The following is a 57671-nucleotide window of genomic DNA, read 5'->3' as shown; positions in this document are numbered from 1 at the left end:
GCTACCTGAAAGTGCTGACCCCGAGCGCGTTCAAACGCCGCCTTCAATTGAGGCTCGAACGACAGAAGGGCGTGGAACTCGTGGGAGCCAGCAATCTCGCCGCCAGAAGCCGGGTAGAGAATGCAACAGTCGCGGCGGTCCACAACTATACGCCGCGGGTTTATGACGGCCATGTCGACCTCTTCATTACAGCCGACTGGTGGCATCGCGCACACCTTTGGAAGCCGTTTGCTCGCTCGGTCAGCGAACACCATCTTGAGAAGTTTGAGGTCAATGATCTATTGATCGGCGAGCACGTCGGCGTCCTCGCCGGCGCAATGCAAGAGCGGCTAAACCAGATCGGCGCCTGAGGCTCCGATACGCGCTTGGCGGCGAGAAGCCGCCAAGGTCCCGGCCGATCCCCATTCCGGGCGCACTGCAAGAATTTGGCAACGGCAGCACCAGGTCAAGACGATTGTGATGGCAGCCTGGATGCCACCCGCGTCGAACGGCCCGATTTGGCTCAAAGCGAGGAGCCGATCACTTCCTTTAACACCTCGTTCGCACCTCCGTATATGCGCTGGACCCGGCTGTCGGTCCACAAGCGCGCAATTGCGGATTCCTGCATGTAGCCGTAGCCGCCGTGCAACTGCACGCACTCATCTATGATCCGACACTGGCTATCAGTGAGCCAGTATTTGGCCATGGCCGCGGTAACGGTATCGAACTGACCATTGATAAACTGCTGGATGCAATTATCCACGAACACCCGACCGACATGCGCCTCGGTCCTGCATTCGGCGAGCTTGAAGCGCGTGTTCTGCAGGTCCAGCAGAGGTTTGCCGAATGCCTTACGTTCCTTTACGTATGCGGTGGTGATTTCGATGGCGCGCTCCGCTGCCGCGACCGCGCTCAGTCCGATCGACAGCCGCTCGTATCGAAACTGATCCATCATTTGAAACAGGCCGCGCCCCTCGCTCGGGCCAAGCAGGTTCCCGACGGGAACACGCACTTCGTCGAAAAACAATTCACAAGTGTCTTGAGCGTGCCGACCGACCTTCTCGAGTGGCTCGCCTACCCGATATCCCGGGAGATCTTTGGTCTCAATCACAAGCAGTGAGAGGGCTCTCGGCCCGGACACTCTGGGATCAGTCCGGACCGCGAGACAAACAAGACCGGCCTGCCAGCCGTTTGTGATGAACGTCTTTGATCCATTGATCACATAATGATCGCCATCTCTTTGCGCTGTGGTTCTGGTGCTCTGGAGATCCGATCCCGAACTGGGTTCCGTCAATCCGACCGCACCAACAAGTTCGCCAGCGGCCATTCGCGGCAGCCATCGAAGTTTCTGCTCTTCGTTTCCATAGGCGAGGATATAATGTGCAACTATGCTCTGAATGTTGAAGCCGAAGTGGACACCGCTCCGAGCAAGCTGTTCGATGATAACGGCCTCATAGGCGAAGGTCCCACCTCCCCCTCCATACTTCTCAGGTACGTCCGGAAGTAACAATCCAACCTGACCTGCCTTGAGCCAAGCCGAAGCGTCGGGGAAGCCACGTTCGGACCAACGCGCATGGTTTGGGACAAGCTCCGCTTCGATAAACTGTCGAACCGAGTTCTGAAAGATCCTTGTCTCATCGCTCATCCAAGGCGATTCAGGACGTGTCGGCATCATCATCTCGACTCACATTCGGATCGTGCACACCGACGTTGCAGCATCGGCCAAGCGTTTGGCAAGGGGCGCAGGCGCCATTTCTTGAATCGGTCAAGGCAGATAGTAACAACAGAGAGAGCCAATTCGGAGCAAGACGCCGCGTGGCGGGACGATGGCTTGCCTCCTGATCGGGGATTTAAGACTGGCCCGACGTAATCGCATGGCCCTTTGCCAAATCACGCATTGCGATCATTCCGATCGACACATTCGGTCAACCTCGACCCACTTGCGTTCCGTGACAGGCATGCGTCTTCAAGCAAGACAGACGATTGCATTGTGCCGAGCACGTCCGTCGCGTGAGTGCGGCCGTCCGACCTCCAACCGACGGCAACGGCATTCGGGCGACCGCCGGTTTGGTCAACCCGAACCCCTATCTTTCGGTCTCCTGCGAGGCCGGGACAGAATCCCAGGTCGACCGACTTGGCAAAAAGGGGCTCGGCGCCAGGATTGTCATTAACGAAACTGGTAGTGCGCCCCTATTCGCTCGGAGCGAGCAGTAAAAGCGGTCCGCCCCCGTCGCAGCGACCCGTATCGAAGTGCTCCGAATGGCCAATGACTTTAACGCATAACGCAAAGCAAAATAATAAATCATATTGCAAATTTTTGTTTTATATATAATAAAATAAACCCGATTTAATATGACCCGCCGTTTCCTGCTTGCGGCTGATAGTGAATTTTGCACCACCACGGCAGGCATTTTCCATAGTGGAGTAATTGCATTGTGCGGCTTTGTTGGCATTTTCGAGTTCAAGGAACCACTCGAAACGGCGCGTAACCGCGCTTTGGAAATGTCCAAGATGATCAGACATCGCGGACCAGATTGGAGCGGCGTCTACTCGAATGAAGGCGCAGTGCTTGCTCATGAGCGACTTTCAATCGTCGATGTGGAGCACGGGGCCCAACCCCTGATAGACGAAATGGCGGGTCGGGCGCTGGCCGTAAATGGCGAGATCTACAACCATGTCTCGCTTCGAGAGAAGCTGAAGCAACATCACGCCTGGAAAACGAAATCCGACTGCGAGGTCATCCTCTATCTTTATGACGAATATGGCCCCGCCGTGTGCAATATGCTCAGCGGGATTTTTGCGTTTGCTTTGTTCGATGAAAAGAAGCGTGACTTTTTTGTCGCGCGAGACCACATCGGCATCATTCCGCTTTACATCGGGTGGGATCGTGCCGGGGCAACCTACGTCGCGAGCGAGATGAAGGCTCTGGACGCCACCTGCGAAACGATCCAGGAATTTCCGCCAGGCCATTACTATACTGGGCGGGACAGGACTTTCGTCAAATGGTACAATCCATCCTGGGAGCACCAAGCGCCGACGGAAAAGGTTTCGCTTCAGAAACTCCGGACGGCACTTGAGACTGCGGTCAAGCAGCAACTCATGTGCGACGTTCCCTACGGCGTTTTGATATCCGGCGGCCTGGATTCGTCTCTCATCGCCGCCATCGCCGCGCAACACCGGTTCAAACGAATAGAATCAGGCGATACCGAGGAAGCTTGGTGGCCTCGCCTTCACTCCTTTTCCGTCGGGCTTGAAGGCGCTCCGGATATGCGCTTCGCGCGTAAGGTGGCCGAGCACATCGGAACGGTTCACCACGAGATTGTCTTCACGATCCAAGAAGGGCTTGATGCAGTGGCGGATGTCATCCGTCATCTCGAGACGTTTGACGTTACGTCAATTCGAGCGGCAACGCCCATGTATCTGATGGCGCGCAAGATACGGTCGATGGGCATCAAGATGGTGCTTTCGGGAGAAGGCGCGGATGAAGTGTTCGGCGGATATCTGTATTTTCACATGGCCCCGAATGCACAAGAATTTCACGAAGAGACTGTTCGAAAGCTGTTCGCCTTGAGCAAATACGACTGCTGTCGCGCTAACAAGGCCACAGCCGCCTGGGGGCTCGAGACGCGCGTACCATTTCTGGACAAGGAATTTCTGGACTACGCCATGTCAATAGACCCCGCGGACAAGATGTGCCCGGGAAAAAAAATCGAAAAAAACATTTTGCGAGAAGCCTTTCCCGACCTTCTACCCGATGAGATTCTGTGGCGTCAAAAGGAGCAGTTTTCGGACGGTGTCGGCTATGGCTGGATCGATTCCCTGAAGGACTACGCGAACAGCAAGGTCACTGATGAAATGATGTCAATCGTGGAGCGGACATTTCCGAACCAGACGCCAACTTCGAAGGAGGGCTATCTGTACAGGACCATCTTCGATCGCATTTTCCAAAATCCGACCGCCTGCCTCACGGTTCCGGTAGGCCCGTCGATCGCTTGTTCGACGCCCACCGCATTTCGCTGGTCGCAGGAATTTGCGAAAATGGATGATCCTTCAGGAAGGGCTGTGCGGAGCGTGCACCTTCAGGCAACAGAGTCGGTCTGATTGTCCCTGGAGCGTCGCGGCAAAATTACCGCCCGGAGGCTCGACGAGAGTGGCCTAGGAGACCGCTAAAGGATCGGCAATGTCGAAATGGGGAAACCGAATGCATCTGCCTTCGGTCTCCCTTTCGTCAAGGGCTAAACAGCGATGATCGTGCTGATTCCAATGAACCGTTCGCGTTCGAGTACCGAGCGACTTTGGTTGCTCAGTCCTGCTTGCGACGTCGCTTCATCAGCCAATAAACGCCGTATGCCGCGGCCGCGAGCGGAATACCCGCACCGGCGATGGGCCCCGGAGCGCCATGCACCCCACCATTGGCCCAATTGGTGGGAGATCTTCCGCCGTAGACCCAGTCGTTAGACGAAAGAGCAGCGTTGTAGAAAACATAGCCGCTGGTTGCGGTACCCGACACGGCTAACAGAACTAAGACAATCTTCAAAATTGCGGACATGTTCAGCTTCCCGTCACCTGTTATAATTCTGATCTTCTAACACAAATATACATCCGACACCTGAAAATTAAACACACCGCGGCATTTGATCGCATTTATTATCAAATGCAATCCGTGACTTAGGGTTCCAGTTTTTCATAATCCGACCACTTGATTCACGATTAATTTCGCCTCTCGTCGATTTAAATTTTGACGTGCACTAACTTATCGATATGGTTTGAACGGGCCTGTCCGGATTTCGCGCAAGCTTTAAACTTGCGGGTGTCTTGGCTGGCCTGTCACGGAACGCGGGAAAGACCGGATGCTGCAGAACACCGACAGATCGAGGACTGCGCTCGGCAATGCCGACGGCCCGCCGCCGGGGGGCGCGACCGGAATCGGTCCGCTGGTGAATTTGGCACGTGGATTTTTGCGTCGTCAGTACGCCATCGTAATTTTTGGCGCGGTCCTCGCCCTGGCTGCTGGCCTGATCTACCTTCGCATCACGCCACCAACTTACACAGCTCAAGTGCGCATCCTGTTGGGAAATCAAAAGGCGCAGTTCATTCAGCAACAGTCTGCCGTTGCCGAACCGTCCTTTGACCCGAGGGAAATAGAAACCCAGCTGCAAATTCTCAGATCCAAGGCTATCGCAAGCGATGTCATCGACAAACTCGACCTCACGGCCGACCTGACGAGGAACACGGACTCTCCATTGACATTAATGGGACGCCGCCTTCGCAAGTGGTTTGGTGGCACACCAGGCCCCGATGAAAGCGAGTCACAGGCGCGACTGGCTGGCGACGTTATGACGGCGTTCCAAGAGCGGCTTACAGCAGCGCGCGTGAACTTGAGCAACGTGATCGAACTGACTTTCAGCTGGAATGATGCGGCGCGTGCGGCCCAGATCGCCAACGCAATTGCCGACGCGTACATCGCAGATCAGCTCAATGCAAAATTCGAGGCCAATCGAACGGCAACTCTCTGGCTGCAACAAAGAATAAAGGCGCTAGGAGATCAGGCTGAAACCGCTGAGCGCGCGGTCAACGCCTACAGATCTCAAAACAACATTTTCTCGACGGAAGGAAAACCTATCGACGAGCAGCAAGTTACTCAGGTGAATAGCCGCATCGTAGCGGCCCGGGCTCAAACGGCGGAATTGCTCGCGCGCCTAAACCGCTATGAAAGTATTCTCAAGGAGAATCCCTCTAAGGGGGAGTCAATCGGCACACTCGACGCCTCTGGATCGGATGCGCTGGCGAGCCCTATTATCAACAGTCTGCGCCAACAATACCTCGAGCTGGTCAGGCGGGAAAGCGAATGGTCGGCGCGGTTCGGCAAGGACCACCTCAGTGTCGTCAACCTGCGCGCTCGAATGCGCGAAATTCGAGCGTCCGTACTCGACGAAGTCCGCCGCCTGGCAGAAACGAGCCGGAGCGACTACGAGGTTTCCAAGCAACGCCAGCAAGATCTCGAAAAGCAGTTGTCAGAGGCCGTTTCGGTGTCACGGGCGACGAATTCGGCGGAAGTCACTCTGCGGGAGCTCGAAAGCCGAGCCAAAGGCTATCGAACGCTCTACGACACGTTCCTGCAGCGATATATGGGATCGGCGCAGCAAGAATCCTTCCCTATTTCGGATGCCAGGGTCATCTATCCCGCCTCCATTCCTCAGAGCAAAAGCAAGCCCAAGACGACAATCATACTTGCGATCGCCTTGTTCGGAGGTCTTGGTCTTGGCGTTGGACTGGGCTTGCTCAGAGAAACGATGGACCGGGTGTTCCGGACGCCGGATCAGCTCGAGGCAGCTCTGCGCCTCCCCTGCCTTTCCGTCGTTCCACTTCTGCAAGCGGCCAGGCTTCGGAAACTGAAAGCCAGCCTACTGCCGGATCGGGAAACCGGCAGGAGGACGGTTTCCACGCATTCGCCTTTGCATTGGGCCGTGATGAATATGCCGCTGTCGCGGTTTGCGGAATCGATTCGCTCAATCAAATTGGGCATTGACCTCAATCCGACGCAAACGACAAACAAGGTCATTGGCATAACGTCTTCACTGCCCCATGAGGGCAAGTCGACGATCGCGGCGTCTCTTGCCCAACTGATCGGACAGGGGGGAAAGAGCGTAATCCTCGTCGACTGTGATCTCAGAAACCCGTCTCTATCAAAGGCCCTCGCGCCGGATGCGAGCGTCGGTTTGCTTGAGGTCATTTTCGAAAAATGCTCTTTGGAAGAGGCGATCTGGCAGGAGCCAAAGACGAATTTGGCCTTTTTGCCGGTGGTTAAGATTCGGCCGCTGCTTCATAGCAGCGAGCTTCTGGCAACCGAACACATGCGCAAGTTGTTCGCTCGCTTACGAACCACCTATGACTATGTGATTGTCGACCTGCCCCCTCTGACGCCCATCGTCGACGTCCGCGCCACGGCGACGCTGGTCGACTGCTTTATGCTTGTCGTCGAGTGGGGGAAAACCAAAATCGATGTGGTGCAACACGCCCTGCACACGGCACCAAATGTCTATGAGAACCTGATTGGCGTCGTTCTCAACAAGACAGACATTCGGGCGATGCTCCAGTACGATTCCCACAGAAGCGACTACTATAGCGACGACCACTACGTGCACTACGGTCTTACCGACGCTTAACACTATTTTTGCGCGCTTTGCGTTTGTTGCATTTTGGCAACATTCTCGCACCGAGTTGCTGGGGCTGTCACGACGGCCTGTCCAGATTCCATACAAAATGGCATTCTCCCCAGCGCTGACTTTCCGACGAGCGTGCGGGGGATCTCCTGTTTACCATTGCGCAAATGACGGTGAAACGAACTGCCATGCTCCTAGTGCTGTTTTGCGCCGGGTGTTCGATCGTGCCGACGACTGGACCGCAGGGGGTCGATGTACTCAACAAATCAGAGGGCGGACAGCCAGTTAGCGTTCCTTACGCGCTTGTAAAGGTCACCCCCGAAGTCGTTCAGACGCTCGGTCAATATATACCGAGGTTGTCGACGGCATTTGCCGACCGGTCGCCGCCGAAGGCATTTCGCTTCGGCATCGGTGATATCGTCAGCGTGACTATTTTCGAGGCCGCGGCCGGTGGGCTGTTCACGTCCGAGAATGGCGTGCGGGCTGGAAACTTTGTGACAGTCCCCAATCAGGCGGTCGACGAGAACGGGAACATCGCTGTTCCGTACGCCGGAGAGGTGCGGGCAAAAGGCCGCTCGCCTACCGAGGTTCAAGCGGACATTGTCGGCAAGCTCAAGGCACGTGCGCTTGAACCGCAGGTGGTGGTCTCAGTCGCCCAGCAAAACACATCACTTATCAGCGTTCTGGGGGATGTGCGCACAGCTGGCCGCTTCCCTGCAAGCCCTTCGGGTGAACGCATCCTTGACGCAATTGCGAGAGCCGGCGGTCCAGGCACTCAAGGCTACGATATGTGGGTCTCGCTTGAGCGATCGGGTCATCGCGCCAGCGTGCCTTTTGGCGCTCTCTTGTACGAACCCACGAACAACATCTACGTGCTCCCGAGCGACGTGATCTATGTGTTCGGCCAGCCACAGACATTCGTCGCGGTGGGTGCTGCTGGCGCATCGGCCTCTGCCGGTCAGGGCCTCTACAAGTTTGACGCGTGGAGACTTTCGCTCGCGGAAGCTGTCGGCAAGCAGGGCGGCCTTAACGACTCCCTCGCCGATCCAAGCTGGGTGTTTTTGTATAGAGGCGAAACGCGCGAAGTTGCGGCGCGACTTGGCGTGGATTGTACGAAGTTTGCCGGCCCAATCATACCTATCGTTTATAATGTCAATCTTCGCGATCCGTCGGGGTATTTCCTCGCACAAAATTTCGAAATGAGGAACAAGGACGTGATTTACACATCGAACGCCGCGTCGGTTGAGACGACGAAATTCCTGACTTTCCTGCGGACCATCATGGCTACCGCGAACGACCCCATCACCTACGCGACGAACGGACTTATCCTCAGGAACACCATTCAGGGTACTGGCTCGGCAACGGTCATCACAACGCCCACACCGATTCACTGAAGTTGGCCATTGTGATGGCGACGGATCTCATCGAGCACAGCCACGAGGCCCTTTCCCTGCGACATTGATCGCAGGGAGGCGATGTCGGCCTCCGGCTCTCGAGGCAGCAGTATGTTCATTTGGCTTTACTTCTCGGCAATTTTCGTTGCCTTCGCCGTGGCGTTCAGTGCGGTTCGAGCCGAAGGTGCAACTGGCTTCGGTTGCGCCATGATGGCGGTCGCTCTTATCCGCCTCGCCTTAAGTTCACGCTTGGGTGCCATCGACAGGTTGTGCCGCAACATGCGCCCGGCTGCGCTCATTGCGCTGATCGTCCCGGGCTTATGGATATTGCTCCAAGTCGTACCGGCTCCCTCACCTTGGCCGTCTGACGCCATCTGGTCAACAGCATCCAGCGCGCTGAGAATGCCGATCGACGGGACGATATCGATCGACACCGGAGCGACACTCCTGTCATTTGCCCGGTATTGCGTTGTCATCGCAACAGGGATTGCGGTCAGCGCCGCAACCGTGGATCGACAATCTGCGGAGAATTTTCTCTACCTCCTGACTGCCATTGCAGCGTTTGTCGCAGGACTGCAGCTCGCTTCCGAGCTCGGCTACGTTCACAGCCTCGATACCGACGCCGCGGGAGCCGTCCTCGTTTCTACGATCGGGATCATCCTGTCGTGCGCTTCGGTACTTAACGTCCGGGAACAATATTCCAGCAAACGTCGCCAGCCAAAATCCAGGTTGCACGCGGTCGTGGGCCTTGGGGTAGCGACCGCAGCATTCGCCCTGGGGACATTTTCAATGATGATGCTGGGAGAGCTGACGCTGGCTTTCGCAGCGATTTTTGGGATGAGCGCCCCGGTCAGCATCTATATCGTTCGAAAATGGCGCTGGGGAAGATGGGGCAAGGCGGGGGTTTTGACCACCGGCGTGGTTGCTCTTCTTGGTTTCGTGGCCATCGCGCCGCTCAAAACGGACGTGGACATCACAAAATTGATGTCCCCCCAAAAAAGCTGGAGTGCGACAGACCTGCTGCTGTCAGATGCAAGGCCATTTGGCTATGGAGCGGGCGCCTTCGAGGACATACTTCCGGTCTACCGTGACGTTGGCGACGTTACTCGCCACGTCTCCGAAACCGCGGCGACGATCGTCGCGGTAGAGATGGGCCGGACCTTCCTGCTCGCTGCGATCCTCGTTATGGCTGCAGCGGCCATTGTTCTTGCGAAGGGGTCGTTGGCTCGCAGCAGGGATTACGTTTACGCCGCTGCGGGCGCTGGCGTCTTAGTGACGACCGCGATGACGGCGTTCATTAACAGCGACGCCTTGAGCTTTTCAGCGCTGCTGATCATCAGCGCATGCATCGGCCTGTCGTATGCCCAAAGCCGAAGCGCAATTGAGAACGTCGTTTCATCGCTGCGAACTCGCGACGTCGACAGAACGCATCCAGTTGTTGCCGGGCTGACCGTTGATAGACCCTTGATGCGGTCATGCTGCGCCCTGTTCGGACTATTGCTGGCAGCGCAGGCAACCTGGGTATTGCTTCCAACGTACTTCCTGTTGGGAACCAAGACGGTCGCCTTTGGAGCGACGTATCCGCCGGTCTCGGTCCGTGAAAAGAATAGCCTTGCGAATGCTGCATCGATTGCCATCGCTCGTGGCGATCTGTGGGCAGAATACGGTTTTGCAGGCGCGGCGCTGTTGCAAGGGACGCCGACACGAACTTCTGATGAAGCTGTGCGTCATGATCTTCTCAAAGCCTTGAGATTGTCTCCATACCGAAGTGATGTTTGGCTGACATTCGCGTTGCTGGCGGACCAGCATAAGTGGGGCGCCTATGATCCAGGCGCACTGCTTAAGATGGCGTACTACACGGCTCCCAACGACGTTGAACTCGTACCAGCGAGGATTAAGCTTGCGCTGCGCTTGAGCGGCGCGGTTGCCGATCTCGAGCTTCAGGACATGATCAAGCGGGACGTCAGTCTCATTGTAAGCCGACTGCCGGCTCTGAGGCCGACACTCGTCGAAGCTTATGCTTCGGCAAGTGTTGACGGACGGCGCCTTGCCGAACGACAAATCGCCGAGACTGACCCGGTCTTTCTGAAGGAAATGCGGCCGCGGTGAACGTTATGCCTCTCTCCTCGAGGGCTCAACGTGCACGAGCCCTGCGCGCTGGAGTTTGGCTCGAACACACATCCCGGTGACATAGCCAATTTGAAGGAAGGCCTCCGCGGCTAATCCCCAGAGAAAAGCAGCATAGACGCCGTTCGACGCGCCCCAACAAAGCGCTTCTGCGAACGTGAACAACGCCAAAGGCAGGAGCGTCTCAACGCGGAAACATAGCCCTGCTACGTCTGCCTCCGGTGGGGGCGGTCTTGTGGGGCTGAGCGGATTACTTTGTAACAGCACTTATGGACAGCCATAAGTTCAGTACTCAGGTTGAGCGTCTCGAGATGGTCGAGACCGGCCGTCGCCGTCATTGGACGGACGACGAGAAGCTGAAGATTGCTTGAGAGCATGCACGCGCCGCGGGCGATTTCGTCGACGGCGCGGCGGCGCGGGATATCGCGGTCGTTGCTGCTGACGTGGCGTCGGCTGTTCGCTGGGGTAGTGGTGTGGCTACCGAGCAGCCCAAGCCGGCGTTTGTGCCAGCGGTCGTGGTGAGCGCGGCAGCATCGCCGAATGCGCTGCCGATACAAGTTGCCACGCGGGCGAGCGGCCGGATGGTGATCGAGCTGGGCAATGATCGCCGGATCATCGTCGATGTTGACGTCGACGCGGCCGCGTTGTCGCGGGTGCTCGGCATTTTGGAGCGCCGATGATCCCGGTCGCAGCAGGCGCGCGGATCTGGATCGCGACCGGGCATACCGACATGTGCAAAGGTATGCAGGGCTGGCGCTCCTGGTGCAGGAAGGCTTCGGGCGTGATCCGTTTGCCGGGGACGTCTTCGTGTTCGGTCGCGCCTGCACTTTGATTAAGGCGTTGTGGCACGACGGGATCGGTTTGTCGCTTTGCGCCAAGCGGCCGGACCGAGGTCGCTTCATCTGGCCATCGGCGGTGGACGGCGTGGTGGCGTTGACCGCGGCCCAGCTGGGCTATCTGTTGGAAGCGATCGACTGGCCCAATCCGCAACACAGCTGGCGTCCGCAGAGCGCTGGATAGGCTGCGCAAAAATCCTCTGAGATTGTAAAAAGCCGGCGCCAAGCAGCTTTTATGATTCCATTGAGGCATGGAAGACGGCCTCGAAAAGCTGCCGGACGACATCGAAGCGCTGCACGCGGCGTTGCTTTGCGGCGCGCGCCGAACTCGCCATCGTGCGCGCGGACGACCTGGCGCTGATCGCGCATCTGAAGCTGCAGATCGAAAGGCTGAACCGCGATCGGCATGGTTCACGCTCGGAGCGCACCGCACGTCTGCTGGATCAGTTTGAGCTGACGCTGGAGGAACTCGAGACCTCTGCGACCGAGGACGAACTGACAGACGAAATGGCCGCGACAAAGACTGCGAACGGGACGACGACTGTGGCGTCGTTCAGCCGCAAGCGCCATCGCGCAAGCCGTTCCCCGATCATCTGCCTCGCGAACGCGTGGTCGTACCGGGACCCATGGCGTGCGCCTGCTGCGGCGGGATGCGGCTGTCGAAGCTCGGCGAAGACATTACCGAGACGCTGGAGGTGGTTCCGAAATCCTGGAAGGGGATCCAGCACGTCCGGGAGAAGTTCAGCTGCCGGGACTGCGAGAAGATCAGCCAGGCGCCGGCGCCGTTCCACGTCATCGCCCGCGGCTGGGCCGGCCCGAGCTTCCTGGCGATGGTGCTGTTCGAGAAGTTTGGCCAGCACCAGCCGCTGAACCGGCAGGCCGAGCGCTGCGCCCGGGAAGACGTGCCAGTCAGCCTTCGACGCTTGCCGACCAGGCCGGCGGCTGCACGCTCGCGCTGATGCCGCTGTTCAATCGCCTCGAAGCCCATGTGCTCGCCGCCGAGCGCTTGCACGGCGACGACACCACGGTGCCGGTTCTGGCCAAGGGCAAGACCTCGACTGGCCGGATCTGGGTCTATGTCCGGGACGACAAGCCGTTCGGCGGACAGGCCCCGCCAGGGGCTGTGTTTTACTACTCACGCGATCGCGCCGGCGAGCATCCGCAGGCGCATCTGGCGAGCTACAGCGGGATCTTCCAGGCCGACGCCTATGGCGGCTATGGCAGGCTGCCGCAATGCGGGTCCAATACTGGAAGCCGCCTGCTGGGTCCACGCTCGGCGGCCGTTGTTCGTGCTGGCCGACCTGGCCGAGAACGCACGCCGCAAGGCGCAAGGCGGCAAGAAGCCGGCGGTGATCTCTCCCCTGGCGCTTGAAGCCGTGCGCCGGATCGATGCTCTGTTCGAGATCGAGCGCGGAAGAATGGCGAGACGCAGGAACGGCGCCGGGCCGTGCGGCAGGAGCTGAGCGCACCGCTTGTTGCCGATCTGGAACGCTGGATGCGTGAGCAACGTGCCAAGCTGTCGCGCGGCAACGACGTCGCCAAGGCGATGGACTCCATGCTCAAGCGTTGGAGCGCGTTCACCCGCTTCCTCGACGACGGCCGTATCTGTCTATCCAACAACGCAGCAGAACGGGCACTCCGCGGCATCGCGCTCGGCAGGAAGTCCTGGCTTTTCTGCGGCTCGACCGCGGCGGCGATCGCGCCGCGCTGATGTACAGCCTGATCGTCACCGCCAAGATGAATGACATCGGCCCGCAAACCTGGTTGGGTTTCGTTCTGGACCGCATCGCAGAGCATCCCGCCACCGGCTCGACGAACTCCTGCCGTGGAATTGGTGCGACACGATCCGGCGCGTCGATCAGGCCGCCTGAGTGGTCCTGCCGTGGTTCTCACCGAATGCTTACCCTGCTACCAATCCGATGAGGACATGAGCAACTTATAATTGCATCTCTGCTCGGGCAATTTCAGAGTATTCTCGCGGATTCGAAATCCCCAAAGCTGGTTGATTAGCCTAGCTCGGGTCTTCGTTCCCAGTTTAATTAATTTGACTGCCGCGCCAGTATGAGTTATTTCCTTCATTCATTAATTTCTGGTTAATTAATCTAGTTGGAAGGCTTTAATCCAATGAATTTCATTGACCAACGCCTCCATGCCGAACTACGGAGCTCGGCCTTTCAGGGCCGCGACGTTCCCCCGGTTCCGATTCGGAAATGGCCCATTCGCTATCATTCCATCGAGGCAGCAACGATCCTGTTCGATGTCGCAACGATTGCCTTGGCGAGCGTCTTGGCGACCTGTGTACATCATGTCCATGAAGGCATGCGCGTCGACCTGGGGCAGCCGATCGGTTCTGCCATTCTTGTCGCAACGCTTTTTACGTTGTGCCTGAAATCGCAGGGCCTCTACGAGCCCACAGCGCTTCTCGCCTGGCGTCGCCAGGCCCGAATGATTTTTGCCACGTGGGCGGGCGTTTTTCTGCTTCTGTCCGGCATAGTTTTCGCGCTGAAAATTGGTAGTGAGCTGTCGCGCGGCACAAGCATGCTTTTCGCGGGACTAGGCCTTGTGGCACTGCTGGCCAATCGAATGCTCGCAAAAGGCCTCCTTACAAAGGGGCTCGCCGAGCGACGTTTCTCCGGGCTCAAGGTTGTGTTGATCTCCGGGCACGAAGCTTCTGGTCCTGATTTTTTCGATACCTTGGCCGCGGTTGGTCTCGACATCAAGGAAAGCTTTGCGCTGCCTCGACCAGGCGTGAACTCGAACATTCGCCGAAGGCTTGCTGCCAACGTGATTGAGCGTATCAGGGGCTCTGACATCGAAGCGGTGGTCGTTGCGGCCGATACGAACCAATGGCCCGAACTCCGCGACTTCGCGGCTGAGCTCAGGGTACTGCCCTTTCCCGTAACATTCGTTCCAACCGGCCCGGCCGCTGAGGCTTTCAAGCGTCCCTCCAGGGATCTTGGCGACTTGGTGAGCATTGAGCTGCAACGAGGCCCCCTCAGTGCCGCCGAATGTACCGCAAAGCGGTGCGTTGACCTCTTTGGTGCGGGATTGATGCTGATCCTCATAGCGCCGATGCTTGTCTTCATCGCGGTGGCGATCAAGCTTACCTCGCGGGGCCCAATTCTGTTCAGACAGCACAGGATGGGATTCAACGGCCGAACCTTCCAGATCTGCAAATTCCGAACGATGACAGTGCTCGAAGACGGACCCGCGGTGATCCAGGCGCGCGCCGTCGATAACAGAGTTACAGGTGTTGGAAAGTGGCTTCGCCGCACAAGTCTTGACGAGCTACCGCAGCTCTTCAACGTGCTGCATGGTAGCATGTCGCTTATTGGTCCCCGGCCGCACGCGGTCGCGCACGACAATCAATTTGACAAGCTCGTAAGGAACTATGGCTTTCGCCAGTGCGTCAAACCTGGGTTGACCGGCTGGGCTCAGATACACGGTTACCGCGGACCAACGCCCACAACCGAGTTGATCGAGCGCAGGGTGGAATGTGATCTTTGGTATATAGAGAATTGGAGTTTCAAGTTGGATATCTGGATCCTTCTTCGAACTCCGTACGAAGTGTTACGTGGCCGGAACGCCTACTAATCGACCCGCGCCTCGATCCTTCCATCCTCAAGAGCCTGTGCGATGTGCTCTAGCACTGCTTCTCTAGCCTGCAGAGACGGGCAACGCGCGTCTCTCATTGAGTTTTTGTCGGTGAGAAAATTCAACTGATCGATCGAAGGGGCGACGCCCGGCATCGCCTCGGCCAACTCTCGCTCGATGCGTTCCCAATCCTGGCTCATAGCAATTTCCCGATATGCATCGGTAATGAAGCTACTCCGGCCTATCGACCTTTGAAAAACAAAGTCGGTCGCGTGGTTAAGGACCAAATAACCCCCCGCGAGTTCCCTATCCTTATCTCGCCGGGCCGAAGACCAGGGCGCATTATGCGGCTTCCGCCGCACTCCCAGAACTTAAGTTACGCAAGCGCGCCGCTTTCGGCCGGTGCCGGCCCGACAGCATCGCGCTTGTCGAAAGTCAGATGTGGCCCGAGCGACGTCATCGGTGCCCCAGGTTCAGGAGGATATTATCTGGGCCGCCCTTAAGTTGCGCTAGAATCAATCAAAGGACTACCTTTACGTGCGGATGGCCGGACGTTTAATCCTTATCCTAATTGAAATCGCGCGCAAAAATTGCCGATTAAATAAAACTAAGACCTTTTAATGTGCAAAAAATTAAGTAAAATCTCTTTGATTTTGGTTCTGTTTTAAAAGTCGCCCAAACCTCGGTTTCTTCGGGAAAGCAAATTTTTTGACACAGGGCGCATCTTTGCTGGATTCAGATCGCATGACCAAGCTGGCTTTTTTGGAAGCGATGAATTTTGACGAGCTCTGGATCTTGCACGAGCGGCTCACAAAGATCCTCTCGGACAAGATCACTTCAGAAAAGCTGGAACTGGACAAAAGATTGGCGCAGCTCAATGGTGCGGATCTTGGCGAGAGCCAGGAGACGCAACCGCGGCGGCGGAAGTATCCCAAGGTCTTGCCGAAATACTACAATCCGTCAGCTCCTAACGAGAAATGGTCGGGCAGAGGCAAAATGCCTCGATGGTTGGTCGCCGCGCTTCAAGCCGGCCGGAAACTTGAGGACTTCAGGATCGAAGCCGCCGAGAAGTCTGATAGCTGAATCGTTCAGGCGGCATCAGTTGGCCAGCTGACAAAATGTGCACGTTGCAACGGTTGTTGCACGATGCCGAGAGGCCGGCAGGCAGAGCGTACAATCGCAAAATAATCGTACTATTAAGATCTTGGCGGGCGCGACCGACTGCTCGAATGGAATTCGACTTTATCATCTTGGATCGACAACACCGTGAGTAACCCTGTTGCGTACGCTCCGGTGTCGATGTTGATGCGATGGCTTCTAATCTCGGGTTCCAGGCTTGGAGTATGGCCATGAACCACTACCTTGCCGAAATCTCGGTCGCTACTGAGAAACGGCTCGCGAATCCACATCAGATCCTCTTCGCTTTGCTTATCGAGCGGAACGCCAGGCCGCACGCCAGCATGAACAAAGAAGTAATCTCCGCAGCTGAAAAAAGGAACGAGGTTCGCCAGGAAGTCAGTGTGAGCGGAAGGAATTGCGGCGGCCAAGGCGACGCTAACTTCCCGTCCTCTCTGCAGCACGTCTCTGGCGGAGATCGTTATTCCGTAGGACATCAGCGTCGTCATGCCCCCCAGTTTAATCCAGTTAGGAAGCATCTTTGGGTCGTCCAGCAGCCTTAACAATAGGGCCTCGTGATTGCCTCTAACAAAAACGGTCTCGTGCCGCTGCCCTCGGTCAATGAGAAGGTCGATTGTGCGCTTCGCATCGGGGCCTCGATCGATATAGTCTCCGAGAAAGACTTGGATTGCCTGTTCTGGCCTGGAACGAGCCAAGTCAGCATCGATGAGATCAAATGCACCGGCCAGCAGATCAGCGCAGCCGTGAAGATCGCCCACTGCGTAGATGCGGACCCCTTTTGGCAGGCGCGCGCGCCTATCGAAACGAGAAAAAAAAGTCCTCAGCAACATGGAAGCTTATCGAACCGCTCAGATGCCGGTCGCACTGGGGCGTTAGCGAAATGAGCCTGAGTACGCACCCCAGAATGCCGGCCCGCCATAAGGTCCATAGGCGCCATAAAGGGCGTAGCAAGAGTATCCGTCAGGACACCCGTGACGGTGCCTACCGGCCGGATACCGTACTTCGTATCCAGCAACACGATCGACCCTCGACGTCCGAATTGGGAGAGCTGCGTCCGCAGCCCGTATCGGTTCAGGGATAGATGCGGCGGCAACCGCTCCCACGAATGCTCCCCTCACAAGCCATCTAGCAAAGTTGAGCGCCGACATGAAATACCTCGCATTCACCTTAGACTTGCCAACGAGCCACACCACGGCGAAAACGAGCCATAACACAGCGAAAAGCCAATATCTATCCCGCCAAATTGCCCGGCCCAACGCGTGACGGGAAGAACATGCAACTTGCGCCCCCATTTTAGGCTGGACGTCGACCTCACAAGCGCGCGAGCAACTAAATAGACAATCGTTTGGTTAACAGCCCAATCAGGATATTCCTGCGTCGAAAAGTCGCGCAACGTCGCTACGCGTCAAAAAAACACCGGGGATGCTATAATCTTCCTGCATTATTGGCAGATGTCGGCACGTACTTTTTTCAGCAACAAATAAGAACTCACTTTGAAGATCACAGTATTTCACGAACCGTGGTGGTTGTCCGCTGTGAGTGGCGGCCTCGTTCACGAATCCGTTGTCAAACGCGGGAACGATGTGGTTGGCCGATTGCCTTACGTCTTCGCGCGCAAGGGCCCCTTTCGTCTGCTTCGCATGCCAGCATTCACACATGTGCTTGGCCCCGTCGTCGATTCCGGAGACGGAAAGCCGCAAACGCGTCTCACCAGACGACTGGCAATTACCCAGCAGCTAATCGACCAATTGCCGTCAACATCAGAGCTCAAATTCTGCTTGGATCCATCTTTGGATGATGGTTTGGCGAAGATTGACGGTCTTGCCTTCCAGGACCGCAAGTGTTCGGTTGCGCCTCAGTTTACCTTCGAAATCGACTGCCGGCGAAGCCTGGACGATCTCCTGGCCGCTCTGGATCTGAAGACCCGGCAGCACATACGCCGCGCCGAAAAGGCCTATCACGTTCGTTCACTGGACCAACCGGAAGTCTTTATCGATTTCTACTTGAAGAATCTCACCGCCTTCGGCCGGACCAGCCGGATAGGTTTTGACAATTTTCCGGTCCTTTTCTCAGAGTGCCGCGCCCGCGAGTGTGGAATTATTCTGTCGCTGTTCAATGAAAACGATGAGCCCATCGCAATGACTTTTTTGGTGTGGGGCCACGGCACCATGTACTACCTGCTCTCTACGCGCTCCCGTCATTCCCATGACTCCGGCGCAATCAGTCTGTTGTTATGGTCAGCAATCAAGAGGGCACACGAGCTAGGGCTCTTTCTCGACCTCGACGGCATCTACTCAAGCGGAACCGCTCGCTTCTTGGCCAACTTTGGTGGCAAGCTGAAAGCGCGTCTCGTCGTCCGGCGCAGCCGGATGCCCTACAGCGCGCTCCAATACGTGAAGGCGCAGTATTCCGGCAACGAGAGCAATTTTTTCACTTGATGATATTCTTCGCGTGCAGCGCTGAAAGTCGTCTTAAGCGACGCTAGGTAAGGCTACGGAATGTTCGACGGCGCCGAAAATCCCCGCCAATATCTTATATCGCTGCGAGCTTCCGGCGCCAGGCCGCCCTTGTTCTGCCTTCCTGGTTCAGGCGGCGATGTGAGAATTTTCCGGGACCTGGCTGCAGCGTTACCGCAAGCGCAGCCCGTTTACGGGCTCGACATGGAATGGTTATGCGATCTTACGGAACATTTCTCCGTAGAGCAGATCGCTTCCTTCTACCTTCGTGCTGTCAAAGCCGTTCAACCGAGCGGTCCATACCAGTTCTGCGGGTACTCGTTTGGTGGGCTAGTCGCCTATGAAATGGCCTCGCAATTAGCAATAGAGGGCGACAGAGCGAGCCTGGTGGCTCTGCTCGACGCGCCGAATCCCGCCCAACTTGCCGCCTTACCGGAAGCGGATGCGACGGCTTATCGAAAAACCTATGTAAATGACCGGCTCACAAAGTACGGCCGTGACTTGATAAAGGGCAATATCAAGACCTTCCTCAACCGCGGGCTCGTCTTTCTTAGCTCCCGCAGCAGAGGATTGCTAACACCCTGGATCAAGAAAGCATTTCGGACTATCGGAAGGCCGCTGCCCACCAAGCTGAGAGGCGACGATCCTGGCTTTATAAATGCTTGGCACGCTTACGTTCCGAAGCCCCATCCGATGAGCGTCGTCTGCTTTCGCGCCCAAGATCGTGGCCCGGAACACGATCTTGATCCGACCATGGGATGGGGTACGTGCGCGACAGCTGGCGTCGCTATTCACCTCGTTCCAGGAAGACACGTCGACATGATGAGAGAACCATCAATATCTTCCGTGGCCGAAAAGCTAGACGTTCACCTGGTCCAAGAAATTAGAAGTTTGCACTAAGGCTGCCACCGCTGCCGATCACCCGGAGAGTTCGCTTCGCTTCACCGCGTGCAACAAATGGATCTTGTTAGATCCGTTTTGAGCCCATTTGCGCCAACTTGTATGCTTCGGCGTAGGCACGAGCCACTGCACCCGCACCATAGCGCGATCGGAATCGAACTTGGGCACTCATTCGTGCGCGCTCAAGAAAGTCGGTGTCAACGATAAATTTCTCGATGGCGCGTGCGAGGCCCGTCAGATCACGTGGCTCGACCAAAATTCCGGTTTCGCCGTCAGCGATGATGTCCGGAATTCCGGCAATCCGAGTGCCGATTGCGGGAAGACCAAGCGCCATGCCTTCCAACAGGCAAAGCGGAAACATTTCTCCCTCCATATAACTTGGCAATACCACCACGTGTCCCGACCGCATAACCGCCGGAACTTGCCGATGGTCGACCCGTCCTAGACACTCGACCACCTCGCTCAAATCCAAGCGAAGGATCTCCGCCTCAATTTCTGGCCGCGTCGGCCCGTCACCGATCAGGATTGCGCGAAGCATTGGGTATTGGGAATGGAGCTGCCCCATGGCGCCCAGCAATTCCATATGGCCTTTGCCTCCAAACATGCGCGCCGACATGATCAACGTTAACTGTCCCGGCAGGGGCTTCAGTGCGACGCCCTCGAACGCAGCTTCATCGACGCAGAACGGAATGACAGTCATTTGGCTTCTTGAAATACCGCGCCCGATCATTTCCTCGGCTGCAGTCGAATAAGGGAATACAACTCTATCCGCGTATCGCCTTTCCAGCCAGAAGGTAATGGAGGACACCAAATTCCAATATTTCGAATACCAGCTTAGCGTCGCGTGATGCGTGATTATAAGTGGAGAGGACCAACTGGCGAGAAACCCTTCAAGGCCTGCTATCCCGACAGCGTGAATATGCATGACGTCATGGAGCCGCTGCAATTTCCCAAGAGCCCGTACACGACGCAGGCGCGTCAATAGTTGCGTCCATTTTCCCTGCCGGCCACTCGTCAATGTCTCGCCCTCCGAGAGATCAAAGACAGCTATTCCATTCTCATTGGCGATCCTGCCCACTTCCTCCCGGGAGCGAAGATCAATTGCAATAGTGGACAGAAATCCTAACCTCTTTTGCGCAACGCAAAGTTGGAGTATGAATGTCTCCACGCCGGTCATCCCGAAATTCGTCGGCATGTAGTGGAGGATTCGCAATGACGGAAGGCGCGAATACTTCGTGCAGGCCATACCCAAATCCCCTTGCCTATTCTTTCAATAAACTTTTAGTTGATCTGCCCAGCAGCGAAAATTACTCTGGTGCGTTTACTTAGATAACAATAGTCTTGGCGTATCTGTTCGTGAATCGCACCTCTGGCAAGGCAACCTCCGTTCGCCGAGCTGGGCGATAACCATCAATATTTCACCACTATGCACCAACAGGATTCCAGTGCTTCAGAATGGACCTGCGACCATGGATTTGAGCGTGACACCCCCACGCTTCTGTTTAAATTAGCGCAAAGCAACTGCAAATCTCCCTTTATTATGGAAAGCAATCAAATTGCGCGTCAACAAAGCTACTTGGGACAAGATTGGCTATGTCACCAAACCGGGCTGATACACGTACACATTTGGCTTTGTGACGATCACTCAAGCCTAAAATGGCCGAACGCTGTTTTCACTTTAGTCGCGCGGGTGCCAACCGAGATGTCGGTAAGTGAAGAGTATCTGCTTGGTGCGTTCGATATCGGTTACCGACAAGCCAGCGATTGATGGACAGCGCGGTTCGTGACGACAGCGGCGGCGCAATCGAGCGGCCAAATCAAACAGTTTACGTCTTGAGACGCCTCGCCCCAAACCGCCACGGCCGACGAGCGAGCCATGCAGCGGGACTGTTCTTCTCGCAAACGCTCGGTCGTTAGCCGTAGCCCGCGCGAAATCAAATCTCGAATGAATTGGAACAAGACACGGAGATGGTCGTGCCGTGCGCCACCGCGGTGGCGAGAATTCAACGACGAACATTCATTGGAGCCGAGCCGAACGTCCCGCGACCGGCTTTTTGCTACCACTGACTTTCGCTTAGACTGATCGGCTGAAACACGATACGACGCCTCGACAGCTCGAGTTCGACCCTCTGTGAATGTTGTTTCCAGCCCATCGTCGTACGCACTTTGAATTTTGGCTCCTTGCCTTGCTCCTCTGCTGCAAGAGCGCCGCGAGCGGCCTCGTACATCATCAGAAGGCTCGGCGTTGTGAAATCTGAATAATCCATACGCAACCCGTAAAGAACTCCACTCAACCGCGTTGGCGACAACCACGGCGCTCCCTGAAATAATGGGTGCAGCCTACCTAAGGCTTTGTTGGAAAGCGGGTATATATTAGCCATTTTGTTCGGTTTGGCTAGTCGCCCGTCGCTGGCATCAAAGTCCAGTAGGGCCACAGTTTTACCTACTGGGGCCCGCGCGCCTTCCCTTTGATTTTATTTAATTTACTTTATTTTCCAACCTAACTCGGGGAGCATTAAACCGGCCTTGTTTTTGGGTTCAAAAGACGTCGGTTGCCGCTCAAGGCGCTGGTCGCTCGCGATAATCGATGGAAATGTGACGCGCGTCACATTTGACTTCCAGCGCTTCTCCCACCTGCCCGTTCACATTGAGAGCGCATACGATGACGCGGGTGCTGCGCGATGTCGGCTTCGAGATGGTCGAGGGTGCCAATCTCACCCGCGACGCCATGACGGCGAAGCTGCTCGAGTTCGGAAAGAAGAGCGAGGGCGCCGATGTCGCGCTGTTCTTCCATGCCGGCCACGGCATCGGGGTGAACGGCACCAATTACCTGCTGCTTGTCGATGCCGAGATGGACGTCAAGCTCGGCGCGGCGATCAATGTCGATCTCACGCTCGAACAGACCATGGCCGACGCAAAGGTGAAGCTGGTGTTCCTCGATGCCTGCCGTGACAATCCCTCGTGGCCAGGATCCGTTCGGCCAAGGCGATACGGTCGGTGACCGTTACGAGCGGTCTTGCCGAGATGAAATCGGGCGAGAGCACGCTGATCGCGTTCGCCACCGGCCCGGCCTGACCGCGCTCGACGGCGAAGCCGGACCAACAGCCCGTTTACCCGCGCACTCGTCGCCGACGTTGCGCAGCCGGGCCTCGAGATTCAGCAGGCGATGACCAGGGTTCGCGCCCAGGTCAACGATGAGACCAACAAGGCGCACCTGCCCTGGGGCCACACCAATCTCTCGGCCCGGTTTGCCTGAACCCGGCCGCTGCGACCGGGACGGACGCTGTTGTTTCCACTCCCGTCGTTGCCCAGGCTGGCGAGGTCGAGCTCGAGTTCTGGCGCTCGATCAAGGACTCCAACAAGGTCGAGTAACTCAACGCCTATCTCATCAACTATCCGAATGGCACCTTCAAGTCGCTGGCGCTGGCCCGAATCGCCGCGATCCAGGACGGTCCCTCCACGACGACCCGTAACTCCACGGCCGGCGTCGATCCCAGGTCCTTCACTGATACCGCCGACCAGACCACCGAGGACCAGATCGGTCTCGACAAGAGCCAGCGCCGCGACGTGCAGCGCCGCCTGACCGGCCTTGGCTTCGACGTTGAGGCGACCGGTAAGTTCAACGAGGACATCCGCTCGGCCATCATGCGCTGGCAGGCTGTCCGCGGCCATCCCGCGGCCGGCTACCTCAACAAGCTCCAGCAAAAGGCGCTGCAGTCCGAGATCGTTTCCACCCGCGTCGCTTCCGACGAGTCGGACGAGCCCGCACGTCGCCGCTCCTCCGGCGGTGGCGGACGCCGTGCTCATGGCGGCGGTGGCGGCATGGGTGGCCCCGACGCCTTCTTCGGTAACATGATGGGCGGCATGTTCGGTCGCCGTTGAAGTGTCCGAAAAGCCAAAAAGAGAGGTTGGGCCATGATGATTGATGTAGACAAACTATCTCTGCGAGAGGTTCTGCACCTGCGTCGTGAAATTCAAATAGTGTTGGCGCAAAAACCCCAACAACGAGGCGAGAGGATCATCCGTGTCGAATCCGAGTTGGACAGCGCGATAGATACTCGACGCGCAACAAGGCATACGGATGCCTAGCGCAGCTCTTCCGCTAAGCCAGTTTGAGCAAAGTACCAGAACCATCGCTTGCGCGATGATTCGGTCGTGTAAGGCGTCACGTCCAGGGTAGCGTCGAGACCGGCTGCAAGTCACCGCAGTGAAGGGACTCACTCCAAGGAGCTACGCGACCCGCGGCCCACCACAAGATCCGCAACTGCATCGCCCGTGTTTATACGGTAGGCCGAGCTGATCGAATACGGATCATCGGCTTCGACGCGAATGCGATCCAGGGAAATCGTCATGGTCTCCGATGGCCATTGCAGCACCATTTTGCCAGCGTCATTTTTTCCACGTCCGTTGGAGCAGACCGGCAGGCGCCATTTAATACGGTTTAATTCTTTAAGTCCAAGAGGCCACAAATCGCCTCACCTTTGAGGGGCTAAGCCGCGCGCGGAACTAATTCTCAACAAACTTTGAGACGACTCAGGTAGTGAAAGGATAGGGAGCGGAAACGATCGGATGACAATTAAGAACATCGTGATACCTTTGGAAATTGAGTATCTCCAACAGGCCGCCAAACATCGTGGGGTGTCACGCACAAGGCTCGTTCGACTGCTGATGGAGCGTGTCGTCAAGGACGAACTAGTCCCGCTAATTCTCGGGAATGAGAGCCTGCAGAAGCAAGAAGAACGCCAGCAGCGTTATCGCCGTTTCCGAAACTCCTAGGTTCTGTGCCCAAACCCCTTGAGGTTGAAGACGCGGAGTGATTCAAGGCCCCAAATGGAGGCTTTGATGGCACGCTTCGATTTGACAGACGCCGAGTGGTCAATCATCTGTCCGCTGTTGCCGGGAGCGGAAGGCAAAAGAACGGCCGGCCGCGGCCGGACGATCGCAAAGTACTCAACGGCATCTTCTTTGTATTGCGTACCGGCACGCCGTGGCGCGACTTGCCAGAGCGCTACGGCCCCTACACCACGGTCTATAATCGGTTCAATCGCTGGGCGAAGGCTGGAGTTTGGCTTCGGATATTCGAGGCTTGGCAGCGAAATCACCCCAGTCGCTGCAACTGATCGATAGTTTCATCATCCGCGCCCACCAGCTCGCCGCATGTGGTAAAAAGGGGGTCCGGATCACGCCATTGGCCGTTCTCGTAGAGGACTAAGCACCAAGATCAATGCCGTTGTTGACCACCAGGGACTACCGGTACGGATCGTGCTGTTGCAGGGCCAATCAGCCGACAAAACTATCGCGCCGATGCTGATCGAAGGGCTCAAGCCGGATCGCGACCTCGTCGCCGACCGCGGCTATGACGCCTGCGTTATTGTCGATCTGGTTGAACGTCGTGGCGGCCGGGCCCACATCCCCACCAGCAGAGACCGCAAGGTTCAGCGTTCGGTCGACCTCGCCATCTATCGACAACGCAATCTCGTCGAACGCTTCTTCAACAAGCTAAAACACTTCCGCCGCGTCGCCACCCGCTATGAAAAGACCGCCCAAAACTTCCTCGCAGCCGTCCTTTTGGCTGCAACACGCCTATGGGCTAGGTTTGAGTCCACGGCCTATAGGCGGCGGGGACATCTGCCGCGCCGTCATGAAATACCGGGCGGGTCATGGCGAGGACACGATGACCCCGCGGTCGCAGGTCTATTGCAACCGCGCCCGTAACCGTCTTGTCGCCATGAACTCGACCTCGGTGGGGACTGAAGTGGCGGCTGTTCCGGATCCGGCGCCTCGCGGTTGCGGCTGTAGCTCCGGCCAAACCGGCGAGCCGCCCGAAGCTGTCGGCGCAGCCGAAAACGGTCTATGCCCACAATCGTCAGGGCACCGCGGCCGCCAGCCGCGCCTTTTGGGCCGCGCACGAGGCCAGGGTCAGCCAGATCAAGGCGCGCATCGAAGCACGATGGAAGCGCATGGCGTCGCGTTGATTCTTTACAGCCGTTCGCTGAGCGCGAGCTTGTAGCCGACGCCGGTGACCGTCGTAATCACGGGCGTGCCGCTGCCGACGAGCTTGCGCCGCAGCCGCGCTACCAGCGCATCGACGGTGCGGATGTCGACCTCGTGGCCTGGCGGTTGCTGACGACCTCGATCAGATAGTCGCGGCTGAGCGGCCGACCATCGGCGCCGACCAGCGCCGCGAGCAGATCGAATTCGGCGCGCGTCAGCGCCACCGGCTTGCCGTCGCCGCCGAGCAATTCGCGCCGGGTCAGGTCGATGATCCAGTCGCCGAAGGCGATCGAATTGTGGTTGCGGGCCGCCTTGCGGTCGAGCGAACGCCGCCGCAGCACACTGCGGGCGCGCGCGAGCAGGTCGCGCAGATTGATCGGCTTGGTGACGTAATGGTCGCCGGCGATCTCGAGACCGAGGATGCGATCGACGTCGGTGTCGCGGCGCGTCACGAAGATGATGCCCGCGTTGCTGGTCGCTGGATCTCCTTGGCGAGCTCGAAGCCATCACCGTCGGCAGCTGCACGTCGAGGAAGATGAGATCGGTGCGCGCGCGCTGTGCCTAGCGGCACTCCGCGCAGGAGCTGGCGCCGATCACGTCGAAATTGTTCTCGCTGAAGTAGCCGGCCAGCATCGTCCGCGTCACCGGATCGTCCTCGACGACGATCAGCCGCTCGCGGCCGGCGGGACGCAACTCCTTGAGTGCGGAATCAGCCACGGTCTTCGGTGTCCTGTGTGCCTGGGATCCGACCTGGAAATTCAAGTCACCGCGCGACGCGCTGTCATGTGAACGGACATTCACGACTTGTTCGAGCCCCCGAAATCGCCTCATGGAATATTAGGCGCGTTGTAATGCTCAAACAACATTGGTCATGATCTTCAGGGATTAAGTATGAATTGGCCCACATTTCTCATTTTGCGCATCATAACGCAGGACTGCCCTCCAGAGGGCCTTGCGCCGGCCGCGGCCGCCGATCCCGTACATTCGGCTTTGGACTCAACCGGCGGTTAACGTAAAAAGGCCTTCGGCTTCGGAAAGCCCATCCGCGCCTCTATGGTCCCGCCTGTACAATGCGAAATACGGAGCAGGCATGATGCAGGGGCAGACCCGGTTGGCTGCCGGTCGAAGCGAGCAAGGCACAACGCCATTCGGCCGTTCGCACACGCTCGATGTCCTGCGCGGCCTCGCCATCGCCGGCGTGATGGCGATCCACGTCTCGCAATTTTTTCCGTCGCATATCCACGCCGTCGACTATACCTTCATGTGCGGATGGACCGGCGTCAACGTGCTCTACTTCGTCAGCGCCATGACGATGTGCCTGATGTGGACGAAGCGCGTCGAAACCGGTCCGACGCGCAAGTTCTAGATCCGCCGTGCCTTGCGCATCGCGCCACTGTTCTGGCTCGCGATCCCGGTTTACCTGGTCATCAACGGCGCCGGGCCGAGCGACAACGCGCCCAACGGCATCGGCCCTGTTCAAGTGATCCTGACCGCGACGTTCCTGCACGGCTTCTGGCCGGACAGCGTCAACAGCGTGGTGCCCGGCGACTGGTCGATCGCGGCCGAGATGACCTTCTATCTCGTCTTTCCGCTTCTGATCACCGCGTTCGGATCGCGCCGCCATCTCTATGTCGCGCTGGCGATCGTGCTGCATCTCGTCAATGTCTGCCTGTTCAAGCCGTGGGCCTTCGCGCTGTTCTCCGCCTATTACGGCCCCGGCATTTGTCTGGACCACGCTGCACATCAGCTTCCTGAATCAGTTGCCGGTCTTCCTGGTCGGATGCGCGCTGTTCTTCTCGCTGCGCGACGGATTTGCCAAGTCGGACGCTGCGATCTATGCGGTCTTCATCGCGCTGTCCTTTGTCGCCAATCGCGTCACCGGCTCGCACGAATTCAACTATCTGATGATCAACCTCGTGCTCGGCGCGCTGGTTGCCGGCTGCATCAAGCTTGCGATCCGCTTCCAGCCGCTCGAAGCGCTCGGCCGCAATTCCTTATTCGATGTACCTGTCACTTCGCGGTGATCTACGGCCTGCGTCAGCTCTGGCCGGTCGCCGAGGGACTGGTCTCGCTGTTCATCGCCTATGTCGTCACTGCCGCGCTGAGCTATCTCGTCGCACGCGCGACATGGCATCTGGTCGAACGGCGCGCACAGGACCTGGCGCACCGCCTGACATCCGCGGGATCGGACCGGTCGACCCTCCAGCCGGCCATTACTGCCACCGCGGCCGGCATGCGCTGACCGGCTTGCTTCATTGCCGTTTTAATCTCTACTGTGGAGACTCCTGACGCTGGAGTCGGCACCATCGAGGTCATACTGCTCGGCACCGGCGGCCCGCGCCCGGACCCGCGCCGCATGGCAACGACCACGCTGATCAGGCTCCGCGACGAGAACATCCTGTTCGACGCAGGCCGCGGCGTCATGGTACTTGCGGATGTCAGGCAGGATTATGCGGGGCCGGTTGTGCTCGGCGAGGATCTCACGCGCATCGAGGTCTAAGCGCCAACGATCAGTCGCCTCCGACTGGGGACGATCCGACCTCGATCCGGAACGACAGTCGCTCTTCCGCACCCGGCGCGACATGCATCAGGCCCGGCTTGTCCGTGAACTCGCCGTCGAAACCGGCAGGACTGGCGTAGCCGCGCCAGGGCTCGATGCAGAGGAACGGCGCGCCCGACGGCTTCGACCAGACCCCGAGCTCGCGAAAGCCGCGCCATGACATTTTCAGCCAGGGGCCGGTGGACGCAGCATAGCGGACCGCATCGCTCTCGATCCGGTCGAAGATGCGTCATCGGCGAACAGGGATTCGGACAAGGGGAGCTGCATGCCCTTGACGGGACAAGGCTCCGCGGCGGCGCGCAGCAGCCCGCCATCGAGACGGCGGACAGGAGAGGCTTCCGCCTTCGCAAAGGTCAGCGCGTAATCCTCTTTCGCGCTTTCGGGTTTGAGCGGCCAGCTGAACGCCGGATGGCCGCCGGTCGAAGCCGGCAATGTCTCCTTGCCGGTGTTGGCGATCGTGAGCGTCAGATCGAGGCCGGCGGCGTCAAGCGCGAAGATCGCTGTCAGACGGAACGCGAACGGATAGAGCGCGCGGGTCGCCTCGCTGTCTTCGAGCACCAGCTTGCAGCGGCTCTCGCCGCGCTCCGCCCATGCAAAGCGGCTGTCGCGCGCAAAGCCGTGCTGGGTCATCCGGTATGTCTCGCCCCGGTGCCGCAATTCGTCCCCGGCAAGGCGCCCCACGATCGGAAACAGCAGCGGCGCATGGCGCGGCCATTCCGGCCCGGCCTGCCAGACGAATTCGGTGCCGGCATCGTCCCTGAGCGAGCAGAGCTCGGCGCCGTGCGCTTTGACCGTCGCGGTGAGGGAGCCGCTGCGAAGGGAGTGGGTATCGTCACTCATGGCCGACATCTACACCGCGACCTCACACGCAGCAAGGCAGCGCCAGCCATGCAGGTAGAGCTCCTCCACCGTGCAGGGCTGCGTCATATTTCCGTACCTAATGGTTGCTCCTTTGCGTTTCGTCCCCCGCCGGGTCGGCCCGGACTCCGATCAACCATCGTGGTAGCCAATTGAAATTCTTCATCAACGGCCGCTTTCTGTCGCAAAAGCTCACCGGCGTTCAGCGTTATGCTGCCGAGATCGTCAAGGCGATCGACGTGCTTTTGGCGTCGGAGCAAACGCCCGCCTCGCTGCGGAACGCAGACTGGCAGTTGCTGACGCCCGTGGATGCAAGCGAGCAGCTTCAGCTGGAGCGAATCAATATTCGCGCCGTCGGCCGCTTGCGCGGGCACGCCTGGGATCAAATCGACCTGGCGCGCGCCGCTGCGGGAGGCCGCTTGATCAGTCTCGCCAATTCCGGCCCGGTGTTCCATCACGACCACATTGTCGTGATCCACGACGCACAGGTCTTTCGCAGGCCCGACTTCTTCAACTGGCGCTATCTGGCGGTTCACCGAACCATGGGCCGGCTGCTCGCCCGGCACGCAAGTATCGCAACCGTTTCGGGCTTTTCGCGCAAAGAGCTTACCGAGGTGCTGAATCCGTCGGCAACAGCGATCCCGATCTTCCCCAATAGCGCAGAACACTTCGCCAGGACGAAGCCGGATCCCGGCATCATTGCCCGTCTCGGGATTCAGCCGCAGCAATTTTTCCTCTATGTCGGCTCCAGGACCAAGAACAAGAATCTTTCCGTCGCGATCCGGGCGATCGAGCTGCTCAACAGAACTGACGTTCCCCTGGTCATCGTCGGCGGCGACAACAGCAAGGTCTTCCAAGACAATTCGAGCGAAGGGGTTTCCGGCCTGTTGCTGGCCGGGCGTCTGACGGACAGCGAGATCGCAGCGCTCTACGCGCATGCATCGGCATTCGTATTTCCCTCGCTCTATGAAGGCTTCGGCGTGCCGCCGCTCGAAGCCATGATCTTCGGCTGCCCGGTCATTGCCTCGACTGCCGAAGCGGTCGTCGAGACGTGCGCCGACGCCGCTGCGTATTTTGACGCCAATGATGCCGAAGCATTGAAGCAACTCATGCTCGAAAGATTGGCAATCGGCGCCATCTCCGATCAGGAACGCCAGCGGCAGCAGGAACGCGTTGCGTTCTTTTCGTGGCAGAAGTCGGCGAAGTCGTTACTCGATCATCTTGCACCACCGGCAAACATTGCCAGCGCTGCTTGAAGTTCGATGCAGTTCGCTCATTGCGCGCATCGGTTTTCGCACAAACAATTTGCAACTGGCTGCAACGCGCGCACATGCGCATGGTTCCGCCAAACCTTTCTGTTCTTCGAGTGACAATCGTGCGCGCAAAGAGCTTGGCGCAACATCACCACATCGCTGCCCCAATATCGCTACGGATTCGAGGAACTGTGTTTCGCACTAGCGAACTCGGAGCAGGGACTCACGATGTCCGGCTCTCCAACGCGGTCCTACGGAAGGCAAACGATGAAAGTGTTGCACATCGCCGAGACGATCCGTGGCGGGATTGCGAGCTACCTGAACGAGTTGCACCCACAGCAACAGGCGAGCTTCGGCACCGGGAACGTGCATTGCGTCGTGCCGTCGGATCATCGTCGCGATCTTCCAGCGATCGATGACAACCAGATTACGACGTTCGAACGCTCCGGCCGCGGCGTTGCCGGACTGTTCCAGATGTTGCGCGCAAGCATGCAAGCGCTGGATGCCTTCCGTCCGGACGTCGTCCACCTGCATTCCTCGTTTGCCGGCCTCGTGCTGCGCCCGGCGCTGGCGGCCCGCTCGGACGGTCCGCGCGTCGTCTATTGCCCGCACGGCTGGGCGTTTTCACGCGAGACCGGCCGCCTCAGTCATCTCGTGACGAAGGCGGCGGAGAACCTCCTTGCGCGCACGTCGGACCGAATCATCTGCATCTCCGGCGACGAGTTCAACGAAGCCGTCCGCGCCGGGATTCCCGCCGAGCGCCTCACCCTCGTCCACAATGGCATCTCGAAGAGCCGCACACCGCAGCCTGTCGCGGCCGACTGGACGTCCAAGAAGGTCAAGGTCCTGTTCATCGGACGCCTGGACCGCCAGAAGGGCTTCGACCTCCTGATCGAAGCGGCACGCTCGCTCGAGGATGTGCTTGATATCCGCATGATCGGCGCCTCCGTCGTCAACAAATACGAAGGCCCGAGCGTCCCGCCCAACGTGTCCCTGCTGGGCTGGCTCGACCGGCCGACCATCGAGACCCAGCTCGAGGCCGCCGACCTCGTCGTGATCCCGTCACGATGGGAAGCCTTCGGCCTCGTTGCGCTCGAGGCGATGCGCGCGGCCAAACCCATCTTGGCGTTCCGCAGCGGAGCATTGCCCGAGATCGTCGTCGATGGCGTGACCGGCGTGCTTTGCGAGCCCGTTGCGGTCCAGCCGCTCGTCGACGGCTTCCGCCGAGCACTCGATCTCGATCTCAAGGTGCTGGGACAGCGCGGCTACGACCGGTTCAAGCAGTTTTACGACGTCCAGAAGACGCATGGGCAATTGCAGCAGGTCTATGCCGAGCTCCTGCAGGACGATCGGGCACCGGTCGACGCGAAGGCGGGGCTGCAATCGGACCTCTCCAAGAATTTCTGATGGCTCCGCTCCCACGCACCTTGGTTCGCGGCGGCCTGCGCCTCGCGGGCCTCATCGCATCCATTTTTCTACCGGTCTCTGTCTGCGCACAGCAGGCTCAACCGCTCGATGCCCGATTCCTGCTGGGGGTCGGCACCCATCAGGGGCTGGGTGGCCCGGTGAGCGCGCGCGGATACGTGCCTTCGGAGAACGTCGCGCAGATCAAGCAACTCGGCCTCAATGCCTTCCGCGATGATTTTCCCTGGTCCGATTTCGAGGTCGGGGGACGCCGGATGGGCTTCACGCCCAGGCTCGGCAGGCTCGAAGCGCAGGTCAGGTCCGGCGTCGCGCGCCCCCTCCTGATCCTGGCCTTCGGTCATCATCTGGTTCCGAATTCCTCGCCGCCGACCACCGATGAGGCGCGGCAGCGGTTCGCAGACTATGCCGCGGCGGCGGCGCAATCGGTCGTGGCGCAGCACCCGGTCTTCGAGCTCTGGAACGAATGGAATCTGGCGGCGAAGAAGGATCCGGCGTTCTCGCCGGAGAACTACCTGGCGCTCGCGCAAGTCGCGCGACCGGCGGTGAAGCGGGTTGCACCGAATGCACCTTTCCTGGTCGGAGCGCTCGGCGACGATCCGGGCTGGACATGGACGGAGAAGATGCTGCGGACCGGCATCCTTCAATATGCCGACGGCGCTTCGATCCATCTCTACAATTTCTGCATGGGCCCGAGCAAACGCACCTCGGCCGAGATCATCGACCGGCTCACGGCGTTTCACCGTCTCGTCGCCCAGGCCAGCGGAAACCCCGACTTCCCGATCTATGTCACGGAGACGGGCTGGACCACGGCCAGCAACAAATGCGGCGTCAGCGAGCAGGCCCAGGCCGACAATACCGCGCAGCTGATCCTGTGGGCGTCCACTGCGACGCGCTGGTTCAAGGGCATGTGGCTCTACGAGCTCAAGGACAGTGGAAAGAACCCGTCGGAGCTGGAGGATAATTTCGGACTCTATCGTTTCGACAATTCGCCCAAGCCCGTCGCCTGCGCGGTCCAGGGGGCCTGGGTTTTCATTCGCCCCACCCTGAGTGCCGAGCGACGCGAACTCGCCAATGGCGTCGTGTCGATCAATGCATCGACGAATTCTGGCAGCAGAATTGCAGTCTGGTCCGAGGCCCCGGACCGGCGTTACGAAATCCGGCTCAAGGGCGATCAACAGGGCGCAAGCTTTTCGATGCCGTGCGATCAGGCGGCAAAGCCTGCATCCGGGGTCTGGATCCCCGTCTCGAGCACACCGGTCCTGATTGCAGCCAATGACAGTGCCGTTCCCGCCCTGGAGATAAGGCCGGCGCGGTAGACGCGATTTTGCAGACATGAGGTTGACGCGATGAAAGTTCTTTTGACGTCCACGCTTTATCCGACGCCTCAGGCCCCAAAGATCGTCGGCGGCGCCGAGATCTTCGCCCGACGCTTCGCCGAAGGGCTGGTGCAGCGCGGTGACGAGGTGGAAGTGATCCGGGCCGCATCTACGCCCGGGCAAGCTCCGGAAACCTGCGACGGCATCAACGTCCATTCCGCGCCGGTGCGGAACGTGTACCTGCCCTTCACGGAGCAGAAAAACGTCGCATTGCGCAGCATCTGGCATGCGGTCGACGACTGGCAGATGCAGGCCCCCCTGATCGCGGAACGCATCCGGGCCTTCAAGCCGGACGTGCTGCACTCCAACAATCTGTCGGGTCTCACCACCGCGGTCTGGCGCGTTGCCGCCCAGCTCGGGGTTCCCGTGCTCCACACGCTTCACGACTATTACCTGACCTGTCCGCGCTGCTCGCGCTTCGAGAACGGACGGTCCTGCGAGCACACCTGCACGAGCTGCGGAATCCTGAGCTTTCATCGCAAGCGGGCCACGCACTGGCTCAGTGCCGTGGTCGGCGTCAGCGAGCGCGTCCTGTCGATTCATACCGACATGGGCATGTTCTCGGAGACGCCGATCCGCACCGTGATCCGCAACGCCTCGACCGAGCCGCCGCGCGAGCCCTATCCGCGTCCGATCTGCACCACGGAGGTGACGTTCGGATTCATCGGCCGCCTCACGGAAGAAAAGGGCATCGAGAACCTGATGCGGGCCCTGGCCCTGCTGCCCCGGGATCGCATCCGCATGTTGATCGCCGGCCGGGTCAGTGACGAGGAGCAACGGCGCCTCAGGACGCTCGCGCCGGATGCACGAATAGAGTTCATGGGCTTCGTGGCGCCCGACGATTTCTACAAGCAGGTCGACGTGGTGGTCGCGCCCTCCATCTGGCACGATCCCGGTCCGCTGGTCGTCGCAGATGCCAAGGCGGCCGGCAGGCCGCTGCTGGGAACGCGCTTCGGCGGCATGCCCGAGGTAATCGAGCACGGAGTGACCGGCTGGCTGACCGAAGCCGATCCGCAAGCCCTCGCCAAAAGCATGCTCGCGGTCGCAGCAGATCCGCACAAGATCGACGAGATCAGCCGGCGGCTCATCGCCGATACCAACAAGTGGATCTTCTCCGACGTGCTATCTTCATACAAGAGCTTGTATGAGCAATTGCGCGAGCAGCGAATGTCGCGCGTGCGTGCTGTAACGTCCGACGCGCCACAAGGGCGGTCCGTCGGCAAGGAGCGCCTCATTCCGAGATGACACGCCTCCTCGCGATGGCGGGCTATGTCTATCAAAGCGCCGCGGCGGTCATCCTGATCTTCGCGATCAGCCATCTGCTGCCCGCCGCCGACTACACCAACTTTTCGCTCGCGCTGGCCTCGAGCCAATTGCTCTGCGTCCTGATGTTCGAGTGGCTGCAGCTGGCCGGACTTCGTTTTCTCGCCGCAGCCGGGGACAACGAGGCGGCGCGGCTGAGATGGTCGCTGTTTGCAGCAGGCCTTTCGAGCGCGGCCGCGCTCGTTGTGGTCGGAAGCTGCGCGTCCCTGGCGAGTGCGCTCCCGGCAGGAATCATCGCGTTGGGCCTGGGCATATCCGTGCTTCAGGGCTTGGCAGATCTCTACTTCCTGTCGGTCCGTCTGTCCGACCGGCTCGGCGTCGCATCCTCTCTCCTTGCGCTGCGTGCCACCGCACTTCTGGCGGGGGCAGCGGCGGGAGGCGTGATTTCGGGGACGGCTGAAGCAGCGCTGCTCGGGATTGCGTCGGGCCACTTGCTGGGCCTCGTCGCCGGGCTCGTCGCATACCGCACGCCGCTGGAGCGCGCCTCTTTGCAGGCGATGCTGGCTGACTGGAAGACTTTCGCCGGCTACGGCATGCTCGCGGCAGGCGCCTCCGTCATCCATTTGTCGGTACCTGTGCTGCTCCGTGTCATCATCATCGGCCGCCTGGGCGCGACCGGGGCAGGTGCCGGATTTTCGATGGCGCTCGACCTGCTGCAACGTCCGTTCTGGGTCCTCAACGCCGCGATCCACACCGTGAGCTATCCCGATGTCGTCAAGGACTTCGAACACGGGACCGTCATGAAGTCGGTTCAATCGGCCCGGCGGATGTTCGAATTCATGATCTGCACGACCCTCGTGCTGCTCGGCGGCCTGGTCGGCTTCATTCCGGATGCGGCCCGTATCCTGGTGCCGCGGGAGAGCCTTGACGGGTTCCTGGCGACGGCCCCCGCGGTGGCCGCCTTCTATTTCCTGCACACGCATCTCCAAGCGACCGTCGCAGTGGTTCCACACCTGGAGAAGCTCGCGACCCGGCTTGTGGTCGTCGCGGCCGGTCAGCTCGCGATCGTCGCGGCCGTCGCGCTGGCGGCGGTATGGGCCGGACTGTCGCCGCAGCAGGCCGTCGGCTGCGCTGCGCTCGCTACCCTCGCCACGATCCTGATCGCGCTTGGTCCGACCCTGCGGTTCGAGGCATTCCCGCGCTTGTCGTTGGTCATGCAGGCCCTTGCGGCCGCCATCCTGATCGGATCGCTCGCTGCGATGCCGACCGGGCCCGCGACATGGCTCACCGGCAAGATCGTGATCGCCGCGATCGCGACGGCGGTCATCGGATGGCGCGGGGATTTTCTATTGCTGACCCGCCGCGGCTAGTTCGTCGCATCCAAGTCTGCGACGCAGGTCGGGTTGCGGATAAACTTCAGCAACACGCACCTGCACCATTGCTGGGCATCCACAACCAAAACGAGTAAATTACAACATCTAATCGAAGCGGCATGTGCGAACTTCGCATGCAAGAAAACGCATGGGTTGCCGAAGGCACGAAACGAAAGACACTCCGAACGGTGGACAAGCGGGCCGCGTCGCACCGTCGTACGAATTCACTCGCGAGAGTTGCGCATATATTCAGCACCGCAATTGGTGAAAATCACGAAAGCGCCCTCCTCACGTCATCCTGTCCCGGCATCTCATTCATATTCTGCTGCGCAGAGATCGATTCTGTTCCTGCACAAGGAACTCGTTTCGCTCGCGATTTGTAGCTTCGATTTTTATCTGAAATTCACACTCGACAGAGAAGCTTGAACGCAATCCCTGCGAGCATTTTCGCTCGCGCTGAAATCGAGTGTGCAATGTCCGATCAAACCATCCTGTCCGCCAGCGGCTTCATCAACTCCATCGGCGTGAACACGCATGCCGGCTTCGGCTGGACCGGCTACAACAATCTCGCGCTGATGGTCGATGACCTCAAGTATCTCGGTGTCACCCATCTCCGCGACGCCATGGGAACCAGCCCGGCGGCGCAACCCGTCGTCGAGGGTCTGGCTGCTGCCGGCTACAAGTTCGACTTCCTGGTGTCGTCCGCCCTGCCCCAGACCGGCACAACCGGGCTGCAGAACTACATCGCCTCGCTCCAGAAGTTCGCGACGAGCCACCCGGGCAGCATCAGCGCCATCGAAGGGCTCAACGAGGCTAATCACCAGCCCTTCAGCTACAATGGCAGCTCGAGTCTTACCGCCGCGGCTCAGTTCCAGAGCGCGCTCTATCAGGCGGTCAACGCCAATGCCGCGCTCGGCAGCATCCCCGTGTACAATCTGTCACTGGCCTATAACGATCCGCAGGGCTACAGCCAGCTCGGCAACATGTCGGGCTCGGTCGACTACGCCAACGCCCACGCCTATGTCAGCACCAGCCTGACGACCGGCAGCTCGATTTCGGCCACGCTGAGCGCCGTGATGGCCGCGGCACCGGGAAAACCGGTCGTCATCACCGAGACCGGCTACACCACGCAGGCCAACACCCAATATCTCGGCGTCAACGAGACGGTGCAGGCCAAATCGATCCTGAACACCCTGGTCGATGCCTGCAAGGCGGGCGTGAGCGCGACTTATCTCTACGAGCTGCTCGACCGCGACTCCTCCGCCAGCAATACCAACCCCGAGGCCAATTTCGGGTTGTTCAATTCCGACGGGACGCCGAAGCTCGCCGCCACGGCCATTCACAATTTGACGACCATTCTGGCCGACGACGGCAAGGGAAACCTGCAGCCGACTGATCCACTGAACTACACCCTGAGCAACATGCCGGCCACCGGCAACAGCATGGTGCTCGGCAAGAGCAACGGCGCTTACGAGCTCGTGGTGTGGGCGGAGCCGAAGCTCTGGAACGATCCCACCGATACCGAGGTCTCCAATCCGGCTCAGACGGTCACCGTGAACCTCGGCGGCGTGCATCATTCGGTCAAGGTGTACGACACGCTGACGGGAACCACTGCGATCGCCAGCTATACCGACGTCAGCACGATCACTATTCCGGTCAGCGATCACCCGCTGATCATCGAGATCGATGCCCCTCCGACCACCACGACTCCGCCGGACACGCGGACCAGCGTCAGCGGCACCGCTGCCGAGATCGTGCCGCAATTGTCCGACCTCAGCACGTCGACGGCGCTGAAGACGATCACGCTGACCGACTCGCATGTCCTACCGGTCGCCTCGAAGGCGACCATGGACTACATGATCGCCCAATACGGCGGCGCTCTCTCCAAGATCGAGGGGGGATACTCGTTCTCGGTAACGAATACGGCCGCGACCTGGCGGAGCACGAACACCTACAATTCCGGCGGGACGCTGCTGTCGAAGTCGGACACCGGCCTGAATTCGAGCGGACAGCCGACCTCGACCACCGTCGCCTACACCGACGGTTCCAAGGACCTGATCAGCTACACCGGCGGCGTGAAGACGAAATTCGTTCACGTCGGCACCGACGCAACCAGGACCACCGACACCTACAACACCGCCGGAACCCTGCTGAGCGAAGTGGTCCAGAAGTCCGACGGCTATTACTCCACCACGCTCTATACGAGCGGCGTGAAAACCGCCGCCTATGTCAAGAATGCCGACGGCTCGCAGGACAATTACACCTACGGCATCACGGGCAAGAGCTTCACGACCCAGGTTCAACACCTCGATGCATCCGGAAAGATCACCTCGGTGACCCGCAGCCACGCCGACGGCTCGCTGGACTCGACGCAAGTCTACAACCCCGACGGCAGCAGCGTGATCACCACCTATAGCGCCACGGGCGTCAAGCTGGTCGAGACCGCCTATCACGCCGACCACAGCAAGGATGTCTGGACCTACAACATCACCGGCCAGACCTACGCGACCGAGCACGACGTCTACAACGCCACCGGCTTCCTCGCCGGCCTGACGCGATTGCACAGCGACGGCAGCCTTGCCTTCAAGCTCACGCAGACGACCGCCGGCACCAAGACGACCGATTGGTACAATGCCGCCGGCAGTCTCACCGGCGAGGTGGTCCAGAAGGCCGACGGCTTCTCCTCGACCACGCTCTACAGCAACGGCGTCAAGACCAACGCCTATGTGAAGAATGCCGACGGCAGCCAGGACAATACCGCCTACGGCATCACAGGCCAGAGCTACACCACGCTGATCCAGCACGTCGATCCCACGGGCAAGGTCACCGCCGTGACCCGCAAGCATGCCGACGGCACGCTCGACTATACCCAGGTCATCAACAGCGACGGCGGCAGCGTCGTCACCAATTATGATGCCGCGGGATCGCGGACCAAGGAAACCGACTTCCATGCCGACGGCAGCAAGGACGTCTTCCTCTTCAACATCGCCGGCCAGACCTACACGACCGAGCACGACATCTACGATGCGACCGGCTTCCTCACCACGCTGATACGCAAGCACGCCGACGGCAGCATGGCGTTCAAGCTGTTGCAGAGCGCCGATGGGACCAAGACCACGGACTGGTACGACGCCAGCGGCGTCCTCACCAGCGAGGTGCTCCAGAAGCCGAGCGGCTACAGCGCGACCACGGTGTACACCAACGGCGTGAAGACCGCGGCGTACATCACCAACGCCGACATGAGTCACGACAATTACAGCTACAACATCATCGGTCAGAGCTACACCACGCAGTACCAGCACCTCGATCCGTCCGGCCAGACCACCGAGGTGACCCGTTGGCATGCGGACAACTCGCTCGACTATACCCAAATCGTCAATAGCGACGGCAGCAGCGTGGTCACCAACTACGATGCATCAGGCGTCAAGAAGACGGAAACCGACTACCACGCCGATGGTTCGAAGGACGTCTTTCAGTTCAACGTCGCCGGCCAGACCTACACGAACGAGCACGACAGCTACGATTCGACCGGCTTCCTCACCGATATCGTTCGCACCCACGCGGACAACAGCCTGGCCTTCACGCTGAAGCAAAGCGCCGACGGAGCCAAGACCTCCGACTGGTACGACGCCCACGGCGTCATCACCAGCGAGGTGACGACCAAGAGCGATGGTTACAGCTCCACGACCGTCTATAGCGGCGGCGTGAAAAGCGCTGCCTACATCAAGAACGCCGACGGCACGTCCGACAACTGGAACTACAATATCACCGGGCAGTCGTACACGACCCAGCATCAGCACCTCGATGCCTCCGGCAAGATGGTCGAGCTCACCCGGACCCACGCCGACGGGACTCTGGACTATACCCAGGTCATCCACGACGACGGCAGCAAGCTGACGGACATCTACAACAGCGCCGGCACCAAGACCCAGGAGATCGCCAACAACACCGACGGCTCCAAGGACGTCTTCCTGTTCAACTTCAACGGACAGACCGGGACGACGCAGCACGAGAACTACAACTCCGCCAGCGCGCTGCAATTCTTCGATCAGAGCAAGGCCGACGGCACCCACAATGTCACGGCTGTCGCCGGCGGCGTGACGATCCAGGGCGGGGCCGGCAACGACGTGTTCTCGGCCGCGCCGAACTCGACCACCATCGCCTACGATCATGGCCAGGACCAGATCCTCAACTTCCAGGCCGGCGACGGCACGACGCACGACGTGGTCCAGATCTCGAAGCTGCTGGCCGCGGACTACGGTCACCTGCAGATCACGCAGTCCGGCACGAATGCGCTGATCACGTTTTCGGACAGTGATTCGATCCTGCTGAAGAACGTCTATGTCTCCAGCCTGACGAGCCACGACTTCGTGTTCGTCTGAGCCGGGCGGACTGATTGCTGCATCAACGTCGAGCGGGCCGGGACCCATCAAGGTCCCGGCCCGCTCACTTGGCGTCTGCCTCATCAAGAGGCAGTGTTGGGACGATGAAGACGTTCGCTTCCCTGGCAAGACGGTCTCGAGGAACTCGAGGCTGACCGATTCGCGATCACGCTGCCTCCGCCGCTGCATCCAGCGAACTTGCGTCACAATTCGACTCTAGAAGAGAGATGAACCGCGCAAGGACTCCGAGGCCCGATGGAAGCCAGTGAAGCAAGACGTTTTGTCGTTCTCGACTTCTACCGCTTCGTCGCCGCGCTCGGGGTCTTCATCTTCCACCTGAAGCTGATCGACACTGGCATTTCGCCGGCCTGGAACGGGTCCTACGGCCTGTTCGTGGACATGTTCTTCATCCTGTCCGGCTTCGTGATCTCCTATTCCTACCCGTCCGACGCGCGTGGCGTGGCGGCCTATTCCCGTTTCATGATCCGTCGCATTGCACGGATCTATCCGCTGCACCTGCTGAGCTTGCTCATCTTCGTGGTGCTCATCGGCGTCGGCCTGGAGCGCACGGCCCGCTCGACCCCGCTGGACTTCCTGTACAACCTTGTGCTGCTCCAGGCCTGGGGCGTCACCGACCATCTCAGCTTCAACTCGCCGTCCTGGTCGATCAGCGCGGAATTCTTCTGCTATCTGGTGTTTCCGCTGCTGATGCTGCTTGCGCGCAAGGTCCAGCCGATCGTGCTTGGCGCGATCGTCGCAGCGCTCTATCTGGTTCTTGCCCACGGCCATCTGCCGATCTGGCAGGAACGGTCGCAGATGTATGGAGCCAATTTCGACTACGGGATGCTCCGCGCGCTGCCGAGCTTCCTGAATGGCATCCTGCTCGCCATCCTATTTCGGATGTCGCATCCCTATCGGCACAAGCGGATGATCTTCGCCGGCATCGGCACGTTCGGCCTCTCCGTGCTCGTCCTCAACGTCTTCGCCAAGCCGGATCTGGCCATTGTCCTGTTCTCCTGCGCGATCCTGCTCACTGCGGTCGGCGAAAGCGCCTTCAGGCAGTTTCCGGGTGCCCGCCTGCTTGGACGGCTCGGCAACACCTCATATGCGATCTACATGCTGCATGATGCGGTTCTCATTGCCGTGTTCAAGCCGTTGTGGACCTGGCTCGGACTGCGGCCTGATCAGTTCGCCCTGTTCGCCCTGGCGTGCTGTGTGGTCCTGACCGTCATCGCTGACCGCACCTACGCCTATTTCGAAAATCCGGCGCGGCGCTTCATCAACCGCTGGGCCGACATCGGGGCCGCATCCCCGCGCAAGGCGGCCGCAACCGACACCTCCGTCCGCTTTGACAACACCACCGAACGGGCGGTCAACTGACCGCCTGCCGATGACATGAGGCCGTTCAAGCGACCTTCCCGTCGGCCTCCGGCACAGCCCGCATCGCGCTCTCGCCCAGCAGCGGTGCGATGTTGGCGCGGGACAGTTCCATGACTTCGGGGAGCATCTGCCGCACCTTCCCGCCGGCGGCTTCGTGTGCGCCCAGGAAGTGCAGCACGAACTTCTCAAAGCTGTCGTCGACCAGGAACTGGGTCGGCGACAGCAACAGCGATTCGCTGACGCCAAAGTGTGCGAACAGGCCCTGGAACTTGTCCTGATAGGTGATCGCTGCGACAGGCGTGCCCTGCCCAAGCGCCGCAATCGCCAGATGCATGCGCCCGGTGATCACGCCGTCGACCCGACCAACCACGGCCTTGATCTCGCCCGCCGACAGCGCCTGATCGACATGGTGCACGTGATCGCCGAGCGTGGGCTTGAGGCGGTCGGCCAGCGGCCGCAGGCAATTGTCGTCGGCGATCTCGGGGCGGTAATCATGTGCGAGCAACAGCCAGCTTGCATTGTGCTCCCGAGCAAGCCGCTCAATGGCGACCGCCGCGAGCTCTATCATGTGCCGCAGCTTGGCCGGCTCCGGCTTCCTGAACAACATCGGATGGATGTTGAAGACGAAGACCTTGCGACCTTGCTCGCGTTGTCGCGCGATCGTCGCCGCGATCTGCTTCACTGCGGCCGTCTCCGCCCGCGGCGTCAGCATGAACGCCGCGTCGGCGACCAGATGGGCGCGTTTCCGGGCGAAATCGTCGAAACGCTGAAGGGATATCGCATCGCGCAGGTTCAGGACCACGCCCGGATCTAGCAGCCGGAACACCTCGCGCAGCGCCTTGGCCGGGCGGGAATTGAAACTGAATCCGAGCACGCTGACCTTGGCGCCGAATGCCGCCATCAGGTCCGCGACGAGCAGCATGCGCGCGGCATCGACCGGAGAATAGTAGCCGTCGAGCACATCGGCGCCGAGAACCAGCCCGAAATCCGGCCTCGTGAGCGACAGCTCCTGGGCGACCGTCTCGTACGAAAAGGGCTGCCGCCAGAGTTCGAGCGGCTTGAAACCCATCGCGCGCACGTCCGCGCTGGCCGCTGCGGTTGCGGTGACGATGTAGACCTCGAGATCCGGATAGGTCCGCCTCAACTCCCCCGTGGCCGCTTCGATCATGGCCTCATCGCCGCGCGACTGACGAACGCTCCAGGGATCGGAAGGGAGCACGACGAGCCGGCGCGGGTCGTTGCGCGGCGCGGCGTTGACGCCGACGTCCCTCCGGGCGTTCTGCCATCTGCGCAGCTCGAGCAAATCGAGCGCCAACGGCGTATTCTTGGCGCTGTTGAGCCAGCCTCGGAGTTGCCTGCGTACGGGCACCGGGATCAATTGCTTCACGACAGTCTCCTCGTCTTCATCAAGCGGTCGCACCGCGCTTCACGACGAAATCAATCAGGGAAAGGAGCTGCTTCCGCCAGAACAGCAGAAGGCCCGTCAGATAGGCCGCGCCAAAACAGGACGACAGCAGCCCGATCCGCAAATAGGGGTTCATGCCCAGCGTCGCCTCCCGGCACAGCACGACCGCGCCGTAGGCCAGAACGATGGCGCAAAGGCAGCCCGCGATGGGACGTAGAAACTGGCTCCAGTTCAAGCCAAGCAGCCGAAGCGCCAGCGCAAACGTGACGGGGGTCACCACGAGCTGCGAGAACGCGAAGATCGTGGCCAGTTGACCAATGTCGCGCGACGGAAGCAGGAACATGGCCGGCACGACCGTGCAGAATTTCAGGATGTTGAGCCCAAAGACATAGTTCGGCTTCCCCAGCGCGCCGAAATAGGCGCTGTTGACGAACTGCACCGTCTGGACCGCGCCGATCAGCATCAGCGGCCGCATCACGGCTTCGCTGCCGCCCCATTTCGCGCCAAACAGCAGCAGGGAGAACTCCGGCGCGATCGCCGCGAGCAGCACGAAGACGGGAGATCCGATCAGCGCGCCGAGACTGACGCTGCGCAGATAAGCGCCTGCGATGCGATCCCGCTCGTGCGCGATCCTGGACAAGGCGCTCAGCGCGACGTCCATGACCGCCTGGGTGAGAAGTTGCATCAGGATCAGGTAGACTCTCGCCCCGACCGTGTAGATGCCGAGCGCCGCGACGCCATAGAGCGACAGGATGATCATGTCGATGGTCCGCACGATGGCGAAGTCCAGCAGCCGGTTCAGCATGACGTGGATGCTGTAGCCGGAGAGCTCGCGGAGGCTCTTCAGATCGTAGCCGCGCATCGGCAACCATCGCGGCTGGCTCCAGAGCCACAAGCCGCTGATCGCGCTCTGAACGACCACCTGGATCACGAGGCTGAGGGCGCCAAACCCGGCATAGGCACAGGCGATCCCAACGACGCCGGAGACGGCTGTCGCCACCATGGTCCTGACCGCGAGCACGCGAAAGTCCATCTGGCGCTTGTAGAGCGCCTCCTGGAACAGGGTCGCGGTACCGATCGGAAGCGAGAGACTGGCGGCCGTCAGCAGCGGCGCGAGCCCCTTCACGTCGAACCAACGCTCGATATGTGTCGCGAGTAGTGCAATCAGAACGGCCAGCAGCACCGAGGCTGCAAACGAGCAGAAGAACGGCAGCGTCACATCGGCGGGCTCGAGCGTCCGCCGCTGGATCAACGCATCGCCGAAGCCGAATTCAGCGATGGAGCTCAAAAGCAGCAGGACGAAGGCGACCAGCGCCGCGAGGCCGAAATCCGCGGGATCGAGCAGTCGAGCCAACACCAGGAACAGCACGAACGACAATGCGCGGCCGCCCCAATTCTGCGCGAGCGACCAAAACAGCGCCACGACGACCTGATGTTGCCTGCCTCGAGTGACGTTCATCAACAATTCGACCCAATTTCGATCCAGACGACGCGAAACGATGATGACGCGCCACCGCTTGTCGCCGCTCACAACGGCGACTGATTGCTCGCGACATTACGACGGAGTGATGGCAATCAGATGAGCGCCATCACGATTCCGATTTAGAGTGGAAGTGAGTTCAAATCGTGGACTACACTCCAATCGCTCTCTGCGATGTGATGCAAAATGGATGCCTTGATGAATTCGCCCGCCCCGCGTTCTATCCCCAATTCCAGACGCCTGCGTGTGGCGATCTACGCACCGCATTTTGCAGAATATTCCTACCGGCTCGCTGCGGGATTGGCTCACCATTGCGACGTCAGGCTCGTGCTCAACCGCAAGGATGCCAACCAGCAATGGGAACTGGCCGATATCGCGGTTGCGGCTCCCTTCGAAACCCGGATTCGCGATTTGAGCCTGCGCCGCGGCGGCGTGCTCGGGATCCCGGCCTCTTTCTTCGACATAATTTCGTTTCGTCCGGACGTCGTTCATTGTCACGAAGTTCCGGAGATCTACACGTCCCGGCTGATCCAGTTCCTTCGCCCACTCGGCATTCCCCTGGTGCTGACGGTTCACGATGCTATCCCGCATTCGGAGGGCGGCTCCGGCACCTCGCCACGCGAGGACGGCTGGCGCGGACGCATGCGCGCCGCAGCCTCGATCGTCACGACACATGGCGAGAGTTGCATTGCCGATTTTCGTCGCGCCTCGCCCGACTTCAAGGGCGCAACGGTCTCCAGCATGCACGGCGTGCTCATGGTTCCACCGGCCCGAGGTACGGTCGCGGCGCCCGAAGCCGCACGCATCCTGTTCTTTGGACGGATGTGGGCCTACAAGGGCCTCGACGTCTTCATCGACGCCATCGACATACTGGCCAAGCGCGGCGTGGCGCATGAGGCGATCGTCGCCGGCCGCGGCCCGGAAATGACCCGGCTCGGGGCGCGGATGGAAGCGATGCCGACGGTCAAGACCATCAACGCCTACATTTCGCCCGCGGACACCGGACAGCTGTTTCAGTCGGCGACCGTGGTCGCCCTGCCCTACAAGGATGCAACGCAGAGCGGCGTGCTTGCCTCCGCTTACGGCAATGCTCGTCCCGTCGTTGCCAGCGCCACCGGCGGCATTCCCGACGTCGTCACCGACGGAGTCAACGGGCTGCTGGTTCCACCGGGCGACGCCACTGCATTGGCCGATGCACTCGAACGCGTGCTGACCTCGAAGCCGCTGGCCGCGACATTGACCGACGGCGCACGGCAAACCGCGGCGGGTATTTTGAACTGGGACCACATCGCCGAACAGCTGCTGGGGTCCTATCACAAGCTCGCCGGCCGTACCGTGAGCTGACCGCGACGGGCACGCGGCGGCTCAAACCGATTGCCCGACCTTCAACGGCCGAAAGACCATGCCGCGGATCACGCCGTCCAGCAGGCGCCTCAGCCTGACCTCGATCAGCTCATAACTGACCGCGCTTGCGACCAGCGACATCACGAGCCCGAGCACGATGAAGGCGGCCCACAGCAGCCAGCGATCGACGCCGGCTGCGACCAGCTTCAGGCCGATCACCTGCAACGGGAAGAGCACGAACGGGTGCACGAGATAGAGGCTGTAGCTGATCTTGCCGACATATTGCAGGGCCGGGACGCTCAGAGCCTTGCCGAGGCCCGACTCCGGGGCAAGCACCATGCCGAACAGCAGGAAGCCGGGAAGCAACGCCACGAAGGGGTGAAACAGCACCAGGCTTGCATACATGGCCGCTCCGCAAGCCAGGCCCACGGCCAAGCCGAGACGTCCCGGAATACGAATCCGAAAGCCGGTGGCGCTGTAGAGCATACCGACGCAGAAGAACGCTGTGATCGGCCAATGCAGCAGGCAAGCGATGCCCAGCAGGATCAGGGGGGCTGCCAGCATCTTGCCTCCGACGCGCAGCATCGAGAACGTCACTGCAAACCAGATGTAGAACGCCCACTCATAGGTCAGTGTCCAGGCATTCTGCTGGGCGATGGGCATACCAAGCGCGTCCTGCACGAAAAACAGATTGGCCGCGAAGATCCCGAGATAGCTCGTCAGGTCGATTCCACGGAAGAACTTGTAGCCGACGATCGGACCTATCGCGAACAGCGCAAGATGCAGGACGACGAACACCGGCATGATGCGCAGGACGCGATCGAAGAAGAAGCGCGACAGCGAGCCGTGCCGCACCAGACTCGCCGGGATCAGGAAGCCGCTGATCATGAAGAACAGCTCGACGCCATGCCCGCCGACATTGATCACCGATTGCAGCCAGAGCCAGAGTGGCGGGAGGAAGCCGGGATCCGGGATGTCGTACATGCCTCCCTTCGGCATGTCGTAGAAATGATCCATCAGCACGCTCAGCGCCGCAATGCCGCGCAGCCCCTGGACCGACGGAACGAACGATCCGTCGTAGGCGGCGCCCGGCTGGTGCGGCGCGTTACTCATTCTGCAGCACCCTGGGTACTGAGCGCAGGCTCGAGAACGACCTTCTTTCTGCGTGCCGAGCGAAACCTTTGTCCGAACGCGATACTGGGCTTCTCGACGTATGTAAACGTCATCCAGCTGACCAGGATCGACAACGCCAGGATCAGGGTCAAGAAGATCGCCCATCCGAGCGGCCCGTCGCCGAACCAGACGAGGCGATGGATGAAGACGATCACGAACGGCGACATCAGGTAGACCGAATAACTGATCACGCCGACGAACGCCATCGGGCGCCACGCCATTCTCTCACCGAACACGGCAAAGCCGATGAAGACGAGCGCCGCGCAAACATAGGCCGCTGCGATCGAATAACTGTAGAAGAAATTCTCGTGGTAGACGCCTCCGAACCGCCGATCGGCGAGGGCGATGGCGAAGATCGCATACAGGAGCGTGCAGACCGCCACGTGGGACCATCGCAGCTTTCCGCCGATGACGGTGTCGCGGATGATCTTGCCCAGGAACATCGCCGACAGGTTCAGCCCGACCTCCATCACCGAGGAAACGGCCCTGTTCTCAACCAGGAGCGCAGCTGTGGTTCCGACCAGCGCGGCCGCAATGACGATCGTCACCGCCGTAAAGCGCCGGTTCAGCAGCCCCATCGCAAACAGAATGGTGCATCCGACATAGAACAGCAGCTCGATCGCCAGCGTCCAATAGAACACCCAGAGGTTCGGGACGTTCACGAAGGTCTGCAACATCGTCACGTTCGCGGCGATCTGCCCGAACGGATAGATTTTCGAATCCAGCAGCTGCATCGTCACGAGCCCGACTATGAGCGAGGTCCAGTAAGCCGGGTAGAGCCGGAAGAAGCGGCTGATGGCAAAATCCCGCACAGGCGTGGCGCTGTCCGGGAAGCTGAACGGAATGACGAAGCCGCTGACGAAGAAGAACAACACCACGCCAAACCGGCCAAAGTTCATGTAGTAGCCGAACACATCGTGGATGGGCCAGTAATAGGCACCCGTCGGGTGCTTCTGGACGATCACCTCGAACACATGCTGGACCAGGACCGACAACACGGCAATGCCGCGCAGCGTGTCGATGAATGCGAGTCGCCTATGCATCATTCGTTCTCACCTGCTTCCGCTCGCCGCCGGCATATCCGGACGGAAGCCTTCCAATGACGGCATCGGCGGCCGCACTACGATTGGTATGGCATCGCCGGCCCGCGTGGAGGCAGCGCGGCGCGAAAACACCTCGCTGAAGCTCAATGCGATGATCAGGAGGCCGGATGCCGGGCCGTAGTTCAACACCGTGATCGTGAACAAATTGACGACGAAGATCAGCGTCAGCTTGTACACGTCGGTCGCGCCGAAGGTCGCCCTGAACACCATCACCATGAACGCGACGAACGGCAGACCGAACATCAGGTAGGTCCCGATATAGAAATTGTCGACGGGCACCCAAAACGCCGCGAGCGGCGAGAACAGCTGCTGCGGATAGTTGAAGCAGCCTGCACCGCAGCCGGTCACCAGGCCGATCGGCATGAGCTGCGTCATGTAGATGAACGGCTTTTGCCAGCTGTTATTGATGCGATCGAGGATGCTGAAAAGGGTCGAATGCGGCACCGCGGCGGTCCCGGAAGCAACCACGATCATGAAGAACGGCACGAAGATCGAGGCATACGACCACAGCGCGATGGTCCGGATCGCGGGAAAGCGCGACCTCTCCGGTAGCATCCGCACGAACACGAGCAGAAGCAGATAGAGTACGAGGACGATCATGGTCGTCTTGCTCGTGGTCAGCTTGATGGTATAGATCGCAATGGAACCGAATAGGAGGCACCAGGTGGTGCTCATGCGAATAGACGTGATCGCGAACGACACCAGGATGAAGAAGGCGGCCATGGTGTTGTCGGCCGCAAAACCCATCAGGCGCTGGTCGTCCCCGCCATAGGCCCACCACAGCCGGCCCGCCTCCCGAACCGCGCCGAAGGACTCGTATTTATACCCGACCCAGGGCATGAGATAGAATTTGGTCAGCAACACTCCGATGACGGAAAGATAGAACGTCAAGGCGATGACCGACAGCAGTTTCTTGTACGAGCCGAGGCTCGAATCGCAAAAGCAGAATCCGACGAACACCGGCAGCATCATCTTAAACGATGAGATTGCTGCGTTGACCGTACCCAGCATGAAATAGCCGAGCACGAGCGACAGCATGATCTGCACCAAGACCAGGAGCGCCAGGGTACTGCGATTGCGCAAGATGCAATGGACGAAGAACTGGATGAGGCACAGAAGCGCAATGGCGTCGGGCACATACCAGAGCGCGTTCATGTGATAGATGCTGGTGTAATAGCGAATCACGCCGCCGAAGGCGTCGCGGACCAGATAGGCCCCGAGCGCGACTGCCTCGATGTTGAGGCTGATCAACGTGATTTTCGGCCGATGCAGCGCGAGGATCGTCATATCGGGCTCAGTTCGTCAGCCGCGCCGATTGCGCGGGAGATCGCGCGAAATCCCGACAGCTTCCGAGCGCATTTCGCATGAGCTTGCCGCCGGGGATTTCGACGTAGAGATAAGTGAAGTGCGAGACCGCCAGCACGGCGGCCAGCGAGACCACGAGGTTCAACGTCGCCGGCAGGCCCGCCCAGACCGAATCCAGCGCGGCTATACGCCCTGCCCCGACGGCCCGCACGAAATATTCGGCAAGCAGCACCACGAGCGCGTGCACCATGTAGATCGAGTAGGACCGTTTTCCGAGCCAGACCAGCGGCTTGACCACCAGCATCCGCGGCACCAGCAGCGCGTCCGGAAAGGCCAGCAAGCTGCCGAGGAAGATCGCGAACGTCACCGGCGCAAGGAACGTTGCCGCAGGATTGGTCTCCGACAGGGACACCAGCACGATGCTGGCGATCATGGCGGCGAATTGCAGCGCGCCCTGCACGGCAGGACCCGGCTTGGCCGGCAGGCGGTCGACGAACCTCACCGTCAGCACACCCAGGAAGAAGCTCACGAAGCAGCGCAGGATGCCGAAATCGGTCTGAAGCCCGAGGCTCCTCTTGTCCAGTACGAAGATGATGACGACCAGACTGCAGATCGCAAGCGCCCCGCAGAGAACGTAGAACCAGAGCAGGGACCGCATGCGCTGGGCAAGCAGCACGATCAGGCCAAACACCAGATAAGTATAGAATTCGACGCTGATGCTCCAGCTTGGCGCATTCCAGCTGAGATAGTCGATGAACCCCATCGAGTGCAGCAGCAGGACGTTGAGACCGAAGGAATAGGCATTGTTCACTTCGAACGCCGCCGGCGCGGCCGCCACGACGCCGGCCATGACCAAACCGATCCGCAGAAGTCGAAACAGAAGATTTGCGATCAGCATGACGATGTGCAGCGGATAGACCCGCGCCAGGCGCCGCACCATGAACTCGCGCAGCGAGAAGCGCCCGAAATCGCCCTCGACGTAGCTGAGCGACATGACGATCCCGCTGAGAACGAAGAACAGATCGACCAGTAGCCACGAGCTTCTGAAGAACGAGCAGTTGATCCACGCATTGTGCGGGAACGCCGCGAGGAAGGTCGGCATCAGCAGGAGATGGTGAATCACCACCGACGTCGCGGCGATCCCCCGAATGCTGTCGAGCGGCAGGACATGCGCCTTCTCACGATGAACCATCTCCGTCACATCAACATTCCCAGCTATTGCACCGCAGCAGTGTGTATCAGGTCTTGCGCGTGTTCAATCTCTGCGATCGCGGGCTCGCATTCGACGCATGAGGGTCGACGATAATTTCAAGGCTCGCAGATCATTCGGACATGCGATCGCCAAGTTCACGCCACTTTTTACGTGAGATCGACCTGCGCCGGCGCGCAAGTCACTTCGGACGTGATGATTGCGAGTATTTACGTGCAAAGTGTGCGCGAAATTCGACGCTGCTGCGATCAACGCGACCACAAAGAGTTTTGATCCTTTCGCATGCACGCTGCCCCGCATATCGCCTGATAATTTTTCGCAGCCGGGAACAATGACTCGCGTAACGACTTGTGTCGGTTTTGCGACGCATGCCCGAGGCACTTCGACATGCAACGCCTCAAATGTTTTCAGTCTGCAACATTCCTAGGCGGAGGCATGCCGATCTCGCAGGCATTGCATATCTCCATTTTGCAACCGATCGGGAAAAGGCAATGCACGCGTTGTCTTAGAGCACATGCACTCAGCTTTTGCGTCGCACAAAAATTGACACAGTTAGCTGTCAGGTTTCGCGTGTTCTCCTATTGCAACAGGGAGGAAGGGACACGGATGGGTTGCGGACTAACACGTTGTCTTGCGAGATCGCGATGGCTACCAATCATCTTGGCAGGTTCAGCCTTGATGGTCGGGAGTATCGATGCTTGCCGCGCCCAGTGCGTCGAATTTTCCGATCGTGCCTCACAGCTCGAACTCGACACATTCGTAAAATCGCCCTCCTCGCTCCTGGAGCGGCTGCGCAATGACAAGGAGAAGCTGAGATATCGGCTCTCCAACTATATCGCCACAAGCCCGTCGGTGTTGCCGTCCGTTCAGACGCTCATCTCCACTTCGGCTTCAACCGATCGCTCGTCCATCGGCGCCGCGCTGAGGATTGCCGAAGGGCGATGCACGTCGAAGAAGCCGGACGCCGCACGCAAGATCAGAGATTTCGTGCAGCGGATCGGCGATCTCAGCGTGCAGGCAGGCTATGCCGCCGCGGGAGACGACGCCTCCGGCGCCCAGGCGCAATCGCAAGACAAGGGCCCGGCGCAACCGCCTCGAGGCGGGGCGCTGCTCGAAGGCGAGTGGAAGACCAAGCTGGCCAACCCGTTCAAGCCCGTCCCCCTTCCGAATTGATCAGCGATCGTCAAAAGGCAGCGAATTAGCAAATGTATCAGCCTAGAGAACATTTCCAGTCGGGACACCGATTCGGCATCGAATTCGGCGGGGCCGTCCTCAGCTTCGAGCGCGTGACCGACGTCCTGCGCCGGCAATGGCCGATCATCGCAGCCTGTACTGGTGCTTCGCTGGCCCTGGTGATCGTCTATCTGGTCACGGCGCAACCCATGTACACGGCGAATGCCCGCATCATGATGGATACGCGCCAGGCCCAGGTGCTGGACAAGGACAGCAACGCCAACAGCGCCCTGATCGACACAGGCTACGTCGACAGCCAGGTCGAGGTGATCAATTCGGACGACCTGATCCTTTCGGTCGTCCGTCGCCTGAAGTTGACTGAGGATCCGGAGTTCAACGGCTCCAAACCGGGCCTTCTGTCCATTGTCCTGGGCAAGGTCATGTCGCTGTTCAGTTCCGGCGAACCGGGGTCGCAGGAGCAGCTCGAACATGCCGTGGTCGAGGCGGTCCAGAAGAACCTGAGAACCGAGCGCGTCCTGACGACCTATGTCTTGTCGCTAAACTATCGCTCCCGCAGCCCCGACAAGGCCGCCAAGATCGTCAACGCCATTGCCAATGCCTATCTGGTCGGCGCGCTGGAAGCCAAATATCAGTCCACCAAGCGGGCAACCGAATGGCTTCAGCAGCGCAGCATCGAGCTGAGTGAGCAGGCAACCACCAGCGACCGTGCCGTGCAGACCTTCAAGGCCGAGCACAACATCGTCGGAACCAGCCGCGGCCTGATGTCCGAACAGCAATTGTCTGACCTCAATACACAGCTGGTTCAGGCGCGCGCGGCGACGGCCGAAGCCAAGGCCAAACTCGACCGGATCAACACGATTTCGGACCAGGATGTCGCACAATCCACCGTGACCGACGCTCTCAACAATTCGGTCATCACCCGCCTGCGCGCGCAATACCTCGATCTCGCAGCTCAGTATGCCGATTGGTCCAAGCGTTATGGCAAGGCCCATCTTGCCGCCGTCAATGTGGCCAATAAGATGGAGGAAATCCGCAAGAACATGGCGGACGAACTGCATCGGATCGGAGACGCTTATCGTAGCGACTACGAGATCGCCAAGAGCCGGGAGGCTTCTCTCGACAATAGCGTGAAGGATCTCGTCGCCCAGGCCGGCCACACCGGCCAGGCCGAGGTCCAGTTGCGCGACCTCGAAAGCGCGGCCGACACCTATCGCAATCTCTACAACAATTTCCTCGAGAAGCTGCAAAGCGCGACGCAGAATCAGAGCTTTCCGCTCAGCGAGTCGCGACTCATCAGCACTGCCAACAGGCCGGATCGCAAGAGCTCGCCGCGTACGGTTCTGGCGCTGGTTGGCGGCCTGGTGGGCGGCCTCTGCCTCGGCTTCGGCGTCGCATTCGGGCGTGAAATGCTGAGCGATGTCTTGCGGACGCCCGGAGAGGTCGAGGATGAGCTCGGCGTGAAGTGCCTCGGCGTCCTGCCCGACATTCGTCCACCGACCAAGACCGGCGCGTTGTTGTCGACGTCCGCGAAGACCGGTCCACCCAACCTGTCCCGCTACGTCGTCGATCATCCATTCTCGCGGTTTGCCGAGACGTTGCGCAACATCAAGGTGTCGATCGACGTTGCGCGCCTGACCCGCGAGATCAAGGTGATCGGCATCGTATCGTCTCTCCCCAAGGAGGGAAAAACGACGGTGGCGGCCAACTTCGCCCAGTTGGTCGCGCTCACCGGACATCGCACGGTCCTGATCGACGGCGACCTGCACACGCGCTCACTCACGCGCGAGCTCGCGCCGAACGCCACGACCGGACTGGTCGAGGCGCTCAACGATCCGGCCAGCCTGGGCTACCACGTGCAGCGAAGTAAGGAGACGGGGCTTGATTTCCTGCCGTCCGTGGTGGCCTCCCGCATGGTCAATTCGGCCGACGTCATTGGATCGAAGGCGATGGCCGAGCTGCTCAAGGTGCTGAAAGAGCACTATGAGTACATCGTGATCGACCTGGCGCCGGTGATGCCGGTGGCGGATGCAAAGGCCGTCAGCTTCCTGATCGACGCCATGGTCTACGTGATCGAATGGGGGCAGACGACACGAAGCGCTCTTCAGGAATCGATTTCGGGATCGGAAGTCCTGCAGAAGAAATTGCTCGGCGCCGTGCTCAACCGCGCCAACCCGAAGATGCTCAAGCGCATCGAGGCTTACAAGGGCAAGCACCACAACAGTTACTACGTCGAGCATGCCTAAAGCATGGTTCGGAAAAGTGCACGGCGGCTATCCGAAAAGATCTTGCTTAGACCACGACCCAAAGCGCGATGACGATTCATCCTGATCGCATCGCCTTTTTAGGAGGCGCGACGTCGCGCCGAACTGGAACGACCTCGGGCCCGCGGCCATTTGGCAGCGGGCCTTTTTGCGTTTCGTGGAACTGTCGCTTGAAGGCGATCGAGGGCTCCTAGAGCGTTCCATTGCTTAATTGAATCGGAGGGGATTCCGGTTTTTGGCGGTTTGTGATTCAAGATGCTGACTGGATTGGAGGCCAGCATCGGATGACCCGACCTCTTTCCCTGGATCTTCGCGAGCGTGTGGTGGCGTCTGTTTTGGCGGGCGAGAGCTGCCGGTCTGTGGCGGAAAGGTTTGGTGTTGCGGTCTCGTCGGTTGTGAAGTGGTCACAGCGGCAGCGGGCGACCGGCTCGGTTGCGCCCGGCAAGATGGGCGGTCACCGCAAGCCTGTGCTTGATCCGCACCGCGCCTTCATCGTCGAGCGGATTACTCAGACGCCGCACCTGACGCTACATGCTTTGAAAGCGGAACTGGCAGCCTGCGGGGTCAAGGTCTCCCACAATGCGGTCTGGCTGTTCCTGCGCCGGGAAGGGCTTCGGTTCAAAAAAAACACTGTTCGCCCTCGAACAGGCTCGCGCCGACGTCTCTCGTAGGCGCCGGCGCTGGCGATCCTGGCAGGCCGGGCTCGACCCGGGCCGGCTCGTCTTCATCGATGAGACCTGGATCAAGACCAACATGGCCCCTTTGCGGGGCTGGGGGCCCAAAGGCGCCCGCCTGCGCGGCTTCGCGCCGCACGGTCACTGGCGCACCCTCACGTTCCTCGGCGCGCTCCGCCATGACCAACTCACGGCCCCTTGCGTCTTTGACGGGCCGATCAACGGCGAATGTTTCCGCGCCTATGTCGAGCACCTTCTCCTGCCAACCCTGCGCGATGGCGACATCGTCATTCTCGACAATCTCGGTAGCCACAAGTCGAAAGCTGTCAGGCAGATCATCAAGGCTGCTGGCGCCAGGCTCTGGTACCTGCCGCCATACTCACCCGACCTCAATCCGATCGAACAGGCTTTCGCCAAGATCAAACACTGGATGCGGCAGGCTCAGAAGCGCACCATCGAGGAGACTTGGCGCCACATCGGTCACCTCGTCCAAGACATCCAGCCGCGCGAATGCGCAAACTTTTTCGCTAACGCTGGTTATGGTTCAGTCAAAATGTGAAACGCTCTAGGCGCACGAGACCGACGATTGCGCCGAGCCCACCGCGACAGCTGAGGCCCCCGTATTCGTCCGGAATCCACAAACTACGGTTGTTGGCATAGCCAAAAGCAAGGATTGACGAGACAACGATGGTTAGGACAATGCGCCAATTGGCAACCCTTCATCGGCAAGACGAGGCAATCCGGGTCCTCGATGCGTCAAAATGCCGAAACTTTTTAGCATCTTTCTGGGTTCCGTGAGGCTAGTCTTAGCCTATATTTTTAGTTCTTTGCCGGTGGGCTCGGAATGCTGATTGTCCTGACAATTCTGATGATTTGGGTTATGCTCAACATCCTGTTTGTGTTGATCGTTGTTCCCCCGCGCAAACCGCGCCCGCAGGCGATGGCGACGACGCTCTCGCCCGAGCCCATCGACCGGAGCCAGCGGGAAATCGAGCAGGACGAACCCTTCTCGGCCCGCTATGTCATCGTTTCCGTTGCGATGGGGGCTTTCTTCGTGCTGGTGCCGCCGTTGCTCGCCTTGCGCGATGCGATCATGCGGCTCTTCAGCAGGTCGTCGAGAGACGGAACCTGATTCTTCGATCCGGTTCCGTCAGTGAAGGGCTGAGCGGCTAGTAGGCTTCCTGGAACATCACGGCGGACGCTGTCCGGACCATGATCTTCAGGTCGAGCCAGATGCTCCAGTTGCTGACGTACCAGACATCATACTCGACCCGTTTCTCCATCAGATCGATCGTCGGCGTTTCCCCCCTGAAGCCGTTCACCTGAGCCCAGCCCGTCAGGCCCGGCTTCATGTGGTGGCGGTAAACGTACTTGCTGATGAGCTCGTCGTAGTAATTGTCATGAGCAAGTGCGTGCGGACGCGGCCCGACCAGCGACATGTCCCCGCGCATCACGTTCCAGAGCTGCGGCAATTCGTCGATGCTCGTCATACGGAGGAAGCGCCCGATCTTGGTGACGCGGGCATCCTGCTTGGTCGCCTGGGCAATCGCCTCGCCGTTCTCGCAAACGGTCATGCTGCGGAACTTCCAGATCTCGAACGGCCTGCCATTGAAGCCGCGGCGCGACTGGCGAAATATGACCGCCCCCGGGGAATCAAGCTTGATCAGCACGGCAACGGTGAGCAGCAGCGGCGTCAGGATCACGAGCGCGAACAGAGCCACGCCGACATCGAGACAGCGCTTCTGCAACCGCTCGAGAATGGTGAGCGGCGGCCGCTGGATTTCGACCGCTACGGTTCCACTAACCGGCAGGAAGGGACGAGCCACCAGGTCGGCGATCGGATCGTCCGGCAGCAGGCGTATCGGCTGCGGGACTGCGCGCAGATAGGGCCCGAGCTTGCGGAGCATCGGCAATTCGTCCCAGTCGATCGCAAGCAGGTATTCATCGACGTCGGCCGAGCGCGACTGACGGATCACATCGCGAATCTGCCGCTCCCAATGGCCGTCATCCCGCTCGTCGCCAAGCACGAAATGGCGCATGACGTCGAAGCCGTTTCTCCGCAGGTCCTTGAAGCGGCTGGAGGTGAAATCGAGCGGCTTGAGGCTGAGCAGGATCACCTTGCGATCGACCAGCCGGCTTCTCGCAAAGCTCGTACCGAACACCGCCTGCCAGACGAAGCGAAGGCTGACCAAGCCAAGTCCGCCGATCACGGCGAACACGATGACGGTGCCGCGGGACAGATTGTCGGTCGATTTCAGCAAGAAGGCAGCAACGGCAAGGATCGTTAGTGACGTAAGCCAGATAAACACCGCCTTTCGAAGCTGCCAGACGATATTGAGCAGCCGGTGCGTGGCATAAACGTCCCTGAAATAGGCGACCGCAACGAACACCACGCCGACGAATAATCCCGCTCCCACCGGAGCGCCGTCGGTGGGCGAAGCGACGGCCGCGCCGTACAGCGAAGCCCCGGCGGCATAGCTCAACAGGATCAGCAGAAAGTCAGCAGCCATGACGACAATCTGAAATGGCCTCTGAAGAGCGCCACCTCGCGTCGACGACAGCGCGTGAGCGTTTTCAGAACCGTAAGTTGCAACAGCCATTCGAACCTCTACCTATCGAGAGAGTGTCTGACGCTCATCGTGATGCTGAAGACTCGTCACTTCCCCGCGCAGAACGTGTTGCGTGATCGCAGCGACATTGTGGCGCTGCACGCAAAACTTTTGCGGCGCACGAATGATGTTGCCGTGTTGAAATGCGAAGCGAAACTTGACGCGCTGAAAATGTCGTCACAGTGCCGACATATGAGCGAACGCGCTGCCCCATTTTGAATCAAGTCCCGCGTCCGTCGCGATGCTTTGCCGTCGCGCGAGCACCTCTTCGCTCATCTTTCAGGCGATGCAATCCTTCGGCGGAGCACGATGAGTCATTTGCGAGAATTTCGATGATTTTCTATCTGGGCGTGCGATGCGGATTTGCGTTCCGGCATGCATTTTGCCGCGCTCTCGCCTTCAGCGATGCAATTCTTACGGGCCGACCGTTCGCACCGCGATCGTATGACAAGGTGGGCAAAAG

43 protein-coding genes and 6 pseudogenes (2 of these 49 running past the window's edge) are annotated in these 57671 nt (G+C 59.7%); 34 read left to right on the top strand and 15 right to left on the bottom strand.

Translation table 11 applies throughout. The annotated features are described in order from the left end of the window. Window positions 1-350, top strand: partial view of a thioesterase domain-containing protein gene (locus tag BRA471DRAFT_RS10270; RefSeq protein ID WP_007606839.1) — the 3' portion only. The gene continues 574 nt to the left of window position 1, outside the view; 350 of the gene's 924 nt are visible here — the last part of the coding sequence; the start codon falls outside the window, past its left edge; the stop codon is at window positions 348-350. Window positions 351-502: 152 nt separating this feature from the next. Here the strand turns inward: BRA471DRAFT_RS10270 and BRA471DRAFT_RS10265 are convergent, their stop codons facing one another. Then, a complete protein-coding gene (locus BRA471DRAFT_RS10265; RefSeq protein WP_007606838.1) occupies window positions 503-1654 on the bottom strand; it encodes an acyl-CoA dehydrogenase family protein in 1152 nt (383 codons plus the stop codon). Between the two features lie 677 nt (window positions 1655-2331). Between BRA471DRAFT_RS10265 and asnB the strand changes: the two genes are divergently transcribed. Beyond that, on the top strand, window positions 2332-4080 hold the full coding sequence (gene asnB, locus BRA471DRAFT_RS10260; RefSeq protein ID WP_088930965.1) for an asparagine synthase B: 1749 nt from the start codon (window positions 2332-2334) through the stop codon (window positions 4078-4080). Window positions 4081-4282: 202 nt separating this feature from the next. Here the strand turns inward: asnB and BRA471DRAFT_RS38290 are convergent, their stop codons facing one another. Beyond that, window positions 4283-4528, bottom strand: coding sequence for a hypothetical protein (locus BRA471DRAFT_RS38290; RefSeq protein WP_007606836.1), 246 nt, complete (start codon window positions 4526-4528; stop codon window positions 4283-4285). Between the two features lie 301 nt (window positions 4529-4829). Here BRA471DRAFT_RS38290 and BRA471DRAFT_RS10255 point away from each other — a divergent pair, with 301 nt between their 5' ends. The 7 genes and pseudogenes from BRA471DRAFT_RS10255 (at window position 4830) to BRA471DRAFT_RS10225 (ending at window position 15093) form a co-directional block, all read left to right on the top strand. Continuing rightward, entirely contained in the window at window positions 4830-7145 is a 2316-nt protein-coding gene (locus BRA471DRAFT_RS10255; RefSeq protein ID WP_007606834.1) for a polysaccharide biosynthesis tyrosine autokinase, read from the top strand. Window positions 7146-7330: 185 nt separating this feature from the next. Next, window positions 7331-8536: a polysaccharide biosynthesis/export family protein gene (locus BRA471DRAFT_RS10250; protein WP_035973828.1), complete on the top strand. Its 1206-nt coding sequence runs from the start codon at window positions 7331-7333 to the stop codon at window positions 8534-8536. A gap of 111 nt (window positions 8537-8647) precedes the next feature. Beyond that, a complete protein-coding gene (locus BRA471DRAFT_RS10245) occupies window positions 8648-10645 on the top strand; it encodes a hypothetical protein (RefSeq protein WP_007606831.1) in 1998 nt (665 codons plus the stop codon). 491 nt (window positions 10646-11136) lie between these two features. Beyond that, complete coding sequence (locus tag BRA471DRAFT_RS39690) at window positions 11137-11343, top strand: IS66 family insertion sequence element accessory protein TnpB (RefSeq protein WP_231171088.1); 207 nt, start codon at window positions 11137-11139, stop codon at window positions 11341-11343. Continuing rightward, entirely contained in the window at window positions 11264-11683 is a 420-nt protein-coding gene (gene tnpB, locus BRA471DRAFT_RS10235; protein ID WP_371258308.1) for an IS66 family insertion sequence element accessory protein TnpB, read from the top strand. Before BRA471DRAFT_RS39690 ends, tnpB begins: the two co-directional genes overlap by 80 nt. A 67-nt stretch (window positions 11684-11750) precedes the next feature. After that, window positions 11751-13370, top strand: a pseudogene (locus BRA471DRAFT_RS10230) (IS66 family transposase). A gap of 253 nt (window positions 13371-13623) precedes the next feature. Continuing rightward, window positions 13624-15093: an undecaprenyl-phosphate glucose phosphotransferase gene (locus tag BRA471DRAFT_RS10225; protein WP_007606828.1), complete on the top strand. Its 1470-nt coding sequence runs from the start codon at window positions 13624-13626 to the stop codon at window positions 15091-15093. Here the strand turns inward: BRA471DRAFT_RS10225 and BRA471DRAFT_RS10220 are convergent. Continuing rightward, window positions 15090-15293, bottom strand: a complete 204-nt coding sequence (locus BRA471DRAFT_RS10220) for a hypothetical protein (protein ID WP_007606827.1) — start codon at window positions 15291-15293, stop codon at window positions 15090-15092. The genes BRA471DRAFT_RS10225 and BRA471DRAFT_RS10220 overlap by 4 nt on opposite strands. Window positions 15294-15837: 544 nt before the next feature. Here BRA471DRAFT_RS10220 and BRA471DRAFT_RS10215 point away from each other — a divergent pair. Then, window positions 15838-16176, top strand: coding sequence for an H-NS family nucleoid-associated regulatory protein (locus BRA471DRAFT_RS10215; RefSeq protein WP_007606826.1), 339 nt, complete (start codon window positions 15838-15840; stop codon window positions 16174-16176). Window positions 16177-16289: 113 nt separating this feature from the next. On the opposite strand, the gene BRA471DRAFT_RS10210 is transcribed toward BRA471DRAFT_RS10215, so the two are convergent. Further along, window positions 16290-17060, bottom strand: coding sequence for a metallophosphoesterase family protein (locus BRA471DRAFT_RS10210; protein ID WP_007606825.1), 771 nt, complete (start codon window positions 17058-17060; stop codon window positions 16290-16292). Window positions 17061-17723: 663 nt separating this feature from the next. On the opposite strand from BRA471DRAFT_RS10210, the gene BRA471DRAFT_RS10205 reads away from it, so the two are divergent. Both BRA471DRAFT_RS10205 and BRA471DRAFT_RS10200 read left to right on the top strand, forming a co-directional pair. Continuing rightward, on the top strand, window positions 17724-18668 hold the full coding sequence (locus tag BRA471DRAFT_RS10205; protein WP_231171086.1) for a GNAT family N-acetyltransferase: 945 nt from the start codon (window positions 17724-17726) through the stop codon (window positions 18666-18668). Window positions 18669-18728: 60 nt separating this feature from the next. Continuing rightward, a complete protein-coding gene (locus BRA471DRAFT_RS10200) occupies window positions 18729-19586 on the top strand; it encodes an alpha/beta fold hydrolase (RefSeq protein ID WP_007606812.1) in 858 nt (285 codons plus the stop codon). 67 nt (window positions 19587-19653) lie between these two features. Here the strand turns inward: BRA471DRAFT_RS10200 and BRA471DRAFT_RS10195 are convergent, their stop codons facing one another. Then, window positions 19654-20832, bottom strand: a complete 1179-nt coding sequence (locus BRA471DRAFT_RS10195) for a glycosyltransferase family 4 protein (protein ID WP_007606811.1) — start codon at window positions 20830-20832, stop codon at window positions 19654-19656. 811 nt (window positions 20833-21643) lie between these two features. After that, window positions 21644-21853 (bottom strand): hypothetical protein, encoded by a 210-nt coding sequence (locus tag BRA471DRAFT_RS10190; protein ID WP_050992598.1) that lies wholly within the window; start codon window positions 21851-21853, stop codon window positions 21644-21646. A gap of 395 nt (window positions 21854-22248) precedes the next feature. Here BRA471DRAFT_RS10190 and BRA471DRAFT_RS40315 point away from each other — a divergent pair. The 5 genes and pseudogenes from BRA471DRAFT_RS40315 to BRA471DRAFT_RS39685 all read left to right on the top strand — a co-directional run. Beyond that, window positions 22249-22842, top strand: a pseudogene (locus BRA471DRAFT_RS40315) (caspase domain-containing protein). 311 nt (window positions 22843-23153) lie between these two features. Further along, window positions 23154-23468 carry a peptidoglycan-binding domain-containing protein gene (locus BRA471DRAFT_RS40310; RefSeq protein ID WP_341850303.1) on the top strand — a complete coding sequence of 105 codons (315 nt, stop codon included), beginning with the start codon at window positions 23154-23156 and terminating at the stop codon, window positions 23466-23468. 687 nt (window positions 23469-24155) lie between these two features. Continuing rightward, entirely contained in the window at window positions 24156-24362 is a 207-nt protein-coding gene (locus tag BRA471DRAFT_RS10180) for a hypothetical protein (protein WP_007606809.1), read from the top strand. 66 nt (window positions 24363-24428) lie between these two features. Continuing rightward, window positions 24429-25181 (top strand): annotated as a pseudogene (locus tag BRA471DRAFT_RS36765) (IS5 family transposase); the annotation flags it as partial. A 16-nt stretch (window positions 25182-25197) separates the two neighbouring features. Continuing rightward, window positions 25198-25561: pseudogene (locus BRA471DRAFT_RS39685) on the top strand (lytic transglycosylase domain-containing protein); the annotation flags it as partial. A 4-nt stretch (window positions 25562-25565) separates the two neighbouring features. Here the strand turns inward: BRA471DRAFT_RS39685 and BRA471DRAFT_RS10175 are convergent. Next, window positions 25566-26381, bottom strand: a pseudogene (locus BRA471DRAFT_RS10175) (winged helix-turn-helix domain-containing protein). Window positions 26382-26670: 289 nt separating this feature from the next. Here BRA471DRAFT_RS10175 and BRA471DRAFT_RS39680 point away from each other — a divergent pair. Genes BRA471DRAFT_RS39680 through BRA471DRAFT_RS39675 form a run of 3 tightly spaced genes read left to right on the top strand, consistent with a single transcriptional unit; the run spans window position 26671 to window position 28080 of the window. Beyond that, window positions 26671-26946 carry a hypothetical protein gene (locus tag BRA471DRAFT_RS39680; RefSeq protein WP_231171085.1) on the top strand — a complete coding sequence of 92 codons (276 nt, stop codon included), beginning with the start codon at window positions 26671-26673 and terminating at the stop codon, window positions 26944-26946. A gap of 12 nt (window positions 26947-26958) precedes the next feature. After that, window positions 26959-27822 (top strand): acyltransferase, encoded by an 864-nt coding sequence (locus tag BRA471DRAFT_RS10170; RefSeq protein WP_341850302.1) that lies wholly within the window; start codon window positions 26959-26961, stop codon window positions 27820-27822. Window positions 27823-27855: 33 nt separating this feature from the next. Continuing rightward, a complete protein-coding gene (locus BRA471DRAFT_RS39675; RefSeq protein WP_007606806.1) occupies window positions 27856-28080 on the top strand; it encodes a hypothetical protein in 225 nt (74 codons plus the stop codon). A gap of 10 nt (window positions 28081-28090) precedes the next feature. Here BRA471DRAFT_RS39675 and BRA471DRAFT_RS10160 read toward each other — a convergent pair. After that, a pseudogene (locus BRA471DRAFT_RS10160) lies at window positions 28091-28980 on the bottom strand (aldose 1-epimerase family protein). Between the two features lie 170 nt (window positions 28981-29150). On the opposite strand from BRA471DRAFT_RS10160, the gene BRA471DRAFT_RS10155 reads away from it, so the two are divergent. From BRA471DRAFT_RS10155 to BRA471DRAFT_RS10125, 7 genes are all read left to right on the top strand, one after another. Further along, window positions 29151-30254: a glycosyltransferase family 1 protein gene (locus BRA471DRAFT_RS10155; RefSeq protein WP_007606804.1), complete on the top strand. Its 1104-nt coding sequence runs from the start codon at window positions 29151-29153 to the stop codon at window positions 30252-30254. A 264-nt stretch (window positions 30255-30518) separates the two neighbouring features. Continuing rightward, window positions 30519-31658, top strand: a complete 1140-nt coding sequence (locus BRA471DRAFT_RS10150) for a glycosyltransferase (RefSeq protein WP_007606802.1) — start codon at window positions 30519-30521, stop codon at window positions 31656-31658. Next, window positions 31658-32992, top strand: coding sequence for a hypothetical protein (locus BRA471DRAFT_RS10145; protein WP_007606800.1), 1335 nt, complete (start codon window positions 31658-31660; stop codon window positions 32990-32992). The genes BRA471DRAFT_RS10150 and BRA471DRAFT_RS10145 overlap by 1 nt, the downstream gene beginning before the upstream one ends. 30 nt (window positions 32993-33022) lie before the next feature. Continuing rightward, entirely contained in the window at window positions 33023-34297 is a 1275-nt protein-coding gene (locus tag BRA471DRAFT_RS10140; RefSeq protein ID WP_007606799.1) for a glycosyltransferase family 4 protein, read from the top strand. Then, complete coding sequence (locus BRA471DRAFT_RS10135) at window positions 34294-35685, top strand: hypothetical protein (protein ID WP_007606797.1); 1392 nt, start codon at window positions 34294-34296, stop codon at window positions 35683-35685. The genes BRA471DRAFT_RS10140 and BRA471DRAFT_RS10135 overlap by 4 nt, the downstream gene beginning before the upstream one ends. A 476-nt stretch (window positions 35686-36161) precedes the next feature. Next, window positions 36162-40070: an RHS repeat protein gene (locus BRA471DRAFT_RS10130; protein WP_007606795.1), complete on the top strand. Its 3909-nt coding sequence runs from the start codon at window positions 36162-36164 to the stop codon at window positions 40068-40070. Between the two features lie 255 nt (window positions 40071-40325). Next, on the top strand, window positions 40326-41450 hold the full coding sequence (locus BRA471DRAFT_RS10125; RefSeq protein ID WP_007606793.1) for an acyltransferase: 1125 nt from the start codon (window positions 40326-40328) through the stop codon (window positions 41448-41450). Window positions 41451-41475: 25 nt separating this feature from the next. Here BRA471DRAFT_RS10125 and BRA471DRAFT_RS10120 read toward each other — a convergent pair whose 3' ends face one another. After that, on the bottom strand, window positions 41476-42837 hold the full coding sequence (locus tag BRA471DRAFT_RS10120) for a polysaccharide pyruvyl transferase family protein (protein WP_007606792.1): 1362 nt from the start codon (window positions 42835-42837) through the stop codon (window positions 41476-41478). 19 nt (window positions 42838-42856) lie between these two features. Beyond that, complete coding sequence (locus BRA471DRAFT_RS10115; RefSeq protein ID WP_007606791.1) at window positions 42857-44314, bottom strand: lipopolysaccharide biosynthesis protein; 1458 nt, start codon at window positions 44312-44314, stop codon at window positions 42857-42859. Window positions 44315-44533: 219 nt separating this feature from the next. Between BRA471DRAFT_RS10115 and BRA471DRAFT_RS10110 the strand changes: the two genes are divergently transcribed. Beyond that, window positions 44534-45679 (top strand): glycosyltransferase family 4 protein, encoded by a 1146-nt coding sequence (locus BRA471DRAFT_RS10110; RefSeq protein WP_007606790.1) that lies wholly within the window; start codon window positions 44534-44536, stop codon window positions 45677-45679. 21 nt (window positions 45680-45700) lie between these two features. On the opposite strand, the gene BRA471DRAFT_RS10105 is transcribed toward BRA471DRAFT_RS10110, so the two are convergent. The 4 genes from BRA471DRAFT_RS10105 to BRA471DRAFT_RS10090 are packed head-to-tail and all read right to left on the bottom strand — an operon-like array spanning window position 45701 to window position 50452. Continuing rightward, on the bottom strand, window positions 45701-46792 hold the full coding sequence (locus tag BRA471DRAFT_RS10105) for an acyltransferase (protein ID WP_007606789.1): 1092 nt from the start codon (window positions 46790-46792) through the stop codon (window positions 45701-45703). Further along, window positions 46789-47898 (bottom strand): acyltransferase, encoded by a 1110-nt coding sequence (locus tag BRA471DRAFT_RS10100; protein WP_007606788.1) that lies wholly within the window; start codon window positions 47896-47898, stop codon window positions 46789-46791. Before BRA471DRAFT_RS10100 ends, BRA471DRAFT_RS10105 begins: the two co-directional genes overlap by 4 nt. 6 nt (window positions 47899-47904) lie before the next feature. Then, a complete protein-coding gene (locus BRA471DRAFT_RS10095) occupies window positions 47905-49242 on the bottom strand; it encodes a hypothetical protein (RefSeq protein ID WP_007606786.1) in 1338 nt (445 codons plus the stop codon). Between the two features lie 7 nt (window positions 49243-49249). Further along, window positions 49250-50452, bottom strand: a complete 1203-nt coding sequence (locus BRA471DRAFT_RS10090; RefSeq protein ID WP_007606784.1) for an acyltransferase — start codon at window positions 50450-50452, stop codon at window positions 49250-49252. Window positions 50453-50905: 453 nt separating this feature from the next. On the opposite strand from BRA471DRAFT_RS10090, the gene BRA471DRAFT_RS10085 reads away from it, so the two are divergent. The 4 genes from BRA471DRAFT_RS10085 to BRA471DRAFT_RS10070 all read left to right on the top strand — a co-directional run bounded on the left by BRA471DRAFT_RS10085 (window position 50906) and on the right by BRA471DRAFT_RS10070 (window position 55731). Continuing rightward, window positions 50906-51643, top strand: coding sequence for a hypothetical protein (locus tag BRA471DRAFT_RS10085; RefSeq protein ID WP_231171083.1), 738 nt, complete (start codon window positions 50906-50908; stop codon window positions 51641-51643). 32 nt (window positions 51644-51675) lie between these two features. Then, entirely contained in the window at window positions 51676-53907 is a 2232-nt protein-coding gene (locus tag BRA471DRAFT_RS10080; RefSeq protein WP_007606780.1) for a Wzz/FepE/Etk N-terminal domain-containing protein, read from the top strand. 302 nt (window positions 53908-54209) lie between these two features. Next, window positions 54210-55158 (top strand): IS630 family transposase gene (locus BRA471DRAFT_RS10075; protein ID WP_088930964.1). Its coding sequence is split into 2 segments (ribosomal slippage): window positions 54210-54545 and window positions 54547-55158, totalling 948 coding nucleotides; the frame shifts between segments, so codons are not numbered across the junction. 285 nt (window positions 55159-55443) lie between these two features. Beyond that, window positions 55444-55731: a hypothetical protein gene (locus BRA471DRAFT_RS10070; protein WP_007606777.1), complete on the top strand. Its 288-nt coding sequence runs from the start codon at window positions 55444-55446 to the stop codon at window positions 55729-55731. A gap of 37 nt (window positions 55732-55768) precedes the next feature. Here BRA471DRAFT_RS10070 and BRA471DRAFT_RS10065 read toward each other — a convergent pair whose 3' ends face one another. After that, entirely contained in the window at window positions 55769-57199 is a 1431-nt protein-coding gene (locus tag BRA471DRAFT_RS10065) for an undecaprenyl-phosphate glucose phosphotransferase (protein WP_007606776.1), read from the bottom strand. 39 nt (window positions 57200-57238) lie between these two features. Between BRA471DRAFT_RS10065 and BRA471DRAFT_RS38280 the strand changes: the two genes are divergently transcribed. Beyond that, window positions 57239-57427 carry a hypothetical protein gene (locus tag BRA471DRAFT_RS38280; RefSeq protein WP_157234064.1) on the top strand — a complete coding sequence of 63 codons (189 nt, stop codon included), beginning with the start codon at window positions 57239-57241 and terminating at the stop codon, window positions 57425-57427. Window positions 57428-57540: 113 nt separating this feature from the next. Continuing rightward, window positions 57541-57671: the start of a hypothetical protein gene (locus BRA471DRAFT_RS38275; RefSeq protein ID WP_157234063.1), read on the top strand. The gene runs 133 nt beyond the window's last position; the window shows 131 of its 264 coding nt (coding positions 1-131); its start codon is at window positions 57541-57543; its stop codon lies off the right edge, out of view.

Origin of the sequence: Bradyrhizobium sp. WSM471 (assembly GCF_000244915.1) — a bacterium.
Lineage (GTDB): Bacteria > Pseudomonadota > Alphaproteobacteria > Rhizobiales > Xanthobacteraceae > Bradyrhizobium.
This window is presented reverse-complemented; position numbering and strand designations above follow the sequence as displayed.

Excerpts from the sequence above, each read along its gene's own strand:
- BRA471DRAFT_RS10250 (WP_035973828.1), top strand. The coding sequence starts at position 7,331 with ATGCTCCTAGTGCTGTTTTGCGCCGGGTGTTCGATCGTGCCGACGACT.
- BRA471DRAFT_RS10200 (WP_007606812.1), top strand. The coding sequence starts at position 18,729 with ATGTTCGACGGCGCCGAAAATCCCCGCCAATATCTTATATCGCTGCGA.
- BRA471DRAFT_RS10130 (WP_007606795.1), top strand. The coding sequence starts at position 36,162 with ATGTCCGATCAAACCATCCTGTCCGCCAGCGGCTTCATCAACTCCATC.
- BRA471DRAFT_RS10085 (WP_231171083.1), top strand. The coding sequence starts at position 50,906 with ATGCCGATCTCGCAGGCATTGCATATCTCCATTTTGCAACCGATCGGG.
- BRA471DRAFT_RS10095 (WP_007606786.1), bottom strand. The coding sequence starts at position 49,242 with ATGACGATCCTCGCGCTGCATCGGCCGAAAATCACGTTGATCAGCCTC.
- BRA471DRAFT_RS10210 (WP_007606825.1), bottom strand. The coding sequence starts at position 17,060 with ATGTTGCTGAGGACTTTTTTTTCTCGTTTCGATAGGCGCGCGCGCCTG.
- tnpB (WP_371258308.1), top strand. The coding sequence starts at position 11,264 with ATGATCGCCGGATCATCGTCGATGTTGACGTCGACGCGGCCGCGTTGT.
- BRA471DRAFT_RS10265 (WP_007606838.1), bottom strand. The coding sequence starts at position 1,654 with ATGATGCCGACACGTCCTGAATCGCCTTGGATGAGCGATGAGACAAGG.
- BRA471DRAFT_RS10220 (WP_007606827.1), bottom strand. The coding sequence starts at position 15,293 with ATGAGCCAGGATTGGGAACGCATCGAGCGAGAGTTGGCCGAGGCGATG.
- BRA471DRAFT_RS10070 (WP_007606777.1), top strand. The coding sequence starts at position 55,444 with ATGCTGATTGTCCTGACAATTCTGATGATTTGGGTTATGCTCAACATC.
- BRA471DRAFT_RS10195 (WP_007606811.1), bottom strand. The coding sequence starts at position 20,832 with ATGGCCTGCACGAAGTATTCGCGCCTTCCGTCATTGCGAATCCTCCAC.
- BRA471DRAFT_RS10145 (WP_007606800.1), top strand. The coding sequence starts at position 31,658 with ATGGCTCCGCTCCCACGCACCTTGGTTCGCGGCGGCCTGCGCCTCGCG.
- BRA471DRAFT_RS10110 (WP_007606790.1), top strand. The coding sequence starts at position 44,534 with ATGAATTCGCCCGCCCCGCGTTCTATCCCCAATTCCAGACGCCTGCGT.
- BRA471DRAFT_RS10150 (WP_007606802.1), top strand. The coding sequence starts at position 30,519 with ATGAAAGTGTTGCACATCGCCGAGACGATCCGTGGCGGGATTGCGAGC.
- BRA471DRAFT_RS10105 (WP_007606789.1), bottom strand. The coding sequence starts at position 46,792 with ATGAGTAACGCGCCGCACCAGCCGGGCGCCGCCTACGACGGATCGTTC.
- BRA471DRAFT_RS10245 (WP_007606831.1), top strand. The coding sequence starts at position 8,648 with ATGTTCATTTGGCTTTACTTCTCGGCAATTTTCGTTGCCTTCGCCGTG.
- BRA471DRAFT_RS10255 (WP_007606834.1), top strand. The coding sequence starts at position 4,830 with ATGCTGCAGAACACCGACAGATCGAGGACTGCGCTCGGCAATGCCGAC.
- BRA471DRAFT_RS38290 (WP_007606836.1), bottom strand. The coding sequence starts at position 4,528 with ATGTCCGCAATTTTGAAGATTGTCTTAGTTCTGTTAGCCGTGTCGGGT.
- asnB (WP_088930965.1), top strand. The coding sequence starts at position 2,332 with ATGACCCGCCGTTTCCTGCTTGCGGCTGATAGTGAATTTTGCACCACC.
- BRA471DRAFT_RS10180 (WP_007606809.1), top strand. The coding sequence starts at position 24,156 with ATGACAATTAAGAACATCGTGATACCTTTGGAAATTGAGTATCTCCAA.
- BRA471DRAFT_RS10090 (WP_007606784.1), bottom strand. The coding sequence starts at position 50,452 with ATGGTTCATCGTGAGAAGGCGCATGTCCTGCCGCTCGACAGCATTCGG.
- BRA471DRAFT_RS10215 (WP_007606826.1), top strand. The coding sequence starts at position 15,838 with ATGACCAAGCTGGCTTTTTTGGAAGCGATGAATTTTGACGAGCTCTGG.
- BRA471DRAFT_RS10225 (WP_007606828.1), top strand. The coding sequence starts at position 13,624 with ATGAATTTCATTGACCAACGCCTCCATGCCGAACTACGGAGCTCGGCC.
- BRA471DRAFT_RS10065 (WP_007606776.1), bottom strand. The coding sequence starts at position 57,199 with ATGGCTGTTGCAACTTACGGTTCTGAAAACGCTCACGCGCTGTCGTCG.
- BRA471DRAFT_RS10190 (WP_050992598.1), bottom strand. The coding sequence starts at position 21,853 with ATGGATTATTCAGATTTCACAACGCCGAGCCTTCTGATGATGTACGAG.
- BRA471DRAFT_RS39680 (WP_231171085.1), top strand. The coding sequence starts at position 26,671 with ATGATGCAGGGGCAGACCCGGTTGGCTGCCGGTCGAAGCGAGCAAGGC.
- BRA471DRAFT_RS10100 (WP_007606788.1), bottom strand. The coding sequence starts at position 47,898 with ATGATGCATAGGCGACTCGCATTCATCGACACGCTGCGCGGCATTGCC.
- BRA471DRAFT_RS10080 (WP_007606780.1), top strand. The coding sequence starts at position 51,676 with ATGTATCAGCCTAGAGAACATTTCCAGTCGGGACACCGATTCGGCATC.
- BRA471DRAFT_RS10115 (WP_007606791.1), bottom strand. The coding sequence starts at position 44,314 with ATGAACGTCACTCGAGGCAGGCAACATCAGGTCGTCGTGGCGCTGTTT.
- BRA471DRAFT_RS10125 (WP_007606793.1), top strand. The coding sequence starts at position 40,326 with ATGGAAGCCAGTGAAGCAAGACGTTTTGTCGTTCTCGACTTCTACCGC.
- BRA471DRAFT_RS10135 (WP_007606797.1), top strand. The coding sequence starts at position 34,294 with ATGACACGCCTCCTCGCGATGGCGGGCTATGTCTATCAAAGCGCCGCG.
- BRA471DRAFT_RS10140 (WP_007606799.1), top strand. The coding sequence starts at position 33,023 with ATGAAAGTTCTTTTGACGTCCACGCTTTATCCGACGCCTCAGGCCCCA.